The following is a 55458-nucleotide window of genomic DNA, read 5'->3' on the forward strand; positions in this document are numbered from 1 at the left end:
CCGGCGATCCGTACCGTCCCCGACGACGGGCGGTCGAGGCCGGCCGCGCACTGCAGGAACGTGCTCTTGCCCGAACCGGAGGGGCCGACCACGGCGGTGAAGCTCCCGGCCGGGACCGTACAGCTCACCGTGTCCAGGGCGGCCACCTCCCGGCCGCTGCCGCGCCGCCCGTGGTGCCGGCTCACCGACTCCAGCTCGAGCGCCGCCGTGTGCACCGCCGTGAATGTGTCCACCCTGGTCCCCTCGCTTCTGCCATACGTACTTGCTGACCTGCGTAAACGCTATGAGCAGGGGCGTGCGGGGAACAGGGTGCGGGCTCCCGGGCGGGGGTGCAGCCGGCTACACCACGGACCGTGGGGGACACGCCACTCCGGTGCCGGGCCGGCCCCCGTAACGTGGTGTGTCATGAGCACCACTCCCACCCCGCTGGTGGCCGCCGTCCGGAATTCGTGGCGTGCTTCGCGCTACCTCCTCATCGGCATCCCCGTCGCGCTGCTCGCCTATGTCGGAACGTTCCTGGTGGTGGCGGTCCTGCTGTTCGGCGCCGTGATCATCGGGCTGCCCGCCCTGCCGGAGGCGGCCAAGGTGCTGCACCGCTGCGCGGAGTCCGAGCGGCGCAGGGCGGCCGCGTACCTCGGTGTGCCGTTCCGCCCGACGCGGTACCTGCCGCTGGACCGGGGCGAGCTGTCCGAGCGGGTCAAGCGGGTGCTCACCGACCCCACGAACCGGCGCGAGGCCCTCTGGCTGCCGGCCCAGGCCCTCATCGGCAACGGCCTCGGCTACCTCACGATGGTGCTGTGGCCGGTCGGGCTGCTGGTGGACGGGGCCGCCCTCTGTGTCGTGCACCTGCTGGACCGGCGCACCTCGGACGAGTACGGCACACCACCGCCCGTGCGCCGCGGCTGGGTGCTGCGCTGGCACCCCGTGCTCGCGGAGCTCTCCGCGAGCTGGACCCGGTCCCTGCTCACCGCGTCGCCGTCCGCCGAGCTCGCCGAGCGCATCGACCAGCTGACGGAGAGCCGGGCCGGCGCGGTCGAGGCGCACGGCGCCGAACTCCGGCGCATCGAACGGGATCTGCATGACGGCGCCCAGGCCAGGATCGTCGCCCTGTCGATGCGGGTCGGCCTCGCCAAGCAGCTCCTGGACCGCGACCCGACCGCCGCCCGCCAACGCCTGGACGAGGCCCAGGACGGCGCCGAGGCGGCACTGGCCGAACTGCGGCACGTCGTGCGCGGCATCCATCCGCCGGTGCTGACCGACCGCGGACTGGAGGGTGCCGTGCGGGCGTTGGCCGCCGGGGCGGGCATTCCCGTCACGGTCGGACTCGACGGCGTCCAGGACGGGCGCCGGCTCCCCGCCGCGATCGAGGCCGCCGCGTACTTCGTGGTCGCCGAGGCGCTCACCAACATCAGCAAGCACAGCGCCGCGACGGCCGCGAGCGTGCGGATCGGCCGGGCCCCCGGCGTACTGCTCGTGTCCATCGGGGACGATGGCCGTGGCGGCGCCGACGAGGGCGCCGGCAGCGGGCTGGTCGGGATCAGGCGGCGGATCGCCGCCCTGGACGGCACCACCCGCATCAGCAGCCCCATCGGCGGGCCGACCGACATCGAAGTGGAGCTGCCGTGCGGATCGTGATCGCGGAGGACAACGCCCTGTTGCGCGAGGGCCTGATCCTGCTGCTCACCAGCTCGGGCCACGAGGTGGTGGCCGACGTCGCGGCCGGGCCCGAGGTGCTGCCCGCCCTGCTGGAGCACCGCCCGGACGCCGCCGTGCTCGACGTCCGGCTGCCGCCCACCTTCCGCGACGAGGGGCTGCGCGCCGCCGTCCCCGCCCGCGAGGAACTCCCCGGCCTGCCGATCCTGGTCCTCTCGCAGTACGTCGAGGAGACCTACGCCGCCGAGCTGCTCGCCCGGGGCGCGCGGGGCATCGGCTATCTGCTCAAGGACCGGGTCGGCCGGGTCGACGAGTTCCTCCAGGCGCCCGACCGGGTGGTGGACGGCGGCACTGCGCTCGACCCGGAGGTGGTGAGCCAGCTGATGACCCGCAAGGCGTCCGCGAAGCCCCTGCTGAGCCTCACGCCCCGCGAGCGGGAGGTCCTGGAGCTGATGGCCCAGGGCAAGGCGAACGGCACCATCGCCGCCGAACTCGTCGTCACGGAACGGGCGGTGAGCAAACACATCGGGTCGATCTTCGCCAAGCTGGGTCTCGGAGCGGACGACGGTACGGTCCACCGCCGGGTCCTCGCGGTGCTGGCCTACCTGGAGGGCAACGGGCCGCGCTGAGCGCTGTCCGCAGCGCCCTCGGTTCTCACGCGGGCTGGAGCAGGTCCCAGCGGTTGCCGTACAGGTCCTCGAAGACCGCGACCGAACCGTAGACCTCGTGCCGGGGCTCCTCCAGGAACCGCACCCCGGCCGCGAGCATGCGGGCGTGGTCGGCCGCGAAGTCCTCCGTGTGCAGGAAGAAGCCGACCCGGCCACCGGTCTGCGCCCCGACGCTCGCCGCCTGCTCCTCGTCCTTGGCGCGGGCCAGCAGCAACCCGATCCCTCGCGTACCGCGCGGCCGGACGACCACCCAGCGGGAGCCGTCGCCCCGGTCGGTGTCCTCCACCAGCTCGAAGCCGAGGGCGTCGGTGTAGAAGGCGAGTGCCTCGTCGTAGTCGCGGACGACCAGGGTGACCAGGGCGATGTGCGGCATGGGGGTCCTCGGTGCTCGGCGCGGTGGATGGGGTACGGGCCGGAGCCGCCGGGCCGTAGCGGGACAATATCCGCCATGGACACCAGTGACCTCACCGGGCTGACCGCCCGCGCGCGCCGCCTCGCCCTGGCCGGGAACCGCCGTGTGCTCGGCATCGCCGGGCCGCCGGGAGCCGGGAAGTCCACGCTGGCCGGGCAGCTCGCCGACGCCCTCGGGCCGCTCGCCGTGCTCGTGCCCATGGACGGTTTCCACCTCGCCCAGGCCGAACTGGAACGGCTCGGCCGGGCGGACCGCAAGGGCGCCCCCGACACCTTCGACGCCGCCGGGTACGCCGCACTGCTGAGGCGGCTGCGCGACCCCGAGCCGGACACCGTCGTGTACGCGCCCGCCTTCGACCGGGCCCTGGAGGAGCCCGTCGCCGGCTCCGTCCCGGTCGCCCCGGACGTCCCGCTCGTCATCACCGAGGGGAACTACCTGCTGTACGCGGAGGGCGGCTGGGCGCCGGTGCGCGGGCTGCTCGACAAGGCCTGGTACCTGGAGCTCGACAGGGACGTCCGGATCCGCCGACTCGTCGACCGGCACGTGCGGTTCGGGAAGCCGCGCCCGTACGCGGAGCGCTGGGCCGCCGGTTCCGACGAGGACAACGCCCGGCTCGTCGCCCGGGACCGGGACCGGGCCGACCTCGTCGTGCGGCCGGGACGGGCCACGGGGCCGCTACCGGCCCCCGGGGCGGATCAGGAACCGCACCGGCACCGCCCCTGACCGCTCGCGTCCGGCGCCCCGCACCGGCAGGATGCAGGGAGCCGTTCCGCGCCGCCAGGAGGTCCCGCATGTCCAGCCCGAACCAGCCCGTGCCGTTCACCGCAGACGACTACCGGGCCCGGATGGCGCGGGCCGCGGAGAGCGCGGCCGCCGCCGGACTCGCGGGCGTGCTGGTCGCGCCCGGACCCGACATGGTCCACCTGACCGGGTACCGGCCCACCGCCGACACCGAACGCCTCACCCTCCTGGTAATCGCGGCAGGGCAGGACCCCGTCCTGGTCGTGCCGACCCTGGAGGCGCCGGACGCCGAGAAGTGCGCCGGAGCGCCCGCCCTGACCCTGCGGGACTGGACGGACGGCAAGGACCCCTACGCCGTCACCGCGCCGCTGCTCGGCACGGAGGGCCGGTTCGGGATCAGCGACAACGCCTGGGCGATGCATCTGCTCGGCCTCCAGCAGCGGCTGCCCGGGACCTCCTACGCCTCCCTCACCGAGGCGCTGCCGATGCTGCGCGCCGTGAAGGACGCCGCCGAGCTGGAGCGGATCGCCGCGGCCGGGGCCGCCGCCGACGCCACGTACGAGCACATCCTCAAGGTCCGCTTCGCCGGCCGCAGGGAGACCGAGGTCGCCGCCGATCTGGCCCGGCTGCTCACCGAGTACGGCCACTCCCAGGTCGACTTCACGGTGGTGGGCTCCGGGCCGAACGGCGCCAACCCGCACCACGAGGCGGGCGACCGGGCCATCGAACACGGCGACATGGTCGTCCTCGACTTCGGCGGCCTCAAGCACGGCTACGGCTCCGACACCTCCCGCACCGTCCACGTCGGTGAACCCACCGCCGAGGAGCAGCGGGTCCACGACATCGTGCGGGAGGCCCAGGAGGCGGGCTGCAACGCGGTCCGGCCCGGCGCCGCCTGCCAGGACATCGACCGGGCGGCCCGCGCCGTCATCACCGGGTTCGGCTACGGCGACCGCTTCATCCACCGCACCGGCCACGGCATCGGGGTCACCACCCACGAGCCCCCGTACATGATCGAGGGCGAGGAGCAGCGGCTCGTCCCCGGCATGTGCTTCTCCGTGGAGCCCGGCATCTACCTGCCGGGCCGCTTCGGCGTCCGGATCGAGGACATCGTCACGGTCACCGAGGACGGCGGCCGCCGCCTCAACGCCACCGCCCGCGAGCTGGCGATCGTCGAGTAGCGGCCGCCGGTCCGCCGCCGGTCAGCCCTGCGGCTCGCGGTCGCGGAACCGGTGCAGCACGTCGTACGGGTACGGCAGCGGACGGGCACTCGCCTCGTCCAGCCGTGCCGTCTGCTCCGGCGTCAGTTCCCAGCCCACCGCGCCCAGGTTGTCGGCGAGCTGCCCGACCGTCCGCACCCCCACGATGGGCGCGGCCACGGCCGGCCGGCCGAGCAGCCAGCGCAGGGACACCTGAGCCGGGGTGTGCCCGGTCTCCTCGGCGACGGCGACGACGGCCTCGACGACCCGCCAGGTCTCGTCGTTGTCCCGCTCCCGCCAGGCCTCGCGCCCCAGCTCCCGCTGGTAGCGGGCCTCGCGGGTGTCCGGCGCGGCCTCGCTCATGCCGCGCCGGTACTTGCCGGTCAGCCAGCCGCCCTGGAGCGGGCTCCACGGGATGATGCCGACGCCCTCCGCCTCGCTCACCGGCGCCAGCTCCCATTCCACCTCGCGGGCGAGGAGGTTGTAGAGCGGCTGGAGGCTGATGTAGCGCTCCCAGCCGTTGCGGGCGGCCAGGTCCTGGGCGCGCTGGAGCTGCGAGGCGGAGAGGTTGCTCGCACCGAGGTAGCGCACCTTGCCGGATTTCACCAGGGTGTCGAGCGTGGACAGGGTCTCCTCGACCGGTGTCGTCGCGTCCCACACATGCGTCTGGTAGAGGTCGATGTGGTCGGTGCCGAGCCGCCGCAGGCTCGCCTCGACCGCCGAGAGGATGTGCTTGCGGCTGAGTCCGCCCGCGTTGGGCGCCTCGCCCGTCGTGCCGAACACCTTGGTGGCGACGACCAGGTCGTCGCGGGTGCGGCCCTTCAGCCAGCGGCCCACGATCTCCTCGGAGACGCCCTGATGGTAGACGTCCGCCGTGTCGATGAAGGTGCCGCCGGCCTCCGTGAAGGCGTCGAGCACCCGGTGCGCGCCCGCCTCGTCGGTGTCCTGGCCGAAGGTCATGGTGCCCAGGCAGAGTTCGCTGACGCGTAGCCCGGACCGGCCGAGAAATCGCTGCTTCATGGTGTCCCCTCGTTCGTTTCCATCAGGAGGCTACGAGTTGAAGTGCACTTCAAAGCAAGTGAGTTACGGCCGCGGCCCGAGGCATCCCAGCCGTCAGCCGGCACGCCTGCGGCTCAGCCGTCGGCCAGTACCACGCAGGACTCCGCCGGAAGGTGCAGCAGGCCGTCGGCGCCGGGCGCCTCCACCGGCTGCCAGGCGGCCAGCACCCGGCCCCCGCCGCTGCGGTGCCGGCCGCCGCCGAGCGGGATCGTGGCGGGCTTCTCGTCCAGGTTGACCGCGATCCGCAGATCGCCCCTGCGGAAGGCGAACCAGCGCGCCTGGTCGTCGTACGCCGGTTTCACCGTCGCCAGATCCGGGTCGCAGAGGTCGGGCATGGCGCGGCGCAGCGCGATCAGCTCGCGGTACCAGGCGTGCAGCCGGGCGTGCGGCTCCCGCCCCGGTTCGCTCCAGTCCAGACAGGAGCGGTCCCGGGTGGCCGGGTCCTGCGGGTCCGGGATGTCCTCCTCGGCCCAGCCGTGCGCGCCGAACTCCCGCCGCCTGCCGGTGCGCACCGCCTCGGCCAGCTCCGGATCGGTGTGGTCGGTGAAGAACTGCCAGGGCGTACGGGCGCCCCACTCCTCGCCCATGAAGAGCATCGGTGTGAACGGGCCGGTGAGCACGAGAGCCGCCGCACAGGCCAGCTGACCGGGGGAGAGGGAGGCGGCGAGCCGGTCCCCGAGCGCCCGGTTGCCGATCTGGTCGTGGGTCTGGGCGTAGCCGACGAAGCGGTGGGCGGCGGTGCGGGTGACGTCGACGGGACGGCCGTGCGTACGCCCGCGGAAGCCGGAGTACGTGCCGTTGTGGAAGAAGGCGCCCGACACGGTCCTGGCCAGCGCGGCGAGCGGGGCGACGGCGAAGTCCGCGTAGTAGCCCTGGGCCTCACCGGTGAGGGCGGTGTGCAGGCAGTGGTGGAAGTCGTCGTTCCACTGCGCGTGCAGACCGGTGCCGCCCGAATCCCGGGGCGTCGTCGTGCGCGGGTCGCAGAGGTCGGACTCCGCGATCAGGGAGAGCGGCCGGCCCAGTTCGGCGGCGAGCGCGTCCGTCGCCGCCGACAGTTCCTCCAGGAACGTCAGCGCCCGGTTGTCGGCCAGCGCGTGCACCGCGTCGAGCCGCAGGCCGTCCAGCCGGTAGTCGCGCAGCCAGGCGAGCGCGCTGCCGAGCAGGAACGCCCGCACCTCGTCGGAGCCCGGCGCGTCCAGATTGACCGCCGCGCCCCACGGCGTGTGGTGCGTCTCGGTGAAGTACGGGCCGAAGAGCGGCAGGTAGTTGCCCGAGGGGCCCAGGTGGTTGTGGACCACGTCCAGAACGACGGCGAGCCCGAGCCCGTGCGCCGTGTCGACAAAGCGCTTCAGTCCCTCCGGGCCGCCGTACGGCTCGTGCACGGCCCACAGCGACACCCCCTCGTACCCCCAGCCGTGCACACCGGGGAAGGGGCAGACCGGCATCAGGGACACATGGGTGACGCCCAGTTCGGCCAGGTGCCCCAGCCGCGCGGCCGCCGCGTCGAAGGTGCCCTCGCCGGTGTACGTGCCGATGTGCAGCTCGTACAGGACGGCGCCCGGCAGCCCGCGCCCCGCCCAGTCGGAGCGCCATGCGTACGCGCGGTGGTCGACGACCGCGCTCTCGCCGTCCGGCCCGTCCGGCTGGCGGCGCGAGCGCGGGTCGGGGAGCACCGGCCCGCCGTCGAGCACGAAGCCGTAGCGGTCGCCGTCCCCGGCCGCCGCCTCCGCCGTCCACCAGCCGGCCCGTCCGGGATCGCGTTCCATGGGCCGCAGCTCACCGGCCAGCCGCAGACCGGCCGACTCCGCATCCGGTGCCCATACGTCGAACAGCATGCGACGCTCCTCGTCTCCTCGTCCCGGCCCACGGCCGGCAGCAGCCGCGATCGCCGGTCAACAGCACTGGATCGAGCGCGTTACTGCCGATTAAGGTCTGGTTCTGATCACTGCCCTGCCGACTTCTGCCATACGCACTCCCTCATGGACCGCCCCCGATTGCCGGTCGGTCTCACCTACGGCTGTGGAGGCCGAGATGACTGTGCCGACGTTCCCGCCCGGTTTCCTCTGGGGGGCCTCCGCCTCCGCCTTCCAGACCGAGGGGGCCGCCGACACCGACGGCAAGGGGCCGTCCGGCTGGGACGCCTTCGCCGCGCAGCCCGGCCGGATCAAGGACGGCGCCGACACCGGGCGGGGCACCGGTTTCCACCGCCACTACCGCGAGGACGTCGCCCTGCTGGCCGGTCTCGGCGCCGACGCCTTCCGCTTCTCCGTGAGCTGGCCGCGCGTCGTCCCCGGCGGCAGCGGGCCGGTCAACGCCAAGGGGCTCGACTTCTACGACCGTCTCGTCGACGAGCTCTGCGCACACGGGATCACCCCGGCCCCGACCCTCTACCACTGGGACACCCCGCTCCCGCTGGACGAGGCGGGCGGCTGGCTCAACCGGGACACGGCCCACCGCTTCGCCGAGTACGCCGGCATCGTCGCCGAACGCCTCGCGGACCGCGTGCCCATGTGGATCACCATCAACGAACCCGCCGAAGTGACCATGCTCGGCTACGCACTCGGCGAGCACGCTCCCGGCCGCGCCCTCCTCTTCGACGCGCTGCCCGCCGCCCACCACCAGCTCCTCGCCCACGGCCTGGCCGTGGGCGCCCTGCGGGCCGCGGGCGCCGGGAACATCGGCATCGCCGTCTCGCACTCCCCGGTCTGGACCGCGGGCGAGAGCGAGGAGGACCGCTTCGCCGCCGGCCTGTACGACACCCTCACCAACCGGCTGTTCTCCGACCCGCTCCTCACCGGCCGCTACCCCGACGAGAACTTCGCCGCCCTGATGCCCGGCCCGGTCGAGGACGATCTGCGGACCATCTCCACACCGCTCGACTGGTACGGGGTCAACTACTACAACCCCACGCTCGTCGGCGCGCCCAGGGCGGACGCCCTCGACACCTTCGCCGGCTTCGGCATGCCCGACGAACTCCCCTTCGGGATAAGGGAGATCGAGGGATACGAGACGACCGACTTCGGCTGGCCCGTCGTCCCCGACGGGCTGCGCGAGACCCTCGTCCAGCTGAGTGCCCACTACGGCGACCGGCTCCCGCCGCTCTACATCACCGAGAACGGCTGCGCCTTCGACGAACCGGCCGAGGACACCCGCCGGATCGCCTTCCTCGACGCCCACCTGAACTCGCTGCGGTCGGCCATCGACGAGGGCGTCGACGTACGCGGCTACTTCACCTGGTCGCTCACCGACAACATCGAATGGATCGAGGGGGCGAGCAAGCGCTTCGGTCTGGTCCACATCGACTACGAGACGCTGCGCCGCACCCCGAAGGACTCGTACGCCTGGTACCGCGACATGATCCGCGAACAGAAGCGGCAGGGCGCCGGTCCGGCGGCCTGACCGGCGGCGGGCGCCGGCCGGGGCCGGCCCCTGCGGGCAGCCCTCAGACGGCGGAGGCGAAGACCCGCTCCAGGATCCGGTGGCCGGCCCTGCCCCAGGTCGGCTGGCCGCCGGGAAGGCCCCGGTCCCACGCCCGGCCCACCGAGACGAGCGCGAGTGCCTTCAGCACGGCCCGGCCCCGGGCCCGGCACACCGTCGCCTCGTCGGTCTCTCCGTACGCGTCGAAGAAGTCCGCGTCCGAGCCCTGCGGCAGCAGCTTCCACGCGGCGGCGAGGTCGACGGCCGGATCTCCGGCGCACAGGTCACCGAAGTCGACGATGCCGCAGACCGCGCCGTCGGCGACCACCACGTTGGCGGGGTGCAGATCGGCGTGCAGCCAGACCGCGGGCCCCGTCCACCGGGGCGCCGCGACCGCCTCGTCCCACACCCGGCGCACGCGGGGCACGTCGACCGCCTCGGTCACCGCGGCGAGCAGGCCCTCGAAGTCGCCGGTGGCCGTGGCGATCGGGCCGCCGCGCCCCTCGTCCCTCGGGGCGTCCGCCGGAGCCGGCCGGTGCAGGGCACGGAGGAACCCCGCGAGGTTCGCCACCGACCGGGCGGCGTCGGTCACCTCGGCGCCGTCCGCCGGCTCGCCCGGAACCCAGTTCGCCAGGGTCCACGGCCGGGGGAACCGCGCGTCCGGCTCGTTGAGGTACCTCGGCGTCGGTACGGGCAGCGGCAGGCGCCCGGCGAGTTCGGGGAGCCATCGGAACTCCTTGCGCAGCAGACCGGGCGCGCGCTCGGTCATCGGCAGCCGGACGACCAGCTCGTCCCCGAGCCGCCAGAGCTGGTTGTCCCAGCCCGACGGAACCCGCCGGATCTCCAGGCCGGCCAGATCCGGGTACCGGTCCCCGACCAGCTCCCGGACGAAGCCCTCGTCCACGCTGTCCCGTTCCATGTGCTCCTCCAAGCGGTCACCGCCAGCCTAAGGGCGGTCGTCGGGCTGCCGTCTGCCGCGCGGGGTCCGTCAGTCCCACACCATGTCGAAGGCGCGCTCGAAGTTGACGTACCCCAGCCGCTCGAAGGACTTCGCCATCGGTACGTTGCCGAGGTCCGTCGCGGCCCTGATCCGCTCCACCCCGTCCTGGCCGGCGAGCACCCGGGTCCCCTCGGTGAGGAGGTCGTCGATGTAGCCGCGGCCCCGGTGCGCGGGCAGCACACCGATGTACGCGATGATCGGGTTGTAGCTGTTGCGGGCCGGGATCACGAAGCCCACCGGTTCGCCGTCGGGCAGCTCCGCGATGCGCCACCACTCGCGCGGAGTGGTGTAGCGGGCCAGCTCCTCGTCGTACTGCTTCTCCGCCGCATCGAGGGCCGTCAGCCCCGAGGCCAGGTCCTGCTGTCCGTGCGCGTCGAGGGTGCCCTCCATGACCGGCGCCATCAGCGCGAGGAGGTCCGCGCGCCCGGCGACCGGGCGGAAGCGCAGCCGGCCGCTGTCCGCGGGCACCGGGGTACCCGCGCGCCACTCCAGGCGCAGCCGCTCGACCAGCATGCGGGCACCGCTGCGCTCCATGACCCGGATGCGGGCCTCGACCACGTCACGGGCCGCCGGGTCCTCGCGCCAGTCGGGCGGTATGTACCGCCCGTACTCGGGACGCGGGCCGCCGGCCGGCAGGACCGCCGCGCTCGCCGTCTCCAGCAGCCGCAGGCCCACCTCACCGCGCTCGGGCTCGGGCAGGGTGTCGTCGAGGTCGAAGAAGTCGAGGAGGAGCGGCACCTCCCCGTCCTGGCTCCACCACGCGATCCGCGCCACCACCCGCTCGCCCCGCAGCGCCACCCACATCCACTCCGGGCGGCGGCGGCCGGAGCCGAGGTCGTCCGCCAGTTCGTGGTCCAGCACGTACGACAGGCGGCGGAACAGGTCCAGCTCCTCGGGGCCGGCGAGCGGACGGATGTTCAGTTCGAGTGGTGCAGCGGGCACAGAGTCTCCAGGACTACGCGGGAGCCCCCCGGCGGTCGTCGGGGCGGCACGGCGGCAGACGGTAGCAATGTGCCGCTCCGGGCGCTCGGAATTATTCCGGTGAGAGGCCCGCCCGGTCCGCCCGCGCAGGTCAGCGGCGAGGAAGGAGCGGCCGTTCTGGACACGTTGGGGCGGTCGGCCCGACAATTGGCCCCGTGACGTCCTCCTTCGAGTTCCACACGTACCCCGCGCGGCTGTCCGACGCCCAGCGCGACCGTGTTCTCGGCGTGCTCAGAGAAGGCGCGGCGCAGGGAAAGCTCTCCCACGACACCTTCATGCGGCGCATGGAACTGGCTCTGACCGCGAACAACTCCGAGGAACTGGCGGTGCTCACCGCCGACCTGGACGCCGGGGGCCGCCTGTCACGGCAGCTGATCCGGTTCGTCGGCGGGGTCTCCGGATTTCCCGGCCGGGTGCGCCGGGCCTGGTGGGCCGAGCGGCTGCCCAAGCTGCTGCTGCCGGCGCCGAGCCCGCACCCCCTGCTCATCGGCCGGGACCCGGGCAACGGGCTGCGCCTCAGCCACGAGACCGTCTCCCGGACCCATGCCGAACTCACCGTGCACGGCGGCCGGTGGCTGCTGCGCGACCTGGGCTCGACCAACGGCACCTGCGTCAACGGCCAGCGCGTCACGGGCACGGTCTCGGTACGGGAGGGCGACCAGGTCAGCTTCGGCACGATGATGTTCCGGCTCTCCGCCCCCGCGCTCAGGCCGCCCGCCTGAGCCGTGTCCCGGAGCGGCGCCCTCATGCCCGCTGGTGCAGTCCTCGGCCCGCCAGCGTGAGGAAGGCCTCGCCGACCGCCTCCGAGAGCGTCGGATGAGGGTGCACATGACGGGCGACGTCGGACGGTTCGGCGTCCCAGCCGACGATCAGCTGGCTCTCCGCGATCATCTCCGAGACGTGCGGCCCGACCAGATGGACGCCCAGGACCCGCCCGTTCCGCTCGGCGACCACCTTCACCATCCCGCCCTGCCCGTGCACCATGCCCTTGGCGACCGCCGTCAGCGGCATCGTGCCGACCACCACGTCGTGCCCGGCGTCACGGGCCCCGGCCTCGGACAGCCCCACCGACGCCGTCTGCGGGGCTGAGTACGTCACCCGGGGCACCGCCGCGTAGTCCACCGGCGCCGGACGCAGCCCGGCCAGCGTCTCGGCCACCAACAGGCCCTCCGCGAAAGACGCGTGGGCCAGCCCGAGCGACGGCGGCGGCAGCAGGTCGCCCACCACGTGGATCCCCGGCACCGAGGTCTCCAGCCGGTCCCAGTCCGCCGGGACCACATGCCCGCGCTCATCGGTGCCCAGTCCGGCCGCGGCCAGCCCCAGACCGTCCGTCACCGGGACCCGGCCCACCGCCACCAGCAGCCGCTGCGCCCGAACCGTGCGGGTCTCACCGCGCGGGGTCCGGACAGCGGCCCGCACCCCGTCGTCGAGCACGGCCGCCTCCAGCAACCTCGCACCCGTGCGCACATCGATCCCGCGCTTCTTCAGGCCCCGCGTCAGGTGCCGGGACACATCGGCGTCCTCCAGGGGCACGAGCCGGTCGGCGGCCTCCACCAGGGTGACCCGGGCCCCCATCGACCGGTGCAGGGACGCGTACTCCACACCGATCGCCCCGCCGCCCAGCACCAGCACCGACTCCGGCAGACCGGCGGCGAACAGCGCGTCGTCGCTGGTCACCACCCGCCGCCCGTCGGCCACCAGGCCCGGCAGCGTGCGCGGCCGCGACCCGGTGGCCAGCACGATGCCGCGCCGGGCGGTGACCTCCCCGTACCCGGCGATCCGGGCCCCGCGCGGGCTGGTCAACTCTGCGCTTCCGCGCACCACTTCTACCCCGGCGTGCGCCAGGTGGCCGGTCACCCCGCGGTGGTTGCGGTCCACGATGTCGTCACGGGTCGCGACGAGTGCCGGCCAGTCCACCGACTCCAGCGTCGCCTTCACCCCCCACCGCTCACGGGCCTCCGCGATGCCGTCCACCAGCTCCGCCGCGTGCAGCATCGCCTTGCTCGGGACACAGCCCCGGTGCAGACACGTGCCGCCCACCTTGTCGCGCTCCACGAGCACCACCCGCAGACCGAGCGCCGCGGCCCGCAGAGCGGTCGAGTAGCCGCCCGTCCCCCCGCCGATCACCAGCACATCGGTCTCGGTCACCTTCGCCGTCTGTGTCATGGCTCCCACCCTCCGCCCGTCCGTTGCCATGAGTCCAAGGCAATGTTTGTGTGGGACCGATGCACAACGTCTATGGCCGAGGACGAGGGGCGATCCGGTGAGTCTGCGTCAGATGGAGTACTTCCTCACGGTCGTCGAGGAGAGCTCCTTCACCCGGGCCGCCGAACTGCTCCACGTCACCCAGCCGGCGCTCTCCCACCAGATCAAGGCCCTGGAGCGGACCATCGGCGGCGCCCTGCTCGAACGGCTGCCGCGCGGCGTGCGCCTGACCCCGATGGGCCGCGCCTTCCTGCCGCACGCCGAACGGTCCGTGCGCAGCGCCGCCCAGGCCCGGCGCGCGGCGCGGGCGGCGGCCGGCGCCGAGGGCGGCGAGCTGCACATCGCCACCGTGCACGCGATCGCCGTCGGCATCCTTCCCGAGGTCTTCGCCCGCTGGCGCTCCACGCACCCCGGCGTCGGCCTGGTGCTCCACGAGTACGCCACCACGGAGGCCCTGGAGGAACAGATCGAGCGCGGCACCGCCGACCTCGCCGTCGGCCCGCCGCCCGCCGGCTGGCCGGGCCCGGTCGTCCCCATAGGTGAGGAGAGCATCGTCCTGGTCGTCCCGTTCGACGACCGGCTCGCCGGACGTGCCTCCGTCCGCCTCCAGGAGCTCGCGGACCGCCCCTGGGTGCGCTGCGCGATGGAGGCCGTCGTGCACGGCCGGCCGTTCCTGGACTGGGTCTGCGCCGAGGCCGGCTTCGTACCGCGCACAGCGGTACGGACCGAGCACACCTCGACCGCGGTACGGATGGCGGCCGCAGGCGTCGGGATCGCGACCGCCCCCGCGCACGTGGTGCGCGGAGCGGTCGGCGAGGACTGCGCGGTACTCACCGTCGACCCGCCGTGGTCCCGCCCGCTCGCGGTCTTCTCCCGCGTCGAACTGACCGGTGCCGCAGCCGCGTTCACCGAGCTGCTGGCCGCGTCCCGGCCGCCGGGCCCGCGCCCCGCCCCGTGACGACAGGCCCAAGGGCCGTCCGGGTGACGGGCCGCACGCGCGCCCCGTCACCCGGACGGCCGCGCGCCGACTGCGGCGGGCCCGTCCGGGTGGTCCCCTGAGGGGGACCGCGCCGCACACCGGCGCACCGACCGACCGGGGGTACGGATGCAGGCCGACGCCCCCGGAGGCATACCCGCCCCGACGCCCTCGCCCGACCGCCGCCCGGCCGCGCCGTCGCGCCCCGGCCGCCCCGGAGCCGGCCCGAGCCTCCTCGCCCCCGGCGCGGCCCGCGACCCGTACCGGCTCTACCGGGTGCTGCGCGAGGAGTACCCGCTCTGCTACGACGCCCCGCTGGGCGCCTGGCTGATCAGCCGGTACGACGACGTGATCGCCGCGCTCACCGGCCCGGCGTTCACCGGATTCCCGCACGACGGGGCGCCGCGCGGGGGCCCCGCACCCCTCGGCCTCTGCCACGGCAGCGCCCGCTGCCTGCCCCGCGAGCGCTACACCGTGGTCACCGGCTCCGTGCCCCGGCACCTGGCCGAACGCGTCGAGCGGACCGCGTACGTGCTGGCGCGGCGCATCGCCGGGCGCGGGCAGGCCGACCTCGTCGAGGAGTTCTGCCGCTGGCTGCCCGCCGGCAGCGGCCCCTTCCGGACCCGTACCGGCGAGCCGGTCGACGCGGTGGAGGGGCCCTGCACCCGGCACACCGGACTGCGCGAGACGGCGCTCGCCTCGCTCCTGGCCAACCTGCTGGACGATCCCGACCTGATGGCCGCCCTGCGCGTCGAACCCGCGCTCGCCGGCCGCGCCTGGACGGAGACGATGCGCCGGGACCCGCCCGTCCAGGTCGTCCTGCGGCGCACCCTCACCGAGGTCACCCTCAGCGGTGGCACCCTCCCTGCGCGGGCCCCCGTCGCCTGTCTGATCGGCGCGGCGGGCCGCGATCCGGAACGGTTCGCCGCACCGGACCTGTTCGACCCCTTCCGCCGGGACCAGGGGCGCACCACCGGCGGACCTGCCGGCTGCCCGGCCGTGGTGCTGGGGCGGCTGGAGGCCGAACAGGGGATGCGCGCCCTGCTGGACGCCATGCCGCGGCTCCGCTGGGCGGACGGATTCCGGCCGTCCGCCACCGGCCTGCTCACCCGGGGCCCCAGGTCCCTGCTGGTGCGACCCGGCTGAGCAGCGCCACCGGCCGCCCGTCGAACAGCTCGGCCACGGCGACCGCCGGGCCGGAGAACTCCCGGCCCGGCGTCAGCAGGTCCCGCCACACCCCGTCGTCCGGCAGCGCCAGCTCCGTACCGCGCCAGCCGCCCGCCTCCGCCAGCCGGCGCGAGAGCCGGGTCACCGCGGTGACGACCTCGCCCGAGCGGCTGAAGGCCAGACAGTGCGCGGCCGCCGGGCCGGAGGCGCTCAGCGGGGCGTACGTACCCGATTCGCCGAACACCCCGGGCCGCTCCCGCCGCAGCCGCAGCGCCGCCACCGTGAGCGCCTCTTTCTCGGAGGCGGGCGCGTCCGGGGAAGGCGGAGCGAACGGCCGCCGGTTGTCCGGGTCCACCAGCGCCAGGTACTCGCGCTCGGTGCCCTGGTAGAGGTCCGGCACCCCGGGCATCGTCAGGTGCACCAGCGCCGCGCCGAGCACGTTGGCCCGGACATGCGGGGCGAGCGTGGCCGCGAACTCCCTCAGCTTCTCGCGGACCGGGCCGGTCGCGGCGGCCGGACCGGCGGCCACGAAGTCCGACATCACCCGCTCGTACACCGGATCGGGCTCGGTCCAGCTGGTGAAGAGACCGGACTCCCGCACCGCCTTGAGCAGCGCGGGCGTCAGCCGTGCGGCCAGCTCACCGTCCGGGAACCCCACGCAGCCGAACGCGGTCTGCCACGCCTGCCAGGCCAGCTGCGGATCGGGGGCCGCCGGGCCCGTCCGGGTCAGCTCCGCCACCAGCCGCGACCACTGCTCCGGACACTCCGACAGCACCGCGACGGCGGCCCGGACATCGGCACTGCGCTTGGTGTCGTGCGTGGTCAGCGCGGTGCCGGTGGCGGGCCAGTCCCGGGCGAGGCGGGTGCAGAAGGCGTGGAAGTCCTGCGGGGCCACCGCCGGCCTGCCCGGATCACCGCCCACCTCGTTGGCCGAGATCAGCGGCACGTACCGGTAGTACGCGGTGTCCTCGACCGACTTGGCCCGCAGCGCGGACGCCGTCTGCGCGAACCGGTCACAGAACGCCGCCCGGTCGCCGCCGGGACCCAGCCGCCCCAGCGCCAGCTCCCGCACCACGTCGACGGCCGACGCCTCCTCCCGCACCGCGAACACCGCCTTCGCGTCGCTCACCGCCGTGTCGTCCAGCGCCGCCCCGGCCGACTCCGTGCACGGCCCGCCGGCCGTCACGTACGGGCGGTAGACCGGCACCCGGACCAGCAGCTCACGCACCGCGGTGCGCAGCGCCCACGGGGCGTGGTCGCGCAGTGCGGGGTCCTCGGCGCAGACGCGCGAGGCCAGCCGGGTCAGCAGCGCGGTCTCGGCGGCCAGCTCGTGGGTGACCACGCGGTACGCGGCCCGGCGCACGGTCGCCTGCCAGTAGCCGCCCCGGTCACCGGCCGGGGCGGCGGACTCCCGGTAGTGGCCGAGCAGTTCCGCCGCGCCCTGCGGGTCGACGAAGAGGCCGTCGATCCGGTGCAGCGCGTCGTACCCGGTCGTGCCGGCCACGGCCCAGCCGGCCGGCAGCGGCTCGGAGCCGGTGAGGATCTTCTCCACCACGGTCCACGCGCCGCCGCTCGCGTCCGAGAGCCGCTCCAGATAGCCGGCCGGGTCCGCGAGTCCGTCCGGGTGGTCGATCCGCAGACCGTCGACGGTCCCGTCCCGGACCAGCGCGAGGACCTTGGCGTGGGTGGCGGCGAAGACCTCCGGGTCCTCCACCCGTACCCCGATGAGCTCCGAGATGGTGAAGAACCGCCGGTAGTTCAGCTCGGTGCGGGCCAGCCGCCACCAGCCGAGCCGGTAGTGCTGGGCGTCCAGCAGCTCGGGCAGGCCGAGGTCCGCGGTGCCGGCCCGGAGCGGGAACTCCTGCTCGCCGTAGCGCAGCACCTCCCCGTCGACCCGCAGTCCGCCGATCTCGTCGCCGAGCCGCCCGCCGAGCACGGGCAGCAGGATCTTCCCGTCCCCCGCCGCCCAGTCGATGTCGAACCAGCGGGCGTACGGGGAGCCGGGCCCCTCGCGCAGGACCTCCCGCAGGGCGTGGTTGTGCCGGGGGTCGGCCGCCATGTGGTTCGGCACGAGGTCCAGGACGATGCCGAGCCCGTGCTCCCGGGCGGTCCGGGAGAGCCGCCGCAGACCCTCCTCGCCGCCCAGCTCGGCGCGTACCCGGCCGTGGTCGGTGACGTCGTAGCCGTGCCGGGAGCCGGGCACCGCTTCGAGGACCGGCGACAGGTGCAGATGGGAGACGCCGAGCGTGGCGAGGTACGGAACGGCGTCCTCGGCGGCCGAGAACGGGAACTCCGGCTGGAGCTGGAGCCGGTACGTGGCGGAAGGCGTCATGGAGACGTTCGTACCCAGATCCGGGCCGCCTGTGTCACCTCTTCGCGCACAAGGGCCCGGCCGGACGCCCCGTACCCCTACGCGGGCCGCTGGAGCACCGCCATGCTCCGTCCGACCAGCGTCACCCGATCGCCCCCCGTCACCTTCGGCCCGGCGCCCGTCAGCACCCCCGCCGGGCGCGCGGTGTCGACGACCACGTGCCACTGCCGGCCGTGGTTCAGCGGGACGGCGAACTCCAGCGTCTCGGCGCTCGCGTTGAACATCAGCAGGAAGGAGTCGTCGGAGATCCGCTCGCCGCGCGGGCCCGGCTCCGAGATGGCGTGGCCGTTCAGGAAGACCGTCAGGGCCTTGGCGTGCGCCGCCTGCCAGTCCCGCTGGGTCATCTCCTCGCCCTCCGGCGTGAACCAGGCGATGTCCGAGAGCTCGTCGTGCGTGCCCTCCACCGGGCGCCCGTGGAAGAACCGGCGGCGCCGGAAGACCGGATGGTCGCGGCGCAGCCACACCATGGCCCGGGTGAACTCCAGCAGGCTGCTGGCGAGCCCGTCGCCGCCCTGCCGGTCCGCCGCCTCCTCGCCGTCGTCGTCCGCCGCCGCCTCGGCGGGGTCCGGCCAGTGCACCCAGGACAGCTCGCTGTCCTGGCAGTAGCCGTTGTTGTTGCCCTGCTGGGTGCGGCCGAACTCGTCGCCGTGGCTGAGCATCGGCACGCCCTGGGACAGCATGAGCGTGGCGATGAAGTTGCGCATCTGCCGCTCCCGCAGCTCCAGCACATCGGGCCGGTCGGTCTCGCCCTCCACACCGCAGTTCCAGGACCGGTTGTGGCTCTCGCCGTCCCGGTTGCCCTCGCCGTTGGCGTCGTTGTGCTTGTCGTTGTACGAGACCAGGTCGTGCAGGGTGAACCCGTCGTGGCAGGTGGCGAAGTTGATGGAGGCGAGCGGGCGGCGGCCGTCGTCCTGGTACAGGTCCGAGGAGCCGGTCAGCCGCCCGGCGAACTCGGCCAGCGTCCTCGGCTCACCGCGCCACAGGTCCCGGACCGTGTCCCGGTACTTGCCGTTCCACTCGGTCCACAGCGGCGGGAAGTTCCCCACCTGGTAGCCGCCCTCGCCCACGTCCCACGGTTCCGCGATCAGCTTCACCTGGCTGACCACCGGGTCCTGCTGCACCAGGTCGAAGAACGACGACAGCCGGTCCACCTCGTGGAACTGACGGGCCAGGGTGGCCGCCAGATCGAAGCGGAAGCCGTCCACATGCATCTCGGTCACCCAGTAGCGCAGCGAGTCCATGATCAGCTGGAGCACGTGCGGGGACCGCATCAGCAGCGAGTTCCCGGTGCCCGTGGTGTCCATGTAGTAGCGCTGGTCCTCGGCGAGCCGGTAGTACGAGGCGTTGTCCAGACCCCGGAAGGAGAGCGTGGGACCCAGGTGGTTGCCCTCCGCCGTGTGGTTGTAGACCACGTCGAGGATCACCTCGATGCCCGCCTGGTGCAGTGCCCGCACGGCCTGCTTGAACTCGAGCACCTGCTCGCCCCGGTCGCCCCAGGAGGCGTAGGCGTTGTGCGGGGCGAAGAAGCCGATGGTGTTGTAACCCCAGTAGTTGGCGAGCCCCGCGTCCGCCAGCCGGTGGTCCTGCACGAACTGGTGCACCGGCATTAATTCGATCGCCGTGACGCCCAGCTCCGTCAGATGGGCGATGACCTCCGGATGCGCCAGCCCGGCATACGTGCCGCGCAGCTCCTTCGGCAGCCCCGGGTGAAGCATCGTCAGGCCCTTCACATGGGCCTCGTAGATCACCGTGCGGTGGTAGTCCGTACGGGGGCGCCGGTCGTCGCCCCAGTCGAAGTACGGATTGACCACGACGGACGTCATGGTGTGCGGCGCCGAGTCGAGGTCGTTGCGCGCGTCGGGCCGGCCGAACGGATAGCCGTACACCGCCTCGCCCCACTGGATCTGACCGGCGACCGCCCGCGCGTACGGGTCGAGGAGCAGCTTCGCGGAGTTGCAGCGGGCGCCGCGCTGCGGCTCGTACGGCCCGTGCACCCGGAATCCGTACCGCTGACCCGGCATCACCCCGGGCAGATAGGCGTGCCGGACGAACGCGTCGGTCTCCCGCAGCTCCACCGCCGTCTCGGAGCCGTCGTCGTGCAGCAGGCACAGTTCGATTCGGTGGGCGGCCTCCGAGAAGACCGCGAAGTTGGTCCCGGCGCCGTCGTACGTGGCGCCGAGGGGGTACGCCTGTCCCGGCCAGACCTGCATAGATTCGACTCTTCCACTCTGATGCGGTTGCCTGGGGAATGCGGGCTCCCTGCCAGATCTTCCCCGAAAGGGCGTCCCTTACCTAGGACCGACCGGCAATCGGGGGACTGCGTCGCGCCGACCGGTCAACATCGGGCCTCTCCTTGTCGCCCGGAACCCGAATCCGGCGGCCCCCGTCCGCCCGCTGCCCGGTATGCGGCTTGCCGTGGGGTGTTTAATCACTATGAATCCGCTCACTACGGCAGATCTCGTCCAAGGGAACAGGCCTGATCCATAGGGGAGTTGAAGAAGGAGCCTGCTCATCCGGCTGCACCGGCTCCCGCTACCGGAGTACCCTTCCTTGATCGTTGGTGGGGGAGTGGAAGGCGGTGTGCGGGTGAGCTCGGGAGGCTTCGAGCTGCCCCCAGGTGACGCTGGTCACGAGGGGGACGCCACCGATGTGCCGCCCGGGGCGGTATCGCTCGCCCGGCCCCTGGAGATCGGCGCCGAGCTGGACTGGGGAGCGGACGCCTGGAGCGAGGTGCGCACCCGTGCGCAGCGGGCCGGGCGCGCCTACATCTGGCTGAATCTCGTCGAACAGCGGCTGCGCGCCGTGGTCGCCGCGGTCCTCCAGCCGATCTACGAGCCGGTCCACGGCGAGGACTGGGTGGTGGCCGCGGCCGGGCCCGCCGGACAGGAGTGGGTGCAGCGCGCCGTCGCCGTGCGCGAGGTGTCCCGCCGCAAGGGCTATCTGCTCGACCCGGCCGACGACAACGTCCTGAGCTTCCTCACGCTGCCTCAGCTGCGTGAGCTGATGGTCCAGCACTGGCCCTGCTTCGAGCCCTACTTCGACGACCGCCGCGATGTGGAGCTGGCCCTGGACGAGCTGGAGGTCGCCCGCAACGTGGTCTCCCGCAACCGCGCGCTCAACGAGGCGGTGCTCGCCCAGGCCGAGCGCGCCTCCGCCCGGCTGCTGGAGATCCTCGGCAGCGGCGCCTCGGTCCCGTCCGCCGACCGGCTTCCCGTCGACGCCGTCGAGGAGCTGGTGGGCGACCGGTACGCGGACGTCGTCTCCGTCCACCCCGACCGGGTCCGCCTCCAGCGCCAGCTGCCCGCCGAGGACCTCTTCGGCGGAGCGCGCCGGCTGGACGCGATCGGCATAGGGCTCAACCTGCTGGTCCAGAACTTCTCCGGCCGCCGGCTCATCCGGCTCGCCGAGTCGGGCTGCCGGGTCAGGCTGCTCTTCATCAACCCGGCGAGCAGCGCGGTCAAGCGCCGGGAGCGGGAGCTGGGGCTCAAGAAGGGGGAGCTGAGCCGGACGGTGGAGATGAACATCCTCCACATGCGCCGGGTCCGCTCCAAGCTCCGCGACCCGGGCGCCTTCGAGATCCATGTCTTCGACGAGACCCCGCGCTTCACCGCCTACCTGGTGGACGGCGACGGCGCCGACGCGGTGGGGGTCGTCCAGACCTATCTGCGCCGGGCCCGCGGCATGGAGGCCCCCGTGCTGGTGCTCCGGGGCGGCGGACGGGCGGTGGTCCGGGCCGGGCAGGACAGCGAGCACGGGCTGTTCGAGACGTACCGCGAGGAGTTCGAGTCCGTGTGGACGGACTCCCGGCCGGTCTCCTGAGGGGGCCCCTGGGCGTTGTCAGTGGCCCGTGCGAGGGTGGTCGTCATCCGGGGGAGCACCACGAAGGAGGTACGGGATGAGCTGGCACCAGCACGCGCTGGTCGGCTTCGACCTGGAGACGACGGGTACGGAGCCGCTGGAGGCCAGGATCGTGACGGCGGCGGTCGTCGGTCTGCGCGACGGTGACGCGGAGCCGGCGCGACAGCGCACCTGGCTGGCAGATCCGGGGGTCCTGATCCCCGCACAGGCCTCGGCGATCCACGGCATCAGCAGCGAGCGGGCGGCGGCGGAGGGCCGGCCGGTGCGCGAGGTGGCCGACGAGATCGCCGAGACCCTGACCGGGTACTGGCGCCAAGGCGTGCCGGTCGTCGCGTACAACGCCGCCTTCGACCTGACGCTGCTGACGGCGGAGTTGCACCGGCACGGCCTGCCCTCGCTCAGCGAACGCCTCGGCGGCACGCGGATCGGCCCGGTCGTCGACCCGTACACGATCGACCGGGCGGTGGACCGCTACCGCAAGGGCAAGCGCAATCTGGAGGCGGTCTGCGTCGAGTACGGCGTCGTCCACGGGGGAGCGCACGACGCCGCGGCCGACGCGCTGGCCGCGGTGCGGGTCGCGTACGCGATAGCCGCCCGGCACGGCTCGGTGGCATCGCTGTCGGCGCCCGAGCTGCATGAGCGGCAGATCGCCTGGTACGCGGAGTGGGCCGCCGACTTCCAGGACTTCCTGCGCCGCAAGGGCAAGACGGACGCGGTGATCGACAGCCGCTGGCCGATACGGGAGCCGGTGCCGGTCTCGGGCTGAGGGGCGCGGTCCGGTGCGGAGGTCACCCGCGCGCGGGTGACAACCTGAGCCGGATGCAAGCCCGTCCGGCACGTGAGGACCGTCCTTGAGTCCGTCCGGTGAGTCCGTCGGCACGTGCGGACAGCCTTTGAACCCGTCCGGCGCCTGAGGAGACCGCGCTCACCGCCGCGCCCGGCGAACCGTGCCTCAGAACGGGTACCACCGCACCGCCGCGTCACCGTCGCGCAGCGACGCCACGCGCCTGCGGAACTCCGCCAGTGCCTTCGGGTTGGCCGGCGCGTGCTGTGCGACCCACGCGCAGCTCGCCGTCTCCCGCGCCCCGCGCAGCACCGCGCAGCCGTCCCACTCCCGGACGTCCCAGCCGTACGCCGAGGTGAACGCGTCATAGGCCTCGGCCGCCAGCCCGTACCGGTCGCGGGAAAGGGCCAGCACCACCAGATCGTGCTCGCGCAGATCCGTCGAGAAGGTCTCCAGGTCCACCAGGACCGGCCCGTCCGGACCGACATGGACATTGCGCGGGAGCGCGTCGCCGTGGATCGGGCCCGGCGGGAGATGCGGCACCAGCGCGGCGGCGGCCGCCGCGAAGCCGTCCCGGCGCTCACGCAGATACGCGGCGTCGGCCGGGTCGATCGCGTCGCCCGCCAGGGTCAGCCAGCGCTCCACCCCGCCCAGCAGCTCCCGGCGGGGCAGCGCCGGGCCCTCCGGGGCCGGCAGCGCGTGCACCGCGGTGAGCAGCGGTGCCAGGTCCCTCGGTTCGGCGGGCCGCACCGCGTCGGGCAGCCGGTGCCACAGCGTCACCGGGTGGCCCTCGACCAGCCGCGCCGAGGGCTCGGCGGCCCGTACCGAGGGGACGCCGGACGCGGCGAGCCACCGTGCGACGGCCACCTCGCGCTCGGCCCGTGCCCTCAGCTCCGGACTGCGCACGGCGTCCCGGCCGATCTTGACCACCAGGTCGCCCACGGCGAACACCGCGTTCTCGCCCAGCGCGAGCAGCTTCGCGTTGCCGGGGTGTCCGGCAGCGGTCAGTACCTCGCGCGCTCGCATCTCGTTCATGGTCCGATTTTCGCATCCGTGCAGGTTGGCTTGACGAACCGGCGGACCGTCAGCACGATGACGGAGGCCACCTGAGCGGCCAGAACGGTATCAAGCCGGTCGAATGGCGCAAGGGGGACGCATCCATGACATTGGCGAGTGCAACCGTGCAGTCCGGGCGGCACGGGCCGCCGGGCGGCCCGCACGGCAGGCGGCCCACACGGGTCAACCGGAACGCCGGAACCTGGTTCCTGGTGCTGCCGGCCCTCATCCCGATCCTGGTCCTCAGCGTCGGCCCGTTGCTCTACGGCATCGCCCTGGCGTTCACCGACGCCCAGTCGGGCCGTACCAGGTCCACGCAGTGGACCGGGGTGCTGAACTTCCAGGACCTGCTCCACGACGGGCTGTTCTGGGAGTCGTTCCGGATCGGTCTGGTGTGGGCGGTCGGCGTCACCGTCCCGCAGTTCGCGCTGGCGCTCGGCCTGGCGCTGCTGCTCAACCAGAACCTGCGGATGCGGTGGCTGGCACGGGCGCTGGCGATCATCCCGTGGGCGATGCCGGAGGTGGTCGTCGGCATCATGTGGCGGCTCGTCTACAACCCGGACGCCGGAATCCTCAACGAGAGCATCCGCGATCTCGGCCTCGGCGACGGCCGGGACTGGCTGACCGGCCTCGCCACCGCGCTGCCCGCGGTGATCCTGGTCGGGGTGTGGGCCGGTATGCCGCAGACCACGGTCGCCCTGCTGGCCGGGCTGCAGAACACCCCGCACGAACTCCATGAGGCGGCCGCCCTGGACGGCGCGGGCGCCTGGCGCCGCTTCCGTACCGTCACCTGGCCGGCGCTCAGGCCGGTCGCCCTCTCCATCACCGCGCTCAACTTCATCTGGAACTTCAACTCCTTCGCCCTGGTCTACGTGCTGACCAACGGCGGACCCGGCGGCCGTACCCGGCTGCCGATGCTCTTCGCGTACGAGGAGGCCTTCCGGTACGGACAGTTCGGCTACGCCGCGGCCATGGGCTGTGTGATGGTCGCGGTGATCTCCGTGATCCTCGCCGTGTACCTCGTGGGACGGCTCACAGGAGGTGAGGACCGATGAGTCTGCCCACCCGCAGGGCCGCGCGCGCCGGGCAGTACCTCGCGCTCCTGTGCTACCTGGTCTTCCTGGCGTTCCCGTTCGTCTGGCTGATCTCCACCGCCTTCAAACCGGCGCCCGAGCTCGGCTCCCTGCACCCCACCTGGATCCCCGAGCACCCGACGCTCGACAACTTCCGGGCCGCCTTCGACGAGCAGCCGCTGCTGCGGGCCGCCGCCAACTCGCTGATCGCCGCGCTCTCGGCCGGGATCATCGCCGTCGTCATCGCGACCCCGATGGCGTACGTGATGGCCCGCCACCGCTCGCGGCTCTCCACCGCCGCCACCGGCTGGGTCGTGGTCAGCCAGGCGTTCCCGTTCGTCCTGCTGATCATTCCGCTGTTCCTGGTGCTCAAGTACCTGCACCTGATCAACACGCTGTGGGGGCTGATCATGGTGTACGTCGTCTGGTCGCTGCCCTTCGCGCTGTGGATGCTCGTCGGATACGTACGGGCCGTCCCGCTTGAACTGGAGGAGGCGGCGGCGGTCGACGGCGCGAGCCGCCTGCGGACCCTCGTCTCGGTCACCGCGCCACTGCTCGCGCCCGGGATCGTCGCCACCGCGCTCTTCGCCTTCATCACCGCGTGGAACGAGTTCTTCTTCGCGCTCGTCCTGCTCAAGACCCCGGAGAAGCAGACCTTGCCGGTCGTACTGACCCACTTCCTCGGCGCGGAGGGCGCGAGCGACCTGGGACCGCTCGCCGCCGCCGCGTTCCTCGCCACCCTTCCCTCGCTCGTCCTGTTCGCGGTCATCCAGCGGCGGATCACGGGCGGCATGCTGGCCGGGGCGGTGAAGAGCTGATGCGCGCACTGGTACGCGACGCGGCCGTGGCCGCCACCGCACTGGCCCTGCTGCTCACCGGGTGCGGCGGGGGAGACGGTGGCCGGGACGACGGGCGGATCACGCTCCGCTTCCAGTCGCTGGCCTGGCAGAAGGAGTCCGTCGACGCCAACAGGCAATTGGTGAAGGAGTGGAACGCGAGCCATCCCGAGGTCCGCGTCGAGTACGTCCAGGGCAGCTGGGACAGCGTCCACGACCAGCTCCTCACCTCGTTCGAGGGGGACGAGGCACCCGACGTCATCCACGACGCGTCCGACGACCTCGCGGACTTCGCCTACGGCGGCTACCTCGCCGACCTGCGCACCCTGCTGCCCGACCGGCTCACCGCCGACATCCCGCAGCAGAGCTGGCGCACCAGCACGTTCGACGACGGCGTCTTCGGCGTGCCCTTCCTCCAGGAACCCCGTGTCCTGATCGCCAACACCAAGGTCCTCAAGGCCTCGGGCGTCCGCATCCCGACCCCGGCCAGGCCCTGGAGCTGGCCGGAGTTCGGACAGGTCACCAAGAAGCTCACCGGCAAGGGCCGTTACGGCGTCGCCTGGCCGCTCAAGGAACCGGTCTCCGTCACCCTGAACCTGGGCCTCTCGGCCGGCGGCGAGCTGTTCCACCGAGGCGCCGACGGAAAGGTCACCCTCGCGATGGACGACGGCGACCTCGTCGTGCCGGGGACCATCCACGACCAGGTCAACACCGACCACAGCGCCGCCCGCACCGCGCTCGGCATGGGCGGCGGCGACGCGCTTCCGGGCCTGTTCGGCGGCAAGTACGCCATGGTCCCGCTCGGCTTCTCCTACCGCCAGCAGGTGGCCGAACAGGCCCCGAAGGGCTTCGAGTGGACGGTGCTGCCCGCACCGGCCGGCAGCGACGGCCTGGCCCAGGGGGTGAGCCCGCAGACCCTGTCCGTCGCCGAGGACAGCCCGCACAAGAAGGAGGCCGTGGAGTTCATCGACTTCCTGCTGCGGCCCGCCAACATGGTGCGCCTGGCCAAGGGCGACTGGATGCTGCCGACCGGCAGGGCGGCGCTCGCGGACCCCTCGCTGCACACCGCGGACCTGGGCTGGTCGACCGGCGCCGCCCTCGCGGGCGCGCTGCGCTCCGCGCCCGCCCAGTCCGTGCGCGGCTACCCCGAGTGGAAGGACAAGGTCGCCACGCCCGCCCTCCAGGAGTACTACAGCGGTGCGATCGACGCGGCCGAACTGAGGAAGCGTCTGGTCGAGGACGGGAACCGGGTGCTGGCCCGCTATCAGCGATGACTTCGCAGGAGAACGACAGACCATTACCGACCAGTACGTATCTTTCCCGCCGCGAGGCGGGGGTGATCCGGTCGCGGGACGCCGCCCGGAGCCGCGGCAAACATGCTGAACGGTTGTGATTCAGTCAATCATCGGCATGAATTGGCCTCTTCACGCTCTTGCCGGGGCCTGCGGCCACGGGTATCGCAGGGAAATTCTGCGTTTCTCTTCGGCTTATCTGGTTTCAACTGAAACGGAACGCGTTGCCGCTTTCTCCGGCGAGAAGATCATTGACAACTCCAATTGCTCTGGGCTGTACTCCTTTCGGCGGTCAGCGGTGGTGCGGATTCCCTGTCGAGATCGGGAGTCCGTATCGCAAGTGCGGCCATGCCATGTTCCGGGAAGTAAATTCAGAGCAACAGATGGAGGTGCTGTTATGAAGTTCCTTTTTCAGCTGAAGGAAAAGATGACGCCGGAGAAGAGCCTGAAGGCGTACGCCTGGTACATCTGGTACTGAGCCGGCCTGTGAGTCCAGTCGGCTGAGGGGTGCGGCTCCTCGGCCGGAGTCCGTGCCCGGCGTGGCCCACACCGGCCCGCCGGGCACGGGCCGCCTCCCGCTTCTTGGAGAACACGATGCAGATATCCGGTACCGGCAGCCGTGCCCGGGACGTCGTCTTCGCGCCGAGACTCCAGGCGCTTCTGCGAGACCACCTGGGCGAGGAGGTCTTCCGCCTCGACCCCGGAACCGTCGCCGTCGCCGGAGCCGGCCTGACCGACCGCGTCCTGGCCGCCAGGCCGGCCACCGAGGACGAGCGCCCGACGTTCAAGCCCCTGCAGGGGCGGTCCATTCCGCGGGCCGAGGCCGCCACCGTCATGCAGGCCATCGGCCGCGACGTGCGGGCCGCCCTGAAGAAGCCCGTTCCCGAACACGCCGACCTGCGCGGTGAGTGGCCGCGCGTGGGTCACGTATACCTGCGTGACCTGATCCTCGGCGCCGATCCCTACCGGCTCCGCGTCCTCATGGACCGGGCCCTGGAACTGACGCCCAAACTCACCTGGTCGGTCATCGTCGCCGGGGCGGCCCTGCCGGTTCGGCCCCGGCCGGGCGCCCCCGTCTCCGCCATCGCGGGCCTGACCGCCGAGGCGAAGAGCTACGGCGACCGCCGCTACGCCATGGGCCTGTACCGCAGGGCGGCGGCCCCGGTCTGCTTCACCGTCTCGACGCTCGTCGCCAACGCGCTCTGGCTCGGATCGCCGTTCGGCGAAGAGACGTCGAACCGGAACATCCTCTACGAGTCCATGCGGTTGCTGCCGCCCTCCTGGAACATCCTGCGAAGGGCGTCCCCGGAGTACGCCGCGCTCGACCCCCGGATCGGCGCCGGTGACGACATCCTGCTCCTGCCCCTGCTGAGCCACCGGGACCCCGCGCTCTGGGAGGACCCCGATGTGTTCCGGCCCGAGCGCTGGGACAGCCTCGACCCGGACGATCAGCCCGGCTACCTGCCCTTCGGCCATGTGTCCGAGCGGTGCTGGGGGCGGCACATGGTGATGCCACTCGCCGAGATGCTGCTCGACATGGTGCGTGGCGGGGGACTGACGGTGGACCCCGCACAGGTGTCCCGCGACGTCCCCCTCGCCGGGCTGATGGGTGTGACCGGAGTACGCATCGTCCGACGCTGAACCCGCCCGCCCCACTCCGCCCCGCTCGTGATGAATCATCGCGAGCGGGGCGGAGTGCTGTGCGCGGAAGCGGGACCGGTGGCGTGTCCGCCGGTAACGGGCAGTGCGTGTGTCGGACTTGGGTGCGGCTGGTCGACTTCTTGTGACGAAACCTTGCTCAGGCGGGCACAGGCGCAGGAAGGGTCTTGATCTGAGCGCGTCAATCGGCGAGGGTTTCGAGCCAGCCCCCGGAGATCTTCCGGCCGAGGGCCAATCCCCCCACAAAGAATGACGAGGAGACCCCTCTTCATGGCACTTCACAAGCGCGCTCACCGGATCAAGCTCACCGCCGCGATCACCGCGGTGGCCGCAGCGGCCGGCATCACCATGCTGGGCAGCCCCTTCGCCGGTGCGGCGCCCGCCCCCGCGACGGGCAAGATCTACGGCGCCGACGCGGCAACCGCCGTATCCGGCAGCTACATAGTGATGCTGGACCACAAGGCCGACAAGGCGAAGCTCGCCAAGGAGTACGGCGGCAAGCTCAAGCGGAACTACAGCTCCGCCATCAACGGCTTCTCCGCCAGCGGCCTTTCGCAGACCGAGGCCAAGCGGCTCGCCGCCGACCCGTCGGTCTCCAAGGTCGTCCAGAACAAGAAGTTCCACATCAGCGCCACCCAGGACAACCCGCCCTCCTGGGGTCTGGACCGCATCGACCAGGCCGAGACCGCCGGCGACAACGCGTACACCTATCCGGACAGCGCGGGCGAGGGCGTGACCGCGTACGTCATCGACACCGGTGTCCGCACCACGCACGAGGAGTTCGGGGGCCGGGCCGCCTCGGGCTACGACGCCGTGGACAACGACGACAGCGCCGACGACGGCAACGGCCACGGCACCCACGTGGCCGGCACCATCGCCGGTGCGACGTACGGCGTCGCCAAGAAGGCCAAGATCGTCGCAGTCCGGGTCCTGGACGACTCCGGCTCGGGCACCACCGAGCAGGTCGTCGCCGGCATCGACTGGGTCACCGAGAACCACCAGGGCCCCTCCGTCGCCAACATGAGCCTCGGCGGCGGCGCGGACGAGGCGCTCGACGCGGCGGTCCAGAAGGCCATCGCCTCCGGCGTCACCTTCGCGGTGGCCGCGGGCAACGAGTCGGGCGACGCGGGCGAGGGCTCCCCGTCCCGCGTCCCGGAGGCCATCACGGTCGCCTCGTCCACGGTGGACGACGAGCAGTCCTCGTTCTCCAACTACGGCCCGGTCGTGGACATCTACGCCCCGGGCTCGGACATCACGTCGTCCTGGAACGACAGTGACACCGGCTCCAACACCATCTCCGGTACGTCCATGGCGACTCCGCACGTCGTCGGTGCCGCCGCCGTCTACCTGGCGGGACACCCGGACGCCACCCCGGCGGAGGTCTCCACGGCACTGACCGACGGAGCCACCCCGGACGCCATCAGCAACGCCACCGAAGGCACCGCGAACAAGCTGCTGAAGGTCGTCGAGTAACAGCACCGCTCCCCGGACCGGCGGCCACCGCGCCCTCCCCCACGGGGCGCGGCGGCCGCACGGCTCGGGCTGATCGTCCTATGGTGTGCCCATGACGATGTACGCGGCGCTGCTGCGCGGGATCAATGTGAGCGGCCACCGCAAGGTCCCGATGGCCGAACTCCGCACGCTGCTCACCGGACTGGGCCACGGCGGCGTAGGCACCTACCTGCAGAGCGGCAACGCGGTCTTCAGCAGCGACTCGGGTGACGAGGACACGCTCGCGGCCGGGCTGGAGCGGGCCATCGAGGAGCGGTTCGGCTTCGAGGTCCGGTGTCTGGTCCGGGACGGCGGCTATCTCGCGGCCGTGGCCGACGCCTGCCCGTTCCCCGCCGCCGAGCTCCAGCCCAAGGAGCTCCACGTCACCTACTTCGACCGGCCGGTCGACGCCGCGCGCTTCGCCCCGCTGGACGCCCCGGCCTTCCTCCCCGAGGAGTTCCGGCTCGGCGAGCGCGCCCTCTACCTCCACGCCCCCGGCGGACTGGGCGGCTCCAAGCTCGCCGCCGCGCTCTCCCGGCCCTCCCTCGTCAAGGGCCTCGTCGCGACCTCGCGCAACTGGAACACCGTCACCAGACTCGTCGAGATGACCGGAGGCGACGCGTGAGCGAGCCGTCGCCCGGCGTGGCCGCGGCGGTCGAGGGCGAACTCCGCCTCCTCGACCCGCTGGTGCGGGCCTCCACCGAACTCCTCGTCCAGGTCCTGCACCCCGACTTCCACGAGGTCGACACCACCGGCCGGCACTGGGACCGGGACACGGTCATCACCTCGCTCATCACCGGCACCGGCGCCCGCCCCGGGCAGCTCACCGCCTCCCGGATGCGCGGGGTCCAGCTCTCGGACGAACTCGTCCACGTCACCTTCGACACCGAGGCCAAGGGCGAGCGCGCCCACCGCAGTTCGCTGTGGCGGCTCACCGGCACCGGATGGCTGCTCTACTACCACCAGGCCACCCCCTTCGTCACCGGACCGGCGGCAGCCGACGGCTGAGAGGCGGCGGGTTCACGTCAGCGCCGGGGCGTCCGCCGGGCCCGCGCCGCCCAGCGGCCGTCCGTACGGGAGATCTCCACCGGATGACCGAAGCAGTCGCTGACCCGGTCCGTGGTCAGCACCTCGTCCGCCGCCCCCGAGGCCACACACCGCCCGCCGCGCAGCAGCATCGCATGGCTGGTGGAGGCGGGCAGCTCCTCCAGGTGATGGGTGACCAGCACGGTCGCCAGCTCGGGGTGCTCCTCGCGCAGCGCGTCCAGGCTGTCGAGCAACTGCTCCCGGGCGGCCAGGTCGAGGCCGGTGGCCGGCTCGTCGAGCAGCAGCAGCCGGGGCTGCGGCATCAGCGCACGGGCGATGAGCGTACGGCCCCGCTCGCCCTGCGACAGCGCCGGCCAGCGCGAGCCCTCCTTGCCGCCCATGCCCAGCATCTTCAGCAGCCGCGCCGCCCGCTCCCGCTGTTCCGGGCTCGCCGACCAGCGCGGCACCGGCTCGACCGAGTTGGTCAGCCCGGTCAGCACCACGTCGTTCACCGAGAGCGGGGAGCGCAGCGGATGGCGCGGATCGACATGCCCCAGCAGCGTCCGCAGCTCCCGCAGGTCGACCCGTCCGATGGTGCGGCCGAGCACCTCCACCGTGCCCCGGGTGGGGTGCCTGAGCGCGCCGAGCAGCCCCAGCAGCGTGCTCTTGCCCGCGCCGTTGGCGCCGAGCAGGGCCCAGTGCTCCCCGCCCCGCACGGTCAGCGAGACCGAGTCGAGCAGCACCCTGCCCTCCCGTACGAGCGTGACGCCGTCGGCCCTGATCACCGGAACCGGAACCGGGTCCGTGGCCGAGGAAGGGGGGCGGGGAGCGGTGGTGGTCACGTGCGGTACTCCTTCATGCGGATGCGAGGGCCTCCAGGAGGCTCATGTCGTCGGTCGACAGCCGGATCTCCCCGGCCCGGATGTTCTCCGCGAGATGAACGGGCGAACCCGTGCCCGGCGTCGGGCACAGCACGGGGGAGTGGTGCAGCAGCCAGGCGAGGGCGATCTGCCCCCGGGTGGCGTCGTGGCGTTCCGCGATCCCGGCGAGCGCCGCGGCGTCCTCGCCGGTCAGCGCGCCGTTCGCCAGCGGGAACCAGGGAAGGAAGGCCAGGCCGTGGGCCTCGCACACCTTCAGTACCGCGTCCGACGAACGGTCCAGCAGATTGAACCGGTTCTGCACCGAGGCGATCCCGGTCAGGGAGAGCGCCTGCTCCAGCTGGTCGGCGGTAAGGGTGTCCAGACCGATGTACCGGATCTTACCCTCCTGCCGCAGCTCATCCAGGGCGCCCAGCTGCTCGGTCATCGGCACCTGCGGATCGAACCGGTGCAGCTGGTAGAGGTCGATCCGGTCGGTCCGCAGCCGGCGCAGACTGGCCTCGCACATCGCCCGCAGATCCTCGGGGCGTCCCGCGATGTGCCAGGCGCTGTCACTGGTCCGTACGACGCCGCCCTTGGTCGCGATCACCAGATCGTCGCGGTACGGGTGCAGCGCCCCGGCGACCAGTTCCTCCGCCACCCCTGGCCCGTAGTTGTCGGCGGTGTCGATCAGGTTCACGCCCTGGTCGACCGCCGCCCTGAGCACGTCGAGCGCATCCTGCCGCTCGCCGCGGGGGCCCCAGTACCCCGGCCCGGTCAGCTGGGCGGTGCCGTAGCCGAGACGGCGCACGGGCAGCTCGCCGCCGAGGAGAAAGGTGTCATCGGGGGAACGCAATGCGGAAGACATGGGGCAAACAGTAGTACGACGGTCGGTGTCGCCTTTCTTCAATACCCGGGGCGGGCGCCGTCCTAGCGTGGTGTTCATGAAGACCGAGCACGCTCATATGACCGAATGCGCCGCCGAGGCGGCCCGAGTGGCCCGCGCCGTACGCGCCGGACAGCTCGACAGCGCCGCCACCCCCTGCGAAGGCTGGGACGTGCGCGGACTCATCAACCACTGGGTGCTCTACACCTCGTACGGCATGGAGCACCGCGCCCTGCGCACGGAGATCCCCGAGGAGCTCACCACCCGCGACTTCACGGCGGAGGCCGACTGGGCCGAGCGTTACGCGGCCCAGCTGGACCGCGCCGTCGCCGCGTGGTCCGACCCGGCCGTCTGGGAGGGCACCATCGGGGAGGGCGACTCCGCGTCCCCGGCCGCAGACACCGCCGAGATGCTCATCATGGAGACGGCGCTGCACGGCTGGGACGTCGCACGGGCCACCGGTCAGGAGTTCCGGCTGTCCGACGAGGCGGCCGGCTACGTGCTGAAGGCCGTGGAGAAGTCCGCCGAGCTCTACCGGCGCTACGACGGCTTCGCCGCCGAGGTCCCCGCCGGGAACCAGGTGTCCGGCTTCGAGCTGGCCATCGCCCTGAGCGGCCGCGATCCGCAGTGGACCGCCGCCTGAAAGTGGCCCAGTGCGACGGCCTGCAAATGGCCCGTGGAGCTGCGCCACCGACTGGCTAGGCTCCTGCCATGACCACTCACCGCAGCCCGGAACCGGGCAGGCCCGTCGTCGACTTCTACTTCGACCCGGCCTGCCCGTTCGCCTGGATCACCTCGCGCTGGATGCTGGAGGTGGAGCGGCAGCGCGACATCGAGCTCCGCTTCCACGTGATGAGCCTCTACCTGCACAACACCGGCAACGAACTCCCCGACTGGTACCGCACCCTGGTCGACAAGTCGATCGGCCCGGTGCGGGTCGCCGCAGCGGCGGCCGAACAGCACGGCGACGCCGTCCTGCGCGACCTCTACACGGCCTTCGGCACCCGGATCCACCAGCAGAAGAACGAGGACTTCGACGAGGTCGTCGCCCAGTCCCTCGACGAGCTGGGCCTGCCCGCCGAACTGGCCGCCGCCGCGCACACCGACGCTCATGACGCGGCGCTTCGGCGCAGCCACGACGCGGGCAGGGACCCGGCGGCGGACGCGTACGTGGGCACGCCCACCATCCATGTCGACGGGAACGTCTGGTTCGGCCCGGTGCTGCGGGCGGTGCCGCGCGGCGCGGCCGCGGTACGGCTGTTCGACAGCTTCCGGGTACTCGCGGGCGAGGCCGACTTCTTCGAGCTCAAGCGCACCCGCACGGGCAGCCTCGACGTCGGCTGACACGGAGACGGGGACGGGGACGGGGCAGGCGGCTACGCGCTGAGCGACGCCACCGCCGCGTCCGCCACCCGGGCCTCGTCGTACCGGTCGAGCAGCAGCCGCGCCAGCTCCGGCGAGGGGCCGAGCACTCCGGCCAGGACGTCCGTCCCGGCCTCCGCCGCCCCCGCCGCGATGCGGTCGGGAAGGCGGCCGGGCGCGATGACGTACGGGGCGACCGCGACGCGTCGCACACCGTCGGCCCGCAGGGCCCGCACCGCGTCCTCGGTGCGGGGGAGGGATGCGGAGGCGAACGCAGGCCGCACGGAACACCAACCGGTGTGCCGCAGCTCCCGCGCGATTTCAGCGATCACTGCGCTCGCCTCCGGGTCTGTGGAGCCCGCCGATGCCAGGACGAGCCCGGTCGAGCCTCTGTCACCGGGGCGGACCCCGGCCTCGTGCAGCCGCCGTTCCAGGGCGGAGTTCAGCAGCGGTGACGGACCGAGCACCCCGGCCTGGCGCACCCGCAGCCGGGGCAGCCTGCCGCGCGCCTCACGCAGCACCGCCGGGATGTCGGACTTGGCGTGGAAGGCCCGGGTGAGCAGCAGCGGAAGCGCCACCACCTCGCCCGCCCCCCGCGCCGCCAGCCGCTCCAGGACCTGCGGCACGGACGGCGCGTTGAACTCCAGGAACCCGGTCTCCACCCGAAGCCCAGGCCGCAGCGCCCGTACCCGCGCGGTGAGCGCGTGCACGGTCGCGGCGTGCCGGGGATCGCGGCTGCCGTGGGCGATGACGAGGAGGACCGGAGGAGTCATGCCGCCCCTCAGCTCTTGACGAGGAGACCGCGGCTGCGCAGCACCCACCGCTCCAGCGGACTGAAGATGAGCAGGTCGATGGCGATGCCGACGATCAGGATCAGGAAGATGGCGAGGAAGACCATCGACATGCTGCTGGTCTCACGGCCCTGCTCCAGCAACTGGCCCAGGCCCACACCCAGATCGGGCGACGAGGCGATGATCTCGGCTGCCATCAGCGAGCGCCAGGAGAAGGCCCAGCCCTGCTTCAGCCCCGCCAGATAGCCAGGCAGCGAGGCCGGGAGCACGATGTGCCAAGTGCCCCGGAGCCCGGTGGCACCCAGCGTCTGGCCGGCCCGCAGGTGCAGCGGCGGGATCTGGTCGACGCCGGCGACGAGCCCGTTGGCGATCGACGGCACGGCGCCCAGCAGGATCACGGCGTACATCATCCGGTCGTCCAGGCCCAGCCAGATGACCGCCGGCGGCACCCAGGCGACCGACGGCAGCGACTGCAGACCCGAGAGCACGGGACCGATCGCGGCGCGCACCACCTTCACCCGTGACACCAGCAGCCCGAGCGGGGTGCCGATGACGAGTGCGAGGAGGAAGCCGAGCAGGCCGCGCGAGACGCTGGTCCAGATGTAGCCGAGCAGGGTGCCCTGGGCCCAGGCGTCGGACACCTCGCCCCAGACCTGGGAGGGCGAGGGCAGCTTGTAGTCGTCGGTGACCTTCGCCCAGATCAGGATCTGCCAGACGAGGAGCACCAGCGCGACGGCCACCACCGGAGGCAGCACCTTCTGCGTGAGAACCTGGCGCACCGGGGTCCGGCTGACCCGCACGGCGTCGAGAGCGTCGAGCCCCGCTTCGAGGCCGGCCATGTCCTGGGCGGCGTCCTTCGGGGCGCCCGCCCCGGCGGCGCCGCTCTTGGCGGTGGTCTCAGTGCTGGCCATGTCGGCGGATCTCCCCACGCAGTTGTTCGGTGATCTCGACGGAGAGCTCCGCCACGGCGGTGTCCTCGATACGGCGCGGCTGCTCGATGTCGACCGTCCACTCCCGGGCGATCCGGCCCGGCCGCGAGGAGAGCAGCACGACCCGCTCGGCGAGCCGGACGGCCTCCCGCACGTTGTGCGTGACGAAGAGGACCGAGACGTTCGTCTCCCGCCAGATCCGGGTCAGTTCGTCATGCAGCACATCCCGGGTGATGGCGTCGAGTGCGGCGAACGGCTCGTCCATCAGCAGGAGTTGGCTGTCCTGGGCGAGCGCGCGGGCCATCGCCACCCGCTGCCGCATGCCGCCCGACAGCTCGTGCACCCGCTTGCCGTGCGCCCCGCCCAGGCGCACCAGCTCCAGCAGCCGTTCCGCCTCGCCGCGGCGGTCCGACTTCGGTACGCCGCGCAGCCGCAGCGCGAGTTCGATGTTCTTGCCCGCGGTCAGCCACGGGAAGAGGGCGTGCTCCTGGAACATCAGGGCCGGCCGCCCGCCGGGGGTCTCGATGGACCCCGCAGTCGGGCGGTCGAGCCCCGCCACCAGATTGAGCAGCGTCGACTTGCCGCACCCGGATGCCCCCAGGAGGGTGACGAACTCGCCGGGAGCGACATCGAGCGTGATGTCGTCCAGGACGAGCTGCTGCCCCTGCGGTCCGCCGAAGGACTTCGAGACGTGGTCGATACGGGCTGCGTGCCCGACCGCCGTACGGTCCTCGGCCGTGGTGAGCGTGGTCGTGGCCATGGTCGTCACCTCCTGGGAGATCCTGGAACGGTCGGGTGCTTACTTGACGCCGAGACCGGCGTCGGCGACCTCGGGCTTGCCCGCGGCCTTGAGGATCTTGTTCAGCGGCTTCAGGTCGTAGATGCCCGTCAGGTCCGTCCCGTCCAGCAGCCCGGCCTTCACCGCGTGCTTGGCCTCGGTGTCGAGCGTGGCGGCCAGCGGGTCATCGGTGAACTGGATGGACTTCCACGCCGGATCGATGACGTCCGCCGGCAGCTCCTTGCCGGACAGCGTCTTGAGCGCGGCGTTGGCGGAGGCCTTCGCCTTGTCCGGGTTGGCGTTGATCCACGCGTTGGTGTTGACGGACCCGCGCAGTACCGCCTCGACGACGTCCGGGTGCTGGTCGAGGAACTTCTGCGACACGATGATGTTCGTGATGACGAACTTGTTGTCGGGCCACAGCTTCGACTCGTCCAGGAGCACCTTCGCGCCCTGTGCGACCAGCTTGGAGGCGGTCGGCTCGGGCGCCCACGCGCCGTCGATGGAACCGGACTTGTAGGCGTCCGGGGTCACCTTGTTGTCGGTGCGGACCACGGAGACGTCGCCCTTGCCGCTCTGGGCGTCGACCTTCCAGCCCTTCTCGGAGATCCAGTTGAGGAAGGCCACGTCCTGGGTGTTGCCGAGCTGCGGAGTGGCGATCTTCTTGCCCTTGAGGTCGTCCAGGGTCTTGATCTTCTTCGGGTTGACGACCAGCTTCACCCCGCCGGAGGCCGAACCGCCGATGATGCGCAGGCTCTTGCCCTTGGACTTCGTGAAGCCGTTGATCGAGGGGGAGGGGCCGATGAAGCCGATGTCGATCGAACCGGCGTTGAGCGCCTCTATCTCGGAGGGACCCGCGTTGAACGTCGAGGGCTTGACCTCGGTACCGCCCAACTCCTTGGCGATGATGCCTTCCTGGATGCCGACCAGAGCGGTGGCGTGCGTGAGGTTCGGGAAGTAGCCGATCTTCACGGTGTCCGCGGAGAGCTTCTTTCCGCCGGCGGAGACGTTCGCCTTCTTGGCGTCGTCGTCCTTCGCGTCGGAACCGTAGCCGCAGGCGGTGAGCGCCACGGCGAGCAACGGCAGGGCGGCGGCAGCGGCGATGCTGCGGCGCAGCGTGGTACGTGGGGCAGACACGGGAGGATTTCCTCTCGGAGGCCCGGTGCTCACGTCCCCGGAAAGTCGGGGGGCGCGGCCGGGCGGTCGGCAGGTCTTCGTCTGAACTGGCTTTGCGGGCGGTGCGGTTGGTGCTGCCGGGCGCGCAGGCAGTGCGCGTACGTCATCGCGCACATCGCGCAACCCCGCCCTGGCCGCTGCCGAGGGCGCCGCTGCCGACGCGGCCGCCCTCCTTCGCGAAGGTCGAGAAGATGTCCCTGCTCATCAGAAGTCCCACTCGGCGTCGTCGTCCGCCGGGGCCGCGACCCGGGCCGGGGCGGCGGCGAAGGAGGCGCCCGCCATGCCGGCCGACAGGGTGGTGCCGTCGGCGGGGTCGATCAGCAGGAAGGAACCGGTGCGGCGGGAGTCGGCGTACGCGTCGAGCGCGAGCGGCTCGGCGGTGCGCACCACGACCCGGCCGATGTCGTTGGCGGCGAGCCGGCCCGGGGCCGGGTGCTGGGAGAGGTCGTCCAGCGTGAGGCGGGACGGGATGTCCTTGACTATCGCCTTGACCGTGCGGGTGGTGTGCTTGATGAGTACCCGCTGGCCCACGGTGAGGGGCCGGTCCGCGACATGGCAGACGGTCGCCTCGACGTCCTGGGTGACCGCCGGTGCGTCGCCCGAGGGCGCGATCAGGTCACCGCGCGAGACGTCGACGTCGTCCGTGAGCCTGACGGTGACGGACTGGGGGGCCCAGGCGGTGTCGACGCTGGTGCCGAGGAGGTCGATCGCGGCGATCGTCGAGGTACGGCCGGAGGGCAGTACGGTGACGGGCTCGCCGACCCGGAACGCCCCGGCGGCGATCTGGCCGGCGTAGCCCCGGTAGTCGCGGTGCTGCGGGGTCTGCGGCCGGATCACGTACTGGACGGGGAAGCGGGCGTGGCAGCCGGTGAGGTCGTGGCTGACCGGGACGGTCTCCAGGTGCTCCAGAACGGTCGGGCCGCCGTACCAGTCCATGTGGGAGGACGGCTCCACGACGTTGTCGCCGGCCAGCGCGGAGATCGGGATGGCGGTGATCTCCGGGACGCCGAGGGATGCCGCGTAGGCGGTGAACTCCTGCGCGATGGCGGCAAACACCGGTTCCGCGTAGTCGACCAGGTCCATCTTGTTCACGGCCAGCACCACGTGCGGGACGCGGAGCAGGGCGGCGACGGCGGCGTGCCTGCGGGTCTGCTCGACGACCCCGTTGCGGGCGTCGACCAGCACCACGGCCAGCTCGGCGGTGGAGGCACCCGTGACCATGTTGCGGGTGTACTGCACATGGCCCGGGGTGTCGGCCAGGATGAACCGGCGCCGGGCGGTGGCGAAGTAGCGGTAGGCGACATCGATCGTGATGCCCTGCTCACGCTCGGCCCGCAGCCCGTCGGTCAGCAGCGCCAGGTCGGGCGCTTCCTGGCCGCGCTTGCGGGACGCGTCCTCGACCGCCTCCAGCTGGTCGGTCAGAACCGACTTGGAATCGTGCAGCAGCCGTCCCACGAGGGTGGACTTGCCGTCGTCCACGGACCCGGCGGTGGCGAACCGCAGCAGGGTGGTGGCCGACAGCTGCTCGGCCAGCTGGATGGGTGTGGTCATTTTAGAAGTACCCCTCGCGCTTGCGGTCTTCCATCGCGGCCTCGGACATCTTGTCGTCGGCGCGGGTCGCGCCCCGCTCGGTGAGCCGGGAGGCGGCGATCTCGGTGATCACGGCGGCCAGTGTGGTGGCGTCGGAGTCGACGGCGCCGGTGCAGGACATGTCGCCGACGGTGCGGTAGCGGACCTGGCGGGTCTCGGTCCGCTCGTGCTCCTTGGGACCGCCCCAGTCGCCCGCGGTCAGCCACATGCCGGAGCGGCTGAAGACCTCGCGGTCGTGGGCGAAGTAGATCTGCGGGAGCTCGATGCCCTCGCGTTCGATGTACTGCCACACGTCGAGCTCGGTCCAGTTGGAGATCGGGAACACCCGGACGTGCTCGCCCGCGGCGTGCCGGCCGTTGTACAGCTGCCACAGCTCGGGGCGCTGGCGGCGCGGGTCCCACTGGGAGAACTCGTCGCGCAGCGAGAAGACCCGCTCCTTGGCCCGTGCCTTCTCCTCGTCGCGGCGGCCACCGCCGAACACCGCGTCGAAGCGGTGCTGCTGGATCGCCTCGGTCAGCGGCACGGTCTGCAGCGGGTTGCGGGTGCCGTCGGGGCGCTCGCGGAGCTTCCCGGCGTCGATGTACTCCTGGACGGAGGCGACGTGCAGTCGCAGCCCGTGCTCGGCGACCGTGCGGTCGCGGTACTCCAGGACCTCGGGGAAGTTGTGCCCGGTGTCCACGTGCAGCAGCGTGAACGGCACCGGCGCGGGCGCGAACGCCTTCAGCGCCAGATGCAGCATCAGGATCGAGTCCTTGCCGCCCGAGAAAAGGATCACCGGCCGCTCGAACTCCCCCGCCACCTCACGGAAGATGTGCACCGCCTCCGACTCCAGGGAGTCCAGATGGCTGAGTGCGTACGGATTGCCGGTGCCTTCCGACACAGTCGCGACGGTCGTCATGCTGCACCCCTCTCGCTCAGCAGCGCGTACAGCTCCGCCGCGGACTCCTGCACGGTCTGCTGGTGCGACTCGATCCGCAGATCCGGCGACTCGGGAGCCTCGTAGGGGTCGTCCACCCCGGTCAGCCCGCTGATCTCGCCCGCCGCCTGCTTGGCGTAAAGCCCCTTCACGTCGCGCACCGAGCACACCTCGACCGGAGTCGCGACGTGCACCTCCAGGTACGCGGTGCCTTCGGCCTGGTGCCGCTTGCGGACCGCCTCCCGGCTGTCCGCGTACGGCGCGATGACCGGGACGAGCACCTTCACGCCGTTGGCCGCCAGCAGTCCGGCGACGAAGCCGATCCGGGCCACGTTGGTGTGCCGGTCCTCGCGGGAGAAGCCGAGGCCCGCGGAGAGGAACTCCCGGATCTCGTCGCCGTCCAGGACCTCCACGCGGTGGCCCTCGCCGCGCAGCCGCCCGGCGAGTTCACGGGCGATGGTGGTCTTGCCCGCGCTCGGCAGACCGGTCAGCCAGATGGTGGCTCCCGTCTCCGTCACGCTCATCGAAGTCTCCTGATCAGTCGTCATCAGCCGTGCAGCCCGCACTCGGTCTTGCCGCTCCCGGCCCAGCGGCCGGCGCGTGCGTCCTCGCCCTCCAGCACCCGGCGGGTGCAGGGCGCACAGCCGACCGAGGCGTAGCCGTCCATCAGCAGCGGGTTGGTGAGCACCCCGTGCTCCGCGACGTACGCGTCCACGTCGTCCTGGCTCCAGCGGGCGATCGGCGAGACCTTGACCTTCTGCCGCTTCTCGTCCCAGCCGACCACCGGGGTGTTCGCCCGGGTGGGGGACTCGTCGCGGCGCAGCCCGGTCGCCCAGGCCGTGTACGAGGCCAGGCCCTCCTCGAGGGGCTTGACCTTGCGCAGCTTGCAGCAGAGGTCGGGGTCGCGGTCGTGGAGCTTCGGCCCGTACGCGGCGTCCTGCTCGGCCACGCTCTGCCGCGGCGTCAGGGTGATGACGTTGACGTCCATCACCGCCTCCACCGCGTCGCGGGTGCCGATCGTCTCGGGGAAGTGGTAGCCGGTGTCGAGGAAGACCACATCCACGCCGGGCAGGGCCCGGGAGGCGAGGTGGGCGACGACCGCGTCCTCCATCGAGGAGGTGACGCAGAACCGGGGGCCGAAGGTGCGGGTGGCCCACTGCAGGATCTCCGGCGCGGAGGCGTCCTCCAGCTCGCGGCCCGCCCGCTCGGCCAGCTCCCTGAGCTCCTGCGACGTGAGCTCCTCGATTTGCAGGGTGTCCGTCATATCCCGTCCCCTTCACCGTCGTTGCGCGCCAGTCCCCGGGTCAGCAGGCCCAGGAACTTCAGCTGGAACGCTCGGTTGCAGGAGGCGCATTCCCAGGCCCCGTGCCCCGCTTCGTGCGGGCGCAGGTCCTCGTCACCGCAGTAGGGGCAGTGGAACGGTGCGGCGCGCTCGCTCATGACAGCGACTCCGCACTGGCCCGCGCCGCCCAGGTCGCGAAGCGCTCGTCGCCCTCGCGCTCCTTCTGGAAGTTCCCGAGCACCCGCTCCACGTAGTCGGGCAGTTCGTCCGAAGTGACCTTCAGGCCGCGGACCTTGCGGCCGAAGCCGGCCTCCAGGCCGAGCGCGCCGCCCAGGTGCACCTGGTAGCCCTCCACCTGGTTGCCCGAGTCGTCCAGCATGAGCTGGCCCTTGAGGCCGATGTCGGCCGTCTGGATGCGGGCGCAGGCGTTGGGGCAGCCGTTGATGTTGATGGTGAGCGGCTCGTCGAACTCCGGCATGCGGCGCTCCAGTTCGTCGATGAGCGAGGCGCCGCGCGCCTTGGTCTCGACGATCGCCAGCTTGCAGTACTCGATGCCGGTGCAGGCCATCGTGCCGCGGCGGAAGGGGGAGGGCTTCACCTGGAAGCCGAGCTCCTCCAGGCCGGCCACCAGGGAGTCGACCCGGTCCGGCTCCACGTCGAGGATGAGCATCTTCTGCTCGACGGTGGTGCGCAGCCGGTCCGAACCGTGTGCGGCGGCCAGGTCGGCGATCCTGGCCAGGGTGGGGCCGTCCACGCGTCCGACCCGGGGGGCGAAGCCGACGTAGCGGCGGCCGTCCTGCTGCTCGTGGACGCCCACGTGGTCGCGCCAGCGGCTGCTGGGCTGCTCGGGGGCGGGGCCGTCGACCAGCGGCCGCTTCAGGTACTCGTCCTCCAGCACCTGGCGGAATTTGGCGGGTCCCCAGTCGGCCATCAGGAACTTCAGCCGGGCGCGGGTGCGCAGCCGCCGGTACCCGTAGTCCCGGAAGATCCCGACGACTCCGGCCCAGACGTCGGAGACCTCGTCCAAGGGCACCCAGGCGCCCAGGCGTTCGGCGAGCCGGGGGTTGGTCGAGAGGCCGCCGCCGACCCAGAGGTCGAAGCCGGGGCCGTTCTCGGGGTGGACGACGCCGACGAAGGCGATGTCGTTGATCTCGTGGACCACGTCCTGCACGGGCGAGCCGGAGATCGCGGTCTTGAACTTGCGCGGCAGGTTGGAGAACTCCTTGCTGCCGATGTACTTGTCGTGGATCTCGTCGACCGCCGGGGTGCCGTCGATGATCTCGTCGGCGGCGATCCCCGCCACCGGGGAGCCGATGATCACACGCGGGCAGTCGCCGCAGGCCTCCGTCGTGGACAGGCCGACGGCCTCCAGCTTCTCCCAGATGGCCGGGACGTCCTCGATGCGGATCCAGTGCAGCTGGATGTTCTGCCGGTCGGTGACGTCGGCGGTGCCCCGCGCGTAGTCCCGCGAGACCTCACCGATCGCCCGCAGCTGAGCTACCGTCAGGCGCCCGCCGTCGATGCGGACCCGGAGCATGAAGTACCGGTCGTCCAGCTCCTCCGGCTCCAGGACGGCGGTCTTGCCGCCGTCGATGCCGGGCTTGCGCTGCGTGTAGAGGCCCCACCAGCGCATGCGTCCGCGAAGGTCGTTGGGGTCGATCGAGTCGAAGCCGCGCTTGGCGTAGATCGTCTCGATGCGTGCCCGCACGTTGAGACTGTCGTCGTCCTTCTTGAACTGCTCATTGCCGTTGAGAGGGGTGTAGTGCCCCAGGGCCCACTGACCTTCGCCACGGTGGCGTCCCGCCTTGCGGCGAGGTGCGGCGGGCGCAGGCTGTTCCGGGGTAGCGGCCATGACAGTACGTCCTTCGGGACTGCGGGAGGGCGGCTCTGAACTGCACACTCGCATCTGGGCGCGGCGGTGCGCAGGGTTTGCAGAGAAAAAGGGATCGCGGCGGTGCTGGAGACTCTCAGCTCGCCGGACAGATGGCGCTGGACATGCGGCCGAGGTCGACGTGGCGTCGACTCACCAAGGCAGTTCCAGTTCCAGACATGACGGAAGCGTGTCACGCGAATCTCGGAGCAGTCCACCACTATCCATGATGTGGACGAGACTGTCCCGTCAGGTGAGACGCTGTGGCGCCCATCACTGCGGTGACGGGCGCCCTGCCGCCCGGATAACCGGACAACCACGTGCATTTCCTACGGGCGTCGGGCTACGGAAGCAGCTCCCGGCCGGAACCCGGCCACGGCCCCGGAGTCGCGACCTCGGGCTCCGTCTCGGTCCTGGTGTCGAACAGCCGGAAGCCGCGCCGCAGGTAGTTGTCCATGGCGTGCGGCCCGTCCTTCGAGCAGGTGTGCAGCCAGACCCGCTTCGTCGCCGGACGCTGCGGCCACCGCTGCGCCAGGTCCCAGGCGCGGGCCACCCCGTACGAGAGCAGATGACCGCCGATCCGGCGCCCCCGGAACGCCGGGATGAGACCGAAGTACATGATCTCGACCGCGCCGTCGTCCTGCGGGTCCAGCTCGATGTACCCGGCCGGCGTCCCGTCCGCGTACGCCACCCACGTCTCCGCGCCGGGCCGCTCCAGCGCCTCCTGCCACTGCGCGTACGTCATCGACAGCCGGTCCGTCCACCGGATGTCGCCGCCGACCGCCGTGTAGAGGAAGCGGCTGAACTCGGGCAGCGGTATCCCGGACCGGACGATCCGGACATCCCCCTCCGGCACGGCGGAGGGCCGCAGATCATCGGGGGAGGTCTGCTCCAGGGACCAGACGGTCACCTCGGCGGTCGGTTCGGCGGGGCGCGCGGGGTTGCTCATGACCGCCAGAAAACCATGCTCCGCGCCCCCGGCCCAAGCCGGTCCCGGCAGACGGACGCCCACGACCTGCGTGAACGCCGCTCACCGGTCGCTGCGCGCCGCCGTCACCACCGGGGCGTTCGAGCGCGGCAGCAGATCGCCCGGGTGCTCCGGGTGGATCACCTCCACCTCGACCCCGTCACCGAAGCGGTACGGGCGGTGCGCCAGCACCTCCGCGAGATGGCGCCGCAGCCGGGAGATCTCGGCCCGCACCGTCACCGTCCTGGTCGGATCGCCGAAGATGTCCTGCGCCAGCTCGGAGGCGGTACGCCCCTCGCGGTGCAGCGCCAGCGCGAACAGCAGCTCGGCGTGGCGCGGGGAGAGCCGCTGCGTCCAGGTGCCCACCGGGCTCACCACGCTCACCGCGAGGCCGCGCGGCCGGCTCAGATCCAGCACCACCCGGCGCGGCGGGCTGTCCATCGCGCCGTCCGCCACCTGCACCAGCCAGCCGCCCGGCAGCGGCTCCACCCGGCACATCCCGAGCGAGTGCAGCCACACCCGGCCCGGCCGCAGCGACTTCGGCAGCGGCAGCCGGTCCACCGGCGGCATCCCGGTGACCGCCGCAAGCCAGCCGTTGGCGTCCACGGCCAGCGCCCGGCCGCCCAGCCGGCACAGCATGGGGGCCGCCACCGAGCGCAGCCGGTCGATCGACTCCAGATGCCGGGTCCGGATCTCGCTCTCCGCCAGCCGGGCCACCGAACCGACCAGGGCGAGCGTGGTGGGATGGAAGGTGGTCGCGGGGCCGCTGATGTCGACGATCCCCATCAGCCGGCCGTCGCGCGGATCACGCACCGGGGCCGCCGCGCACGTCCACCCGTGCAGACTGCGCACGAAGTGCTCCGCGGAGTGGACCTGCACCGGGGCGCGCGAGGCGATCGCCGTGCCGATCGCGTTGGTGCCGGTGCTCGCCTCGGACCAGGCGGCGCCCTCGGCCAGGCAGATGTCGTCGGCCCGGCGCAGCACCCCCGTGTTGCCCTGGCGCCACAGCACCCGGCCCTCCACGTCGGTGACCACCATGATCTGCTGCGAGGCGTCCGCGATGGCCGTCAGGGCATCCCCGAGCAGCGGCATCACCTCACCCAGCGTGGAGCTCCTGCGCCGGTGCTCGATCTCGTCCGGCTCCAGCAGGACGCTGTGGGTGGACTTCTCCGGGTCGACCCCGCTGCGCAGCACCCGGTCCCACGAGTCCCCGATCTCGGCCCGGGGCGCCAGCGGGATGCGTTCACCGGCCAGCCGCGCCTCGCGGGCCCGGTGGATCAGGCGGGTGGCCCGGTCCGACTCCCGGACAGCCATCCGCATCACATCGACAGGACTTGCCTCCATGCCGGATCCCCCCTGGAGCCTCTGTTTACCGTGTCAAGGCCGCGGGGCCCCATCCTGCCGCTGCCGGGGTCCCGATGTCGCAACTCCACACAATGGTTGCAACCCTCTGCAACTCTGGCGAGGTTCCCCGGTCCGTACAAGAGTGGCGGTACACCGGACGACGCGGCCTCGGCCCCGGAACCCGGTGTGTACAGCATGGGGGGTGGTGCCGTGTCGGCGCAGCACCACCTCCCGTTGCTGCCCCGACGGCCCGTCCGCCGGGCCGGCTCCGTCCGGTCAACGCTCCACGGGCCGCGCCCGTTCCACCACCGAGGCCAGGTCCAGGGTGTGCGGCAGCGTCCCGAAGGCCGAGCCCCAGTCCCCGCCCAGCCGTGACGCGCAGAACGCGTCGGCGACCTCCGGCGGCGCCCAGCGCACCAGCAGCGAGCCCTGCAGCACCAGGGCCATCCGCTCCACCAGCCGCCTGCCCCGCGCCTCGATCCCCGCCAGATCCGCCAGCTCCGTCAGCAGGTCCTTGATCGCCCGGTCCAGCCGGTGATCGGCGCCGCGCGCCAGGCCGACCTCCGAGAGGAACGCGTTCAGCGCCAGTGGCTCACGCTGCAGCGCCCGCAGGACGTCCAGCGCCTGCACGTTCCCCGAGCCCTCCCAGATCGAGTTGAGCGGTGCCTCGCGCAACAGCCGGGGCATCCCCGACTCCTCCACGTACCCGTTGCCGCCCAGGCACTCCAGCGCCTCGCCCACCATCGGCGCGCACCGCTTCGTCACCCAGTACTTGGCCGCCGGGACCGCGATCCGCAGGAACGCCGCCTCGCTCGGTGTCCCGGCGTCGTACGCGGCGGCCAGCCGCATCGCCAGCACCGTGGCCGCCTCCGACTCCAGCGCCAGATCGGCCAGCACGTTGCGCATCAGCGGCTTGTCGGCCAGCAGGCCGCCGAACGCGCTCCGGTACGAGGCGTGGTGGACCGCCTGCGCCACCGCCTGCCGCATCAGCGCGGCCGAGCCGGTCACACAGTCGAGGCGGGTCGCCGCCACCATGTCGATGATGGTGCGCACCCCGCGCCCCTCCTCACCGATCCGGCGCACCCACGTACCGTCGAACTCGACCTCGGCCGATGCGTTGGACCGGTTGCCCAACTTGTCCTTGAGCCGCTGGATCGCGAACGCGTTGCGGGTGCCGTCCGGCAGCACCCGGGGCAGCAGGAAGCACGTCGGACCGCCGGGTGCCTGCGCCAGGACCAGGAACCCGTCGGACATCGGCGCCGAGCAGAACCACTTGTGCCCGGTGAGCAGGTACTCGCCCTCGGCGGACAGCGGCTCGGCGCGCGTCGTGTTCGACCGGACGTCCGTGCCGCCCTGCTTCTCCGTCATGGCCATCCCCAGGAGCACCCCGCCCTTCTCCCCGGCCGGGCGGAGCCCCTCCTCGTACACGTGCGAGGTCAGCAGCGGCTCCCACTCGGCGGCCACCGCCGGATCGGTGCGCAGCGCGGGCACCGCCGCGTGCGTCATCGAGAGCGGGCAGCCGTGGCCCGCCTCGGCCTGCGTCCAGACGAGGAATCCGGCCGCCCGGCGCACGTGCCCGCCCGGCCGGTCCCAGGCGTCGGTCAGCCCGGCGGAGACCGCGTGGCCCAGGAGGCGGTGCCAGGCCGGATGGAACTCCACCTCGTCCACGCGGTTCCCGTACCGGTCATGGGTACGGAGCCGGGGCGGGTTCTCGTTCGCCTGCGCACCCCACCGCTGCGCCTGCGCGGAACCGGCGGAGAGGCCGAGCCGGACCAGCCCGGCCCGCGCCTCTTCGTGCAGTTCCGGCGGGAGGTGCCGGTCCACGGCCTCGGTGAGCGCGGGGTCCGCGGAGAAGACGTCGTAGCCGAGCAGGGGAGGGGGCTGGTTGGACACTGTGTGGGTGGTGGCTGCCATGCCGATACGGTAAGGACGTGCAGGCAGCAAATGAAACACCCGAGCGGCCACCGGGCCGGCTCCACCGGGCGCGAGTCCTCTACCGCAACGTCTCCAAGCGGCAGATGGCCTGGCAATTGCTCAAGGACACCGTCAACTCGTGCATGGAGTACCGCATTCTGGGGCTCGCGGCCGAGGCGGCGTTCTTCACCCTGCTCTCCCTGCCGCCGCTGCTGCTGGGCCTGATCGGCCTGCTCGGCTACGTCGACGAGTGGACCAGCACCACCACGGTCGCCTCGATCGAGAACAACATCCTCAGCGCGGCGCAGACCGTCCTCTCCCAGCGCGGCGTCAACGACTTCGCCAAACCGCTGCTGGCGGACGTCACCACCGGGGCCCGGCCCGACGTCATCTCCATCGGTTTCGCGATCGCGCTCTGGTCCGGCTCCCGTGCGGTCAACGTCTTCATCGACACCATCACCGTGATGTACGGGCTCGACGGCCAGCGCGGCATCGTCAAGACCCGGATGCTCGCCTTCCTGCTGTACGTGGTGGCGCTGCTGCTCGGCGCGGTCGTACTGCCGCTCCTGGTGGTCGGCCCCGACCGGGTCGTGGAGTTCATCCCCTGGGGCACCGAGCTGATAAGCGTCATGTACTGGCCGGTGGTGATACTGCTGTCCATCTCCTTCCTGACGACGCTCTACCACGTGTCCGTCCCCGTCCGCTCGCCGTGGATCGAGGACACCCCGGGCGCCCTGATGGCGCTCGCGATCTGGGTGCTGGGCAGCTTCCTGCTGCGGATCTACCTCACCAGTACGGTCGAGGGGCCGACGATCTACGGATCACTCGCCGCACCGATCGCGGTGCTGCTGTGGATCGGCATCTCCGCGTTCGCGGTGCTGGTGGGCGCCGCCGTCAACGCGGCCATCGACCGGGTGTGGCCCTCGGTGGCCACGGCCGCGGCACGTGCGGCCAACGACCGGGTGCGCGCGGTCCAGGCGGCGGAGTTCGTGGCCCGCACCCAGGCGGAGAGCTGGGACGAGGACGTGGACGACGAGGGGGACGAGGGAGACAGTCCCTACATGCCGTCCGAGTTCCCGGAGCGGTGGTCCCGGTTCCTGCCGCCCGACGACGTGAAGTCCAGGCTCCAGCCGAGCCGCGAGAAGGAACCGGACAAGCCGTACCAGCCCGGCGAATGAGCCCGCCCGTCAGCCGGCGGCCGGCGTCGGCGGCACCGGCGGGGCCTGCGGCGGCCGGGCTGCCTGTGCCGGCAGTACGGGCTGCGGCTCCGGCGTCGAACCGGGCGACCACGACAGCTTGACCGTCAGATGGCCCTCCACCGCGCTCTTGGCGATCACGGCCCCGGCCTCGGTGGTGATCTTCACACCGAACTCGATCTCCACCCCGTCCGGCTTCAGTGAGCCGTCCCGGAACACCGCGAGTGCCGATTCGGCCGCCGCCCGGATCCCCTGGAGCGCGTGGTCGAAAGTGCGCCCGGACCGGGCCAGCGCGTTCCCGTCCCGCGAGACCAGCCGCGCACCCGGGGCGTGCCGGTCGACCTCCACCGTCACCGTCGCGCCGCTGTCGGTGGTGAACTCCATCAAAGCCGCCATGACCGCCCCCGGGGATGCCGATTCCGCCCGTTTTCCGTCGCGCCCGTCCTTGGACGAGACTAGTGGCATGGGCGACCGGTACGAAGAGCGCGCGTCGAGACTGGACGGCGCGAAGGTGTGGACCCTGAGCGTGGACCCGGGCTCGGTGCACCCCGTGCTGCCGGACGGCTGCATGGACCTGCTCTGGATCGGCGGCAGCCTGCTCGTCGCGGGCCCGGACACCCACGCCGGACCCGCTTCCGTGAGCGACGGGGGCAGCTTCGCCGGCATCCGGTTCGCGCCCGGCACCGCGCCCGCCCTGCTCGGCGTACCGGCGCACGAGCTGCGCGACCGCCGGATCGCACTGGCCGGGCTGTGGCCGGACGCGGAGGTCCGCGAGCTCACCGAACGGGTCGCCTCGGCCGCCGACCCGGCCACCGCCCTGGAGGAGATCGCCCTGCGCAGAGCGGCCGGCGCCGCGCCCCCGGACCCGGTGATGACGTTCGTCGCCGGACAGCTGGACGCGGGGCGGTCCGTCGCGGACACGGCCCGCGCGGCCGGGCTCGGCGCACGCCAGCTGCACCGCCGCTCCCTCGCCGCCTTCGGATACGGCCCCAAGACGCTCGCCCGGGTCCTGCGGCTGCAGCGCGCGCTGGCCCTCGTACGGTCCGGAACGCCGTACGCGGACGCCGCGCTCGCGGCGGGCTGCGCCGACCAGGCGCACCTCGCCCGGGAGATGCGTGAACTGGCCGGCACCACCCTGACCGGGTACCTCGCCGCGCCCTGACGGGGGCTTCAGTCCGGCAGCAGGTGTGACACCAGGGTGCGTGCCCATTCAGGAGTGAGGGGCTCGTCGGTGAAGACGGCCCTGTAGTAGAGGGGCGCGAGCACGGCGTCCGTGGTGCGTTCCAGGCTCGGCGGCTGTCCGCCCCGAGCCCGCTCCCGGTCGAGCACGGCCTCAAGTTGTTGCCGGCGTTCTCCGCGGCACGCGGCGGCGCCCTGCTCTCCACCGGTGCCGATGGTGGCACGCACCAGGGCGAGGGTGTCCGGGTCGCAGAGGTCCCTGGCGAGGTCGGCCGCGTAGCGTTCCAGGTCCTCGCGCAGGCTTCCGGTGTCCGGTACCACGATGCCGCCGGAGAAACGGCTGGTCGCGACGTCGGCGAGCAGCTCACCGATAGTGCCCCAGCGGCGGTAGACCGTGGTGGCGTGCACGCCGGCGTGGCCGGCCACGACCGGAATCGTCAGCGGTTCGCCGGCCTTGTCGGCGACCAGTTCCCTGACGGCCCGGTGAACGGCCGCGCGCACTCGGGCGGAGCGGCCCCCTGGCCGGCTCGCGGTCTGCGGGACGGAAGAAGCGGTAGCGGACACCCGACCAGTATCGCACTCATCATTGCGCTAGCGTCGCAGCGATCGCTGCGTTTGTGTTAGCGTCGCACCACTAACGCACAGATCACTGCGAGATGAATATGTCTATTTGCTCTGCCGTATCCGTCGTACCGTCCGGCGCGGGCACCCGCCGTGTGCTGCGCGGAGCCGCCTTCCCAGGCGCGGCCGCCGTCTTCGTCGCCTTTCTGGCCGCCTCCAGCGTGCCGTCCCCGCTCTACCCGATCTACCAGCAGCAATGGCACTTCTCCGCGTGGGTGCTGACCGTCGTCTTCGCCCTGTACGTGGTCGGCCTGCTGGCCTCGTTGCTCGTCGTCGGGGGGCTGTCGGACCACCTCGGCCGCCGGCCGGTGCTCGCCGCGGCGATCGCGCTGGAGACGGTCGCGCTCGTCTTGTTCCTCACCGCCGGGAACGTGGCCGTCCTGGCTGTCGCCCGGGTGGTGCAGGGCATCGCCACCGGGGCGGCGACTACCACCCTGAGCGCCGCCCTCGTCGACCTCGAACCGCCGCACGCCCGTGGCCGCGCGGGCGTCCTCACCTCGGTGGCCCCCCTGACCGGACTCGCCCTCGGCGCTCTGGGCTCCGGTGTACTGGTGGAGTTCGGCCCCGCCCCGACGCGGCTGGTCTACGTCCTGCTGCTCGGCGCCATGGCGCTGGCGGCGGTCGTCACCGCTCTCCTGCCGGAGACCTCCCTGCGCCGGCCGGGAGCCGTCGCCTCCCTGCGCCCGCGGGCCGCGCTGCCCGCGCACCTGCGAGCGGACATCGTCCCTGTGGTGCCGGCGATGATCGCCGCCTGGGCACTGGCCGGGCTGTTCCTCTCCCTCGGCCCGTCCGTCGCGGCCCAGTTGCTGGGGCTGCACAGCCGCCTGGTCGGCGGCGTCGTCGTGACCCTGCTGGCGGGCACCGGAGCGCTCACGGTCGCCGCGCTCCGCTCCCGTTCCGCGTCCTCGCTGCTGGCCCCCTCCTCCGCGCTGCTCGGACTCGGCGTCCTTACCGCGCTCGCCGGCATCGTGGCCGGCCTCGTCTGGCTCGCCGCCCTCGGCACCGTCGTCGCGGGCACCGGCCTCGGCGCCTCGGTGCTGGCGACGTTCGGCACCTTCGCCCGGATCGCCAGGCCCCATGAGCGCAGCGAGGTCTTCGCCTCGGCGAACATCATCAACTATCTCGGCAACAGCGTGCCCGCCGTGCTCGGCGGCATCGCCGTCACCACCCTGGGCCTGCGGACCGCCACCGAGATCTACGCACTGGCGATCGTGGCGATCGTCTTCGCCGCCTTCCTCCTGCGCCTGAACCAGTCACGGACGCGGCGCCGCGCCGTTGCGGCACCGGGCGAGTGAGGCACCGGCCCGCGGCGACCACCGCGTTCCCCGCTCCGGAAGACCGACACGGAACCACTCGTGCGAAAGAAGGACACCCCATGACGAACGCAAACAGCAGAATCAGCGAGAACCTCGCAGTCCGGCGATCGGACCACACGACGGTCCGGTACACGGCCAGTGGCCCCGCCGACGGGCCGGCCATGATGCTCATCCACGGCTGGGGGTGCGACCGCGGCGACTTCGACGTGGTGACCGGCCATCTGCCCGAGCACTACCGCATCCTCGCGGTCGACCTCGCCGAGCACGGCGAGTCACGGTCGACACGGCAGGTGTGGACCATGGAGGAGTTCGCCCGCGACGCGGCGGCGGTGCTGGAGGCCGAGTCGGTGACCACCGCCGTCGTGGTCGGGCACTCCCTCGGCGCGGCGGTCGCCGTCGAAACCGCCCGGCTGCTCCCCGGCACGGTCACTCACGTGGTCGCGCTCGACGGACTGCACTATCTGTCCCTGTTCCCGGCGCAGAACGAGGAGCAGACCAATGCCGTGGTGGGCATGTTCCGCGACGACTTCGCCTCGGCGGTGCGCGGTCTCGTCGAAGGGGGTTCGCCGGCCGGGACCGACCCGGCGCTCTCTGAGGCGTACTTCGAGAAGATGGTGGCGGTGCGCCGTCCCGCGGGCCTGCGCGCCATCGAGGGCCTGGTGCGCTGGGACATGGACGCCGCCCTGCGCGAGACGAAACAGCCGGTCACGGTGTTCGCCGTTCGCGACCTGGTCACCCAGGAAGCGATCGACCGCTACCGGGACCGCCTCGACATCGTGCTCGTCGACCTGGGCAGCCACCACTTCCCGGTGGAGGCCCCCGAAGACACGGCGAGGCTTCTGGCCGGCGTCGCGAGCCGTTGAGGCATCGGACGGTCCTCGGGAAGGCGCGGGTCCGAGTCCTTGCCGGGGCCGGCTCCCGCAACCGGTCAGCCGATGGCCCACGGTGTCCCAGAACCACGGCGGGTGCGCCAGCGGCAGCCGTCGTGCCCGCGCGGCCATCGAGTCGACGAACCGACCGGGCTCGGTCCAGGGCAGGTTGAGCTCGGGGCCCATGTCCGTGACCAGCTCACGCGCGAGCCCTGCCGCGCCCGGATCGTGGGCGGCCGCCAGTCGGCGCAGGCGGGCGCCGCTACCTCGTGGGTAACGACACGGTGATCTCCGCCGGGCCGGAGTGGTCGAGTACCCAACGGGCCCCTTCGCGGGAGGACTTGGCATGCCGTACTTCGAGGGATCCGACGGAACGAGCCTGTTCTGGACCGACTGGGGCAGGGCAAGCCGGTGGTGTTCGCGGCGGGGGCCTGGCTCAGCAGCAGCGCATGGGAGTTGCAGATGCTCCCGCTGCCGGAACGGGGACGGGTACGACCGGGTGAGCCGGATCGTGCTGGTCGCCGTCACCGCGCCGTTGGCGGTCAGGACGCCGGACAACCCCGGCGGAGTCGAGGAGGGCGTCCTCGAAGCGCGGCCGGCGGACCGGAGCCTCGGCCGTCCGAGGCGGATGGCCCAGAACACCCACGCGTTCTTCGCGACGCACCTCGGGAACAAGGTCTCCTCCGAGCCGACCGGCTCAACCGGGACCTGCTCGACTTCACCGGGGCCGACGCCGCGGTCCGCTGATCCGCCCCGCCTCAGGACGCCGCCGCCGCGAACAGTGACACGGCGCAGCCGTCCGGGTCGAGGACGACGGCGTACCGCTGCCCCCACACCGCGTCCCACGGCTTCAGATGGCCCCGGTACCCGGCGCCCGTCAGCTCCCCGTAGACGGCGTCGACCTCCGCTGGGCTGTCGCAGAGGAAGGCGAGACCGAGGCGCTCACCGCCCTTCGGCCCCGGCCATTCGGGGTCGAAGGAGCGGACGACGTCCTCGGTGTCCCACAGCAGGCGCTGTCCGCCCGGGAGCGTCACTTCGACATGGGGAGCGGATTCCGCGTCGGCGGGGATGTCGAGGCCGAGCCGGCGGTAGAAGGCGAGCGATGCGGGCAGATCCGCGGTGGTGATGCCGATCGCGTCAAGTCGTGGAGTCATGATCCGACCGTAGGCCGGGCAACCGCGGACGGTCTTGAACGAATCGGTCATGCCCGGCCAACCTGGGGGGAGATGTCGGACCCGTGGCATAGATTCCGGGGGAGACCGGTTGTGGGGCCGGGCAGTAGGGGGCGAGGGAAATGACACGGGGACGGTTTGTCGCGCAGGCACCGCTGGTGCTGGCCTGTGTGCTGGTGGCCTGGCAGGTGTGGATGCTGTTCCGCGTCACCGCCGCCGAGAGCACGCACGTGATGTGGAACTGCGGCGGGGAATCGAGCTGCGGGACCGACGGCATGGTGGGCGCGGCGCCGTTCATGGGCCTCGCGGTCGCCGCGGCGCTGGCGCTGATGTCCCGGCGCTATCTGCACCGGGCCGCGCCGGGCGCCGCCCTCACGCTCGCCGCCGTCGCGTTCGGATCGGGCTGGCAGGCGGCCGTGGACGCCGGGGATCTCCGGCCGGACGAGTCCGTTGAATGGCTGGTGGGCCGGTTCACGGCATCGGACTGGATAGCCGTCTCCTGGACCGTCGCCGCCGTCTTCGCGCTCGTGGCCGGGTGGGGCGCCGGCAGTAGCCTGCGCCGGACCGGCGGACTGCACCGGCTGCGGCTCGGCGCCCGGCTGGCCGTCGCCGACGCCGAACTGGACGGCTGGAGGCCGGCAGGGCGCGGGCGTGGCCACGTCGTGGTGCGCTTCGAGGACGGGGACGGGGCGCGCCACGAATTCCCGGCCGTCGTCGGCCGGTACGCGCAGGGGCGTCGGACAGTCGCGCTGTACGACAGGCGCAACCCCGGCTCCGCGGCAGACTGCCGGGTCTCGATACCGCGGAAGGGGACGCGGTGAATCCGCGTACCGCGCTGCCGGGCCTCGGCACGGGCGGTGCGGCGGACCGCCCGTGCCGTCCGTCCCGTCCGTCCCGTCCGCCCCGTCACACCGTCCCGGGTCCGTCCTGCGCCGCCCCGAGGCACTGTTCCGGGGACGTGCCGGGGTCCGTCAGGGCCAGGCCCAGCGCGGCGCGTTCGGTGACCCAGCGGGTCGGGCGGTGGCGCGGGTCGCCGGTCGTCGCGTACAGGGCGCGGTGCAGCTCCAGCATCCTGCTCCCGCCGATCCGGTCGCCCCAGGCCAGCGGCCCGACCGGGTAGCCGAGACCGGTCGTGACGGCCGCATCGATGTCGGCCGGGGCCGCCAGGGCGCGCTCCGCGATGGACGCCGAGACCGACACGATGGAGGCGAGCAGCCGCTGGGCGACCGTGCCCGCCGTGTCCCGTACCACCGACACCGCGAAGGGCGCGGCGCCCTGCGACGCCCGTGCCAGCACCGCGCGGGCGTCCCGCGCGGCCGCCGGCTGCGCGGCCGGTGTCACGGCGAGCACCCGGCGCCGCCCGGCCGCCGGCAGCGGGTCCACACCGAAGGTGCGCCCGGCGGGCAGCCCGTGCGCGGCGACCGCCGATGCGACCGTGGTGCCCCAGACCGGGACCAGCACCAGGGCCCCGGCCGACGGCTGCGGACCGGACTCGACCGTGGCGCCCGCACCGGTCAGC

55 protein-coding genes (2 of these 55 cut by a window edge) are annotated in these 55458 nt (G+C 72.4%); 25 read left to right on the forward strand and 30 right to left on the reverse strand.

Features of this window, described 5'->3' with window-relative positions; all coding sequences use genetic code 11:
* Positions 1-233, reverse strand: partial view of an ABC transporter ATP-binding protein gene (locus EDD93_RS25265; protein WP_260255862.1) — the 5' portion only. 478 nt of this gene lie to the left of the window's left edge; 233 of the gene's 711 nt are visible here — the first part of the coding sequence; its start codon is at positions 231-233; the stop codon falls past the left edge of the window.
* Positions 234-405: 172 nt separating this feature from the next.
* Between EDD93_RS25265 and EDD93_RS25270 the strand changes: the two genes are divergently transcribed.
* Together EDD93_RS25270 and EDD93_RS25275 are read left to right on the forward strand one after the other, a co-directional pair.
* A complete protein-coding gene (locus EDD93_RS25270; RefSeq protein ID WP_123527318.1) occupies positions 406-1635 on the forward strand; it encodes a sensor histidine kinase in 1230 nt (409 codons plus the stop codon).
* Positions 1623-2282: a response regulator transcription factor gene (locus EDD93_RS25275; RefSeq protein ID WP_123527319.1), complete on the forward strand. Its 660-nt coding sequence runs from the start codon at positions 1623-1625 to the stop codon at positions 2280-2282. The genes EDD93_RS25270 and EDD93_RS25275 overlap by 13 nt, the downstream gene beginning before the upstream one ends.
* 25 nt (positions 2283-2307) lie before the next feature.
* Here EDD93_RS25275 and EDD93_RS25280 read toward each other — a convergent pair whose 3' ends face one another.
* Positions 2308-2694, reverse strand: a complete 387-nt coding sequence (locus tag EDD93_RS25280; RefSeq protein ID WP_123527320.1) for a VOC family protein — start codon at positions 2692-2694, stop codon at positions 2308-2310.
* A 75-nt stretch (positions 2695-2769) separates the two neighbouring features.
* Between EDD93_RS25280 and EDD93_RS25285 the strand changes: the two genes are divergently transcribed.
* Both EDD93_RS25285 and EDD93_RS25290 read left to right on the forward strand, forming a co-directional pair.
* Positions 2770-3456 (forward strand): nucleoside/nucleotide kinase family protein, encoded by a 687-nt coding sequence (locus tag EDD93_RS25285; protein ID WP_123527321.1) that lies wholly within the window; start codon positions 2770-2772, stop codon positions 3454-3456.
* A 68-nt stretch (positions 3457-3524) separates the two neighbouring features.
* Entirely contained in the window at positions 3525-4655 is a 1131-nt protein-coding gene (locus tag EDD93_RS25290) for an aminopeptidase P family protein (RefSeq protein WP_123527322.1), read from the forward strand.
* A gap of 21 nt (positions 4656-4676) precedes the next feature.
* Here the strand turns inward: EDD93_RS25290 and EDD93_RS25295 are convergent, their stop codons facing one another.
* Together EDD93_RS25295 and treZ are read right to left on the reverse strand one after the other, a co-directional pair.
* On the reverse strand, positions 4677-5693 hold the full coding sequence (locus EDD93_RS25295) for an aldo/keto reductase (RefSeq protein WP_123527323.1): 1017 nt from the start codon (positions 5691-5693) through the stop codon (positions 4677-4679).
* 113 nt (positions 5694-5806) lie between these two features.
* Positions 5807-7567: a malto-oligosyltrehalose trehalohydrolase gene (treZ, locus tag EDD93_RS25300; RefSeq protein ID WP_123527324.1), complete on the reverse strand. Its 1761-nt coding sequence runs from the start codon at positions 7565-7567 to the stop codon at positions 5807-5809.
* Positions 7568-7763: 196 nt separating this feature from the next.
* Between treZ and EDD93_RS25305 the strand changes: the two genes are divergently transcribed.
* Positions 7764-9131, forward strand: coding sequence for a GH1 family beta-glucosidase (locus EDD93_RS25305; RefSeq protein ID WP_123527984.1), 1368 nt, complete (start codon positions 7764-7766; stop codon positions 9129-9131).
* A 43-nt stretch (positions 9132-9174) separates the two neighbouring features.
* Here EDD93_RS25305 and EDD93_RS25310 read toward each other — a convergent pair whose 3' ends face one another.
* The gene (locus EDD93_RS25310; protein WP_123527325.1) at positions 9175-10068 is read right to left on the reverse strand and encodes an aminoglycoside phosphotransferase family protein; all 894 of its coding nucleotides are present in this window, start codon (positions 10066-10068) and stop codon (positions 9175-9177) included.
* 69 nt (positions 10069-10137) lie between these two features.
* Entirely contained in the window at positions 10138-11091 is a 954-nt protein-coding gene (locus EDD93_RS25315) for a GNAT family N-acetyltransferase (RefSeq protein ID WP_123527326.1), read from the reverse strand.
* 194 nt (positions 11092-11285) lie between these two features.
* On the opposite strand from EDD93_RS25315, the gene EDD93_RS25320 reads away from it, so the two are divergent.
* Positions 11286-11852: a DUF1707 and FHA domain-containing protein gene (locus EDD93_RS25320; protein ID WP_123527327.1), complete on the forward strand. Its 567-nt coding sequence runs from the start codon at positions 11286-11288 to the stop codon at positions 11850-11852.
* Positions 11853-11874: 22 nt separating this feature from the next.
* On the opposite strand, the gene lpdA is transcribed toward EDD93_RS25320, so the two are convergent.
* Positions 11875-13296, reverse strand: a complete 1422-nt coding sequence (gene lpdA, locus EDD93_RS25325; protein WP_123527328.1) for a dihydrolipoyl dehydrogenase — start codon at positions 13294-13296, stop codon at positions 11875-11877.
* Between the two features lie 97 nt (positions 13297-13393).
* Here lpdA and EDD93_RS25330 point away from each other — a divergent pair, with 97 nt between their 5' ends.
* Both EDD93_RS25330 and EDD93_RS25335 read left to right on the forward strand, forming a co-directional pair.
* Positions 13394-14293, forward strand: coding sequence for a LysR family transcriptional regulator (locus EDD93_RS25330; protein ID WP_123527329.1), 900 nt, complete (start codon positions 13394-13396; stop codon positions 14291-14293).
* Between the two features lie 147 nt (positions 14294-14440).
* The gene (locus tag EDD93_RS25335; protein ID WP_123527330.1) at positions 14441-15457 is read left to right on the forward strand and encodes a cytochrome P450; all 1017 of its coding nucleotides are present in this window, start codon (positions 14441-14443) and stop codon (positions 15455-15457) included.
* On the opposite strand, the gene treY is transcribed toward EDD93_RS25335, so the two are convergent.
* Both treY and glgX read right to left on the reverse strand, forming a co-directional pair.
* Positions 15417-17810 (reverse strand): malto-oligosyltrehalose synthase, encoded by a 2394-nt coding sequence (treY, locus tag EDD93_RS25340; protein ID WP_123527331.1) that lies wholly within the window; start codon positions 17808-17810, stop codon positions 15417-15419. The two genes, EDD93_RS25335 and treY, sit on opposite strands and share 41 nt — an antisense overlap.
* Positions 17811-17887: 77 nt before the next feature.
* Entirely contained in the window at positions 17888-20059 is a 2172-nt protein-coding gene (gene glgX, locus EDD93_RS25345; RefSeq protein ID WP_123527332.1) for a glycogen debranching protein GlgX, read from the reverse strand.
* 376 nt (positions 20060-20435) lie between these two features.
* Here glgX and EDD93_RS25350 point away from each other — a divergent pair, with 376 nt between their 5' ends.
* The gene (locus EDD93_RS25350; RefSeq protein WP_123527985.1) at positions 20436-21668 is read left to right on the forward strand and encodes an SAV2148 family HEPN domain-containing protein; all 1233 of its coding nucleotides are present in this window, start codon (positions 20436-20438) and stop codon (positions 21666-21668) included.
* A 76-nt stretch (positions 21669-21744) separates the two neighbouring features.
* Positions 21745-22473, forward strand: coding sequence for a 3'-5' exonuclease (locus tag EDD93_RS25355; RefSeq protein WP_123527333.1), 729 nt, complete (start codon positions 21745-21747; stop codon positions 22471-22473).
* A gap of 186 nt (positions 22474-22659) precedes the next feature.
* Here EDD93_RS25355 and EDD93_RS25360 read toward each other — a convergent pair whose 3' ends face one another.
* A complete protein-coding gene (locus EDD93_RS25360) occupies positions 22660-23526 on the reverse strand; it encodes a phosphotransferase enzyme family protein (RefSeq protein ID WP_123527334.1) in 867 nt (288 codons plus the stop codon).
* Positions 23527-23651: 125 nt separating this feature from the next.
* Here EDD93_RS25360 and EDD93_RS25365 point away from each other — a divergent pair, with 125 nt between their 5' ends.
* From EDD93_RS25365 to EDD93_RS25395, 8 genes are all read left to right on the forward strand, one after another.
* Positions 23652-24602 (forward strand): carbohydrate ABC transporter permease, encoded by a 951-nt coding sequence (locus EDD93_RS25365; RefSeq protein ID WP_123527335.1) that lies wholly within the window; start codon positions 23652-23654, stop codon positions 24600-24602.
* Positions 24599-25438 (forward strand): carbohydrate ABC transporter permease, encoded by an 840-nt coding sequence (locus tag EDD93_RS25370; protein WP_123527336.1) that lies wholly within the window; start codon positions 24599-24601, stop codon positions 25436-25438. The genes EDD93_RS25365 and EDD93_RS25370 overlap by 4 nt, the downstream gene beginning before the upstream one ends.
* On the forward strand, positions 25438-26730 hold the full coding sequence (locus tag EDD93_RS25375) for an ABC transporter substrate-binding protein (protein WP_123527337.1): 1293 nt from the start codon (positions 25438-25440) through the stop codon (positions 26728-26730). Before EDD93_RS25370 ends, EDD93_RS25375 begins: the two co-directional genes overlap by 1 nt.
* 115 nt (positions 26731-26845) lie before the next feature.
* Positions 26846-27226 carry a tryptorubin family RiPP precursor gene (locus EDD93_RS39450; RefSeq protein WP_148083904.1) on the forward strand — a complete coding sequence of 127 codons (381 nt, stop codon included), beginning with the start codon at positions 26846-26848 and terminating at the stop codon, positions 27224-27226.
* A gap of 116 nt (positions 27227-27342) precedes the next feature.
* A complete protein-coding gene (locus EDD93_RS25380; RefSeq protein WP_123527338.1) occupies positions 27343-28389 on the forward strand; it encodes a cytochrome P450 in 1047 nt (348 codons plus the stop codon).
* A gap of 288 nt (positions 28390-28677) precedes the next feature.
* Positions 28678-29880 (forward strand): S8 family peptidase, encoded by a 1203-nt coding sequence (locus tag EDD93_RS25385; RefSeq protein WP_123527339.1) that lies wholly within the window; start codon positions 28678-28680, stop codon positions 29878-29880.
* A gap of 91 nt (positions 29881-29971) precedes the next feature.
* Positions 29972-30523 (forward strand): DUF1697 domain-containing protein, encoded by a 552-nt coding sequence (locus EDD93_RS25390; RefSeq protein ID WP_123527340.1) that lies wholly within the window; start codon positions 29972-29974, stop codon positions 30521-30523.
* On the forward strand, positions 30520-30906 hold the full coding sequence (locus EDD93_RS25395) for a DUF4440 domain-containing protein (protein WP_123527341.1): 387 nt from the start codon (positions 30520-30522) through the stop codon (positions 30904-30906). The genes EDD93_RS25390 and EDD93_RS25395 overlap by 4 nt, the downstream gene beginning before the upstream one ends.
* A 17-nt stretch (positions 30907-30923) precedes the next feature.
* On the opposite strand, the gene EDD93_RS25400 is transcribed toward EDD93_RS25395, so the two are convergent.
* Both EDD93_RS25400 and EDD93_RS25405 read right to left on the reverse strand, forming a co-directional pair.
* Positions 30924-31766, reverse strand: a complete 843-nt coding sequence (locus EDD93_RS25400; RefSeq protein ID WP_123527342.1) for an ABC transporter ATP-binding protein — start codon at positions 31764-31766, stop codon at positions 30924-30926.
* A gap of 13 nt (positions 31767-31779) precedes the next feature.
* Positions 31780-32649 (reverse strand): aldo/keto reductase, encoded by an 870-nt coding sequence (locus tag EDD93_RS25405; RefSeq protein WP_123527343.1) that lies wholly within the window; start codon positions 32647-32649, stop codon positions 31780-31782.
* A 76-nt stretch (positions 32650-32725) separates the two neighbouring features.
* On the opposite strand from EDD93_RS25405, the gene EDD93_RS25410 reads away from it, so the two are divergent.
* Both EDD93_RS25410 and EDD93_RS25415 read left to right on the forward strand, forming a co-directional pair.
* Entirely contained in the window at positions 32726-33310 is a 585-nt protein-coding gene (locus tag EDD93_RS25410; RefSeq protein WP_123527344.1) for a TIGR03086 family metal-binding protein, read from the forward strand.
* 68 nt (positions 33311-33378) lie between these two features.
* A complete protein-coding gene (locus EDD93_RS25415) occupies positions 33379-34011 on the forward strand; it encodes a DsbA family protein (protein WP_123527345.1) in 633 nt (210 codons plus the stop codon).
* Positions 34012-34043: 32 nt separating this feature from the next.
* Here the strand turns inward: EDD93_RS25415 and EDD93_RS25420 are convergent, their stop codons facing one another.
* From EDD93_RS25420 to EDD93_RS25480, 14 genes are all read right to left on the reverse strand, one after another.
* Positions 34044-34802, reverse strand: coding sequence for a sirohydrochlorin chelatase (locus EDD93_RS25420; RefSeq protein ID WP_123527346.1), 759 nt, complete (start codon positions 34800-34802; stop codon positions 34044-34046).
* 8 nt (positions 34803-34810) lie between these two features.
* Complete coding sequence (locus tag EDD93_RS25425) at positions 34811-35731, reverse strand: ABC transporter permease (protein WP_123527347.1); 921 nt, start codon at positions 35729-35731, stop codon at positions 34811-34813.
* Entirely contained in the window at positions 35718-36509 is a 792-nt protein-coding gene (locus tag EDD93_RS25430) for an ABC transporter ATP-binding protein (RefSeq protein WP_123527348.1), read from the reverse strand. The genes EDD93_RS25425 and EDD93_RS25430 overlap by 14 nt, the downstream gene beginning before the upstream one ends.
* 39 nt (positions 36510-36548) lie before the next feature.
* Positions 36549-37664, reverse strand: coding sequence for an ABC transporter substrate-binding protein (locus tag EDD93_RS25435; protein ID WP_123527349.1), 1116 nt, complete (start codon positions 37662-37664; stop codon positions 36549-36551).
* A gap of 243 nt (positions 37665-37907) precedes the next feature.
* A complete protein-coding gene (locus EDD93_RS25440) occupies positions 37908-39254 on the reverse strand; it encodes a sulfate adenylyltransferase subunit 1 (protein WP_123527350.1) in 1347 nt (448 codons plus the stop codon).
* A gap of 1 nt (position 39255) precedes the next feature.
* A complete protein-coding gene (gene cysD, locus EDD93_RS25445; protein ID WP_123527351.1) occupies positions 39256-40191 on the reverse strand; it encodes a sulfate adenylyltransferase subunit CysD in 936 nt (311 codons plus the stop codon).
* Positions 40188-40733, reverse strand: coding sequence for an adenylyl-sulfate kinase (cysC, locus tag EDD93_RS25450; RefSeq protein WP_398904863.1), 546 nt, complete (start codon positions 40731-40733; stop codon positions 40188-40190). Before cysC ends, cysD begins: the two co-directional genes overlap by 4 nt.
* Before the next feature lie 23 nt (positions 40734-40756).
* The gene (locus EDD93_RS25455; RefSeq protein ID WP_123527353.1) at positions 40757-41473 is read right to left on the reverse strand and encodes a phosphoadenylyl-sulfate reductase; all 717 of its coding nucleotides are present in this window, start codon (positions 41471-41473) and stop codon (positions 40757-40759) included.
* Positions 41470-41649 carry an IS1 family transposase gene (locus tag EDD93_RS25460; protein ID WP_123527354.1) on the reverse strand — a complete coding sequence of 60 codons (180 nt, stop codon included), beginning with the start codon at positions 41647-41649 and terminating at the stop codon, positions 41470-41472. Before EDD93_RS25460 ends, EDD93_RS25455 begins: the two co-directional genes overlap by 4 nt.
* Positions 41646-43343: a nitrite/sulfite reductase gene (locus EDD93_RS25465; protein ID WP_123527355.1), complete on the reverse strand. Its 1698-nt coding sequence runs from the start codon at positions 43341-43343 to the stop codon at positions 41646-41648. Before EDD93_RS25465 ends, EDD93_RS25460 begins: the two co-directional genes overlap by 4 nt.
* Positions 43344-43458: 115 nt before the next feature.
* Positions 43459-43542: a putative leader peptide gene (locus tag EDD93_RS40705; RefSeq protein ID WP_311318337.1), complete on the reverse strand. Its 84-nt coding sequence runs from the start codon at positions 43540-43542 to the stop codon at positions 43459-43461.
* A gap of 162 nt (positions 43543-43704) precedes the next feature.
* Positions 43705-44310 (reverse strand): GNAT family N-acetyltransferase, encoded by a 606-nt coding sequence (locus EDD93_RS25470; RefSeq protein ID WP_123527356.1) that lies wholly within the window; start codon positions 44308-44310, stop codon positions 43705-43707.
* Positions 44311-44391: 81 nt separating this feature from the next.
* Positions 44392-45672 carry a helix-turn-helix domain-containing protein gene (locus tag EDD93_RS25475; protein WP_123527357.1) on the reverse strand — a complete coding sequence of 427 codons (1281 nt, stop codon included), beginning with the start codon at positions 45670-45672 and terminating at the stop codon, positions 44392-44394.
* Positions 45673-45948: 276 nt separating this feature from the next.
* Positions 45949-47586: an acyl-CoA dehydrogenase family protein gene (locus tag EDD93_RS25480; protein ID WP_123527358.1), complete on the reverse strand. Its 1638-nt coding sequence runs from the start codon at positions 47584-47586 to the stop codon at positions 45949-45951.
* 17 nt (positions 47587-47603) lie between these two features.
* On the opposite strand from EDD93_RS25480, the gene EDD93_RS25485 reads away from it, so the two are divergent.
* Positions 47604-48764, forward strand: a complete 1161-nt coding sequence (locus EDD93_RS25485) for a YihY/virulence factor BrkB family protein (RefSeq protein WP_185092438.1) — start codon at positions 47604-47606, stop codon at positions 48762-48764.
* A gap of 9 nt (positions 48765-48773) precedes the next feature.
* On the opposite strand, the gene EDD93_RS25490 is transcribed toward EDD93_RS25485, so the two are convergent.
* On the reverse strand, positions 48774-49178 hold the full coding sequence (locus tag EDD93_RS25490; RefSeq protein ID WP_221217334.1) for a CU044_2847 family protein: 405 nt from the start codon (positions 49176-49178) through the stop codon (positions 48774-48776).
* 67 nt (positions 49179-49245) lie between these two features.
* On the opposite strand from EDD93_RS25490, the gene EDD93_RS25495 reads away from it, so the two are divergent.
* Positions 49246-49944: a DUF6597 domain-containing transcriptional factor gene (locus EDD93_RS25495; RefSeq protein ID WP_123527361.1), complete on the forward strand. Its 699-nt coding sequence runs from the start codon at positions 49246-49248 to the stop codon at positions 49942-49944.
* Positions 49945-49952: 8 nt separating this feature from the next.
* Here EDD93_RS25495 and EDD93_RS25500 read toward each other — a convergent pair whose 3' ends face one another.
* Complete coding sequence (locus EDD93_RS25500) at positions 49953-50525, reverse strand: TetR-like C-terminal domain-containing protein (RefSeq protein WP_123527362.1); 573 nt, start codon at positions 50523-50525, stop codon at positions 49953-49955.
* 98 nt (positions 50526-50623) lie between these two features.
* Between EDD93_RS25500 and EDD93_RS25505 the strand changes: the two genes are divergently transcribed.
* A complete protein-coding gene (locus tag EDD93_RS25505; protein ID WP_123527363.1) occupies positions 50624-51877 on the forward strand; it encodes an MFS transporter in 1254 nt (417 codons plus the stop codon).
* A gap of 80 nt (positions 51878-51957) precedes the next feature.
* Entirely contained in the window at positions 51958-52761 is an 804-nt protein-coding gene (locus tag EDD93_RS25510) for an alpha/beta fold hydrolase (RefSeq protein ID WP_123527364.1), read from the forward strand.
* 764 nt (positions 52762-53525) lie between these two features.
* Here EDD93_RS25510 and EDD93_RS25515 read toward each other — a convergent pair.
* On the reverse strand, positions 53526-53972 hold the full coding sequence (locus tag EDD93_RS25515; RefSeq protein ID WP_123527365.1) for a VOC family protein: 447 nt from the start codon (positions 53970-53972) through the stop codon (positions 53526-53528).
* A gap of 89 nt (positions 53973-54061) precedes the next feature.
* Here EDD93_RS25515 and EDD93_RS25520 point away from each other — a divergent pair, with 89 nt between their 5' ends.
* A complete protein-coding gene (locus EDD93_RS25520) occupies positions 54062-54760 on the forward strand; it encodes a hypothetical protein (protein WP_123527366.1) in 699 nt (232 codons plus the stop codon).
* Positions 54761-54845: 85 nt separating this feature from the next.
* Here EDD93_RS25520 and EDD93_RS25525 read toward each other — a convergent pair whose 3' ends face one another.
* A protein-coding gene (locus EDD93_RS25525) for a 3-hydroxyacyl-CoA dehydrogenase (RefSeq protein WP_123527367.1) crosses the window boundary here: on the reverse strand, positions 54846-55458 show its end. 959 nt of this gene lie beyond the right edge of the window; 613 of the gene's 1572 nt are visible here — the last part of the coding sequence; its start codon lies off the right edge, out of view; it ends in the stop codon at positions 54846-54848.

The organism is Streptomyces sp. 840.1 (assembly GCF_003751445.1).
Lineage (GTDB): Bacteria > Actinomycetota > Actinomycetes > Streptomycetales > Streptomycetaceae > Streptomyces.

Excerpts from the sequence above, each read along its gene's own strand:
- EDD93_RS25270 (WP_123527318.1), top strand. The coding sequence starts at position 406 with ATGAGCACCACTCCCACCCCGCTGGTGGCCGCCGTCCGGAATTCGTGG.
- EDD93_RS25430 (WP_123527348.1), bottom strand. The coding sequence starts at position 36,509 with ATGGCCACGACCACGCTCACCACGGCCGAGGACCGTACGGCGGTCGGG.
- EDD93_RS40705 (WP_311318337.1), bottom strand. The coding sequence starts at position 43,542 with ATGTCTGGAACTGGAACTGCCTTGGTGAGTCGACGCCACGTCGACCTC.
- EDD93_RS25370 (WP_123527336.1), top strand. The coding sequence starts at position 24,599 with ATGAGTCTGCCCACCCGCAGGGCCGCGCGCGCCGGGCAGTACCTCGCG.
- EDD93_RS25520 (WP_123527366.1), top strand. The coding sequence starts at position 54,062 with ATGACACGGGGACGGTTTGTCGCGCAGGCACCGCTGGTGCTGGCCTGT.
- EDD93_RS25510 (WP_123527364.1), top strand. The coding sequence starts at position 51,958 with ATGACGAACGCAAACAGCAGAATCAGCGAGAACCTCGCAGTCCGGCGA.
- EDD93_RS25415 (WP_123527345.1), top strand. The coding sequence starts at position 33,379 with ATGACCACTCACCGCAGCCCGGAACCGGGCAGGCCCGTCGTCGACTTC.
- EDD93_RS25465 (WP_123527355.1), bottom strand. The coding sequence starts at position 43,343 with ATGGCCGCTACCCCGGAACAGCCTGCGCCCGCCGCACCTCGCCGCAAG.
- EDD93_RS25480 (WP_123527358.1), bottom strand. The coding sequence starts at position 47,586 with ATGGCAGCCACCACCCACACAGTGTCCAACCAGCCCCCTCCCCTGCTC.
- EDD93_RS25360 (WP_123527334.1), bottom strand. The coding sequence starts at position 23,526 with ATGAACGAGATGCGAGCGCGCGAGGTACTGACCGCTGCCGGACACCCC.
- EDD93_RS25420 (WP_123527346.1), bottom strand. The coding sequence starts at position 34,802 with ATGACTCCTCCGGTCCTCCTCGTCATCGCCCACGGCAGCCGCGATCCC.
- EDD93_RS25375 (WP_123527337.1), top strand. The coding sequence starts at position 25,438 with ATGCGCGCACTGGTACGCGACGCGGCCGTGGCCGCCACCGCACTGGCC.
- EDD93_RS25405 (WP_123527343.1), bottom strand. The coding sequence starts at position 32,649 with ATGTCTTCCGCATTGCGTTCCCCCGATGACACCTTTCTCCTCGGCGGC.
- cysC (WP_398904863.1), bottom strand. The coding sequence starts at position 40,733 with ATGAGCGTGACGGAGACGGGAGCCACCATCTGGCTGACCGGTCTGCCG.
- cysD (WP_123527351.1), bottom strand. The coding sequence starts at position 40,191 with ATGACGACCGTCGCGACTGTGTCGGAAGGCACCGGCAATCCGTACGCA.
- EDD93_RS25280 (WP_123527320.1), bottom strand. The coding sequence starts at position 2,694 with ATGCCGCACATCGCCCTGGTCACCCTGGTCGTCCGCGACTACGACGAG.
- EDD93_RS25385 (WP_123527339.1), top strand. The coding sequence starts at position 28,678 with ATGGCACTTCACAAGCGCGCTCACCGGATCAAGCTCACCGCCGCGATC.
- glgX (WP_123527332.1), bottom strand. The coding sequence starts at position 20,059 with ATGCAGGTCTGGCCGGGACAGGCGTACCCCCTCGGCGCCACGTACGAC.
- EDD93_RS25475 (WP_123527357.1), bottom strand. The coding sequence starts at position 45,672 with ATGGAGGCAAGTCCTGTCGATGTGATGCGGATGGCTGTCCGGGAGTCG.
- treZ (WP_123527324.1), bottom strand. The coding sequence starts at position 7,567 with ATGCTGTTCGACGTATGGGCACCGGATGCGGAGTCGGCCGGTCTGCGG.
- EDD93_RS25470 (WP_123527356.1), bottom strand. The coding sequence starts at position 44,310 with ATGAGCAACCCCGCGCGCCCCGCCGAACCGACCGCCGAGGTGACCGTC.
- EDD93_RS25305 (WP_123527984.1), top strand. The coding sequence starts at position 7,764 with ATGACTGTGCCGACGTTCCCGCCCGGTTTCCTCTGGGGGGCCTCCGCC.
- EDD93_RS25410 (WP_123527344.1), top strand. The coding sequence starts at position 32,726 with ATGAAGACCGAGCACGCTCATATGACCGAATGCGCCGCCGAGGCGGCC.
- EDD93_RS25390 (WP_123527340.1), top strand. The coding sequence starts at position 29,972 with ATGACGATGTACGCGGCGCTGCTGCGCGGGATCAATGTGAGCGGCCAC.
- EDD93_RS25290 (WP_123527322.1), top strand. The coding sequence starts at position 3,525 with ATGTCCAGCCCGAACCAGCCCGTGCCGTTCACCGCAGACGACTACCGG.
- EDD93_RS25365 (WP_123527335.1), top strand. The coding sequence starts at position 23,652 with ATGACATTGGCGAGTGCAACCGTGCAGTCCGGGCGGCACGGGCCGCCG.
- EDD93_RS25380 (WP_123527338.1), top strand. The coding sequence starts at position 27,343 with ATGCAGATATCCGGTACCGGCAGCCGTGCCCGGGACGTCGTCTTCGCG.
- EDD93_RS25490 (WP_221217334.1), bottom strand. The coding sequence starts at position 49,178 with ATGGCGGCTTTGATGGAGTTCACCACCGACAGCGGCGCGACGGTGACG.
- EDD93_RS25335 (WP_123527330.1), top strand. The coding sequence starts at position 14,441 with ATGCAGGCCGACGCCCCCGGAGGCATACCCGCCCCGACGCCCTCGCCC.
- EDD93_RS25425 (WP_123527347.1), bottom strand. The coding sequence starts at position 35,731 with ATGGCCAGCACTGAGACCACCGCCAAGAGCGGCGCCGCCGGGGCGGGC.
- EDD93_RS25440 (WP_123527350.1), bottom strand. The coding sequence starts at position 39,254 with ATGACCACACCCATCCAGCTGGCCGAGCAGCTGTCGGCCACCACCCTG.
- EDD93_RS25355 (WP_123527333.1), top strand. The coding sequence starts at position 21,745 with ATGAGCTGGCACCAGCACGCGCTGGTCGGCTTCGACCTGGAGACGACG.
- EDD93_RS25505 (WP_123527363.1), top strand. The coding sequence starts at position 50,624 with ATGTCTATTTGCTCTGCCGTATCCGTCGTACCGTCCGGCGCGGGCACC.
- treY (WP_123527331.1), bottom strand. The coding sequence starts at position 17,810 with ATGACGCCTTCCGCCACGTACCGGCTCCAGCTCCAGCCGGAGTTCCCG.
- EDD93_RS25295 (WP_123527323.1), bottom strand. The coding sequence starts at position 5,693 with ATGAAGCAGCGATTTCTCGGCCGGTCCGGGCTACGCGTCAGCGAACTC.
- lpdA (WP_123527328.1), bottom strand. The coding sequence starts at position 13,296 with ATGACACAGACGGCGAAGGTGACCGAGACCGATGTGCTGGTGATCGGC.
- EDD93_RS25515 (WP_123527365.1), bottom strand. The coding sequence starts at position 53,972 with ATGACCGATTCGTTCAAGACCGTCCGCGGTTGCCCGGCCTACGGTCGG.
- EDD93_RS25495 (WP_123527361.1), top strand. The coding sequence starts at position 49,246 with ATGGGCGACCGGTACGAAGAGCGCGCGTCGAGACTGGACGGCGCGAAG.
- EDD93_RS25460 (WP_123527354.1), bottom strand. The coding sequence starts at position 41,649 with ATGAGCGAGCGCGCCGCACCGTTCCACTGCCCCTACTGCGGTGACGAG.
- EDD93_RS25455 (WP_123527353.1), bottom strand. The coding sequence starts at position 41,473 with ATGACGGACACCCTGCAAATCGAGGAGCTCACGTCGCAGGAGCTCAGG.
- EDD93_RS25310 (WP_123527325.1), bottom strand. The coding sequence starts at position 10,068 with ATGGAACGGGACAGCGTGGACGAGGGCTTCGTCCGGGAGCTGGTCGGG.
- EDD93_RS25285 (WP_123527321.1), top strand. The coding sequence starts at position 2,770 with ATGGACACCAGTGACCTCACCGGGCTGACCGCCCGCGCGCGCCGCCTC.